The organism is bacterium (genome assembly GCA_026414725.1).
Taxonomy (GTDB): domain Bacteria; phylum Ratteibacteria; class UBA8468; order B48-G9; family JAFGKM01; genus JAAYXZ01.
In genome coordinates this window covers 1-57671 of sequence record JAOAIL010000006.1, presented here as the reverse complement: position 1 = coordinate 57671, position 57671 = coordinate 1, and the positions used below count along the sequence as shown (strand labels likewise).

The window sequence follows — 57671 nt, the reverse complement described above, 5'->3', positions numbered from 1 at the left end:
AACTCTTCACATTTTTTACCTTCCGACCATATAAACCTATCCGGAATATTACGGGTGCAGATATTCAATCCGGAAAGACAATCATATTTTACACAGAAATTTTCAAGTATTTCTACTGGAGATGAAGGTGTTCTACCTTCAAGAAGATAAAAAAGAGATAAAACCGTATCTTCTAATTGTGAGAACCTGTCTATATTTCTTGAAAAAAATTCCTTGCTATCACTTATACCATCAAACCAAACGTCTTTTCCTCCATACCTTAACAGGACTCCTGTAATGACGAGAGGACCCATAAGCGGTCCAAGTCCATTTTCATCTATCCCGAGTATCCTTTTTTTCTCTGGCATAGCATCCCTTATTATCCCTCTCCCCTTCCCTCTCCCTTAGAGGGGAGAGGGACAGGGTGAGGGTGAAACCTTTGCTTACACTCTCCACCCCCACCTAATTCCTCCCCCCTCATATGGGGAGGACTTTCTTTCCTCTCCCTTGAGGGGAGAGGGACAGGGTGAGGGTGAGACCTTCACTATACTTTCCCCCTCTTAACCTTCTCCCCCATAGGGATAAGGTAATTTATGTCTCTCCCTCTTATATGGGGAGGATTTGTTTGAGAAATAAAAAAGCCCGCCAAAATATATGGCGGGCTGCACCCTGTTTTCTTCGCCTAAAATACAAAAACCCTTTTTCCTGTACTCCGCAGGAAAAAGCTGCGCCATTCCTCAGAGCAGGTCTTCTGACTTGGGCTTCATTCTACTCTTCCACCTTCCCGTCTTTTCAGACAGTGGCTTTTGGAATTTCGTCAGCCCTACAGCGCCGGGAGCGTAGTCGTCTCCTCACCTTGGTGAGTGCGACACTTCCCTATTAAGCCCTCTCGGGCACTCTGAGATATTATCTCCAATTTTGTGATATTATACCCATATACAAAATTTTGTCAAGAGGTATTTAAAAATATTAAAATTTATTCTTCTGCGTGGTGTTTGATATTTTTCCCTTCAACCATAAATACCACATCTTCACAGAAGTTTGTTGAAAGGTCTGCCACCCGTTCAAGTGAGCGTGCAACCCTCATAAGTTGTAATGCCCTTTCTATAGTTGCAGGGTCTGTTATCATATAGGTTAAAAGTTCTCTGATTACCTGGTCTCTTAAATTATCCACTACATCATCTCTTGTGCATATTTCACGGGCAAGCATAGAATTATCTGTTACAAACGACTGGATACTATCTTTTAACATCCTTACACTCAAATCTGCCATACGAGGAATATCTATAAGTTTTTTTACCTCTGGTTTTTTTATAAGAAAAAGGGATGCTTCTGCAATATTAACTGCTTCATCACCTATTCTTTCAAGGTCGTTGTTAATCTTCATTATCATAAGGACGGTTCTTAAATTCTTTGCTTTCGGTTCATACCGCGCAATTGCCTCAATACATATTTCTTCAATCTCTATCTCTGTATGGTTTGCTTTTGTTTCTTCTTCCTCTATAAGTTTTTTCAATATTTTTTCATCTTTTTCAAGCAGTCCTGTAATACTTTCTTCTATCATTCTCGCTACAAAAGATGCATAAGCAATGATACTTTCTTTTAACCGCTGTATCTCTTGTTCTATCATTTTTCTCTCCTTATGTTTTATCCCTCTCCCTTGAGGGGAGGGGATTAAGGGGAGGGTGAGAACTTTACTTTTACTCTCTACCCCCACCTATATCCTCCCCCCTCATATGGGGAGGAACTGTTTTCCCTCTCCCTTGAGGGGAGAGGGGCAGGGTGAGGGTGAGACCTTTGCTAAACTTTATCCCTCATCCTTACCTTCTCCCCCCGAGGGAGAAGGTAATTTAGGTCTCTCCCCCTCATATGGGTAGGAGCATTACTCAAACATATTTTCAATTATCCAAACTTACCTGATAAATACTCCTCTGTCTTAGGATGTGAAGGTACTGTAAAAATTCTTTCTGTAGGTCCATACTCTATCAGTTCTCCTAAATAAAGAAAGGCAGTATAATCAGATACTCTCGCTGCCTGTTGCATATTATGTGTGACTATGACAATAGTATAATTTTTTTTAAGTTCCGTTATAAGTTCTTCTATTCTGTTTGTAGATATAGGGTCTAAACTTGCACAGGGTTCATCAAAGAGTATTACCTCTGGCTCTACCGCCAGACATCTCGCGATGCACAATCGTTGCTGCTGTCCGCCAGAAAGCATAAGTGCGCTATCATTGAGACGGTCTTTAACCTCATCCCACAGGGCTGATTTTTGAAGTGCCTCTTTAACTTTTTTTTCAATAAGTTCTTTATCTTTTATATTATGGATTTCAAGTCCATATGATATATTTCTGAAGATACTTTTAGGAAAGGGATTGGGTTTTTGAAATACCATACCTACCTTCCTTCGTAATTCTACAACATCGGTTTCCTGTGATAGTATATTTTCCTTATCAAGATATATTACGCCTTCTACTTTTGTCCCAGGGATAAGGTCATTCATACGATTAAAAAGACGGATAAAAGTTGACTTACCACATCCAGAAGGTCCTATAATAGCAGTAACAGAATTTTTATAGATGTCCATATTGATGTTTTTAAGGCATTGGTATTTTCCATAGTAAAAATTCAGGTTTTCTACTTTTATCTGTACTTCAACCATAGTAGGTTCTCCTTTGTTTCTGTCTGAAATATATTGCTATCGCTGATATAAAAAGCACGAGGAACATAAGGATAAGTGCACAGCCATAAGCAATCTGTGTCTGTTTCTCAGGATAGATTCCTTCTGTCATAAGTCCATAGATGTGGTAGGGCAGAGCCATTACCTCTGAAAATATAGATTTAGGATAACTTTTTACATAGAAAGCAGCAGCAGTAAACATAATGGCTGCTGTTTCTCCTGCTGCTCTACCTGTGCTTAAGATAACGCCTGTGAGAATTCCGGGCAGTCCTGCAGGTAGAACAACCTTTCTTATTGTCTGCCACTTTGTTGCTCCTAATGCGAGAGATGCTTCTCTTAATGACTGTGGTACTGCCATAAGTGCTTCCTGTGAAGCGGATATAATTCCAGGGAGTATAAGAATTCCGAGTGTTAAAGAGCCAGAAATTATTGATACACCAAAATTAAAAAGTTTAACAAAAACAGCAAGTCCGAATAGTCCAAATATAACAGAAGGTATACCTGCCAGGTTATTTATGCTAATTCTCAGTATATTTACCACAAGATTTTTAGGAGTGTATTCATTCAGATATATGGCACATCCAACACCTATAGGGACAGCAAAGATTATTGCTCCTAATGTAAGATAGAACGTGCCTACAATAGCAGGGGCAATACCTCCTTCTGTCATACCGCTTTCAGGTATCTGTGTGAGAAATTCAAATGAAATGATTTTTATTCCTCTTATAGTTATGAAATACAATATCAAACCGAGTGATAGAAGTGTTAAAATGATACATATGCATATTATTGAAAACCATACTTTTTCAATAATTCTGTTTTTTGTATATCTCACCTACCTGCTCCTAACTTAATCCTATGTTTTTTACTTATAAACTCAGCAATGATGTTGAAAATCAGGGTAATAAGAAAGAGTAATAATCCGAGTGTAAAGAGTGCATTATAGTGTAAACTGCCCATAACTGTCTCTCCCATTTCTGCTGCAATAGTAGATGTAATGGGACGTACTGGCTGAAGGAATGACTTCGGTATAATTGCAGAGCCACCTGTAACCATAAGTACAGTCATTGTCTCACCTATTGCCCTGCTTATACCGAGAATTATAGCAGTAAAGATACCTGAACTTGCAGATGGGAGTACTACTTTTATTACTGTTTGCCATCTGTTAGCCCCTAATGCCAGTGATGCCTCACGGAAACTTTTAGGGACAAAATTTATTGCATCTTCGGATAAACTTGTTACTGTTGGTGTTGCCATAATACCGAGTATTAAACTACCTGTGAGTGCTGTAAGGCCCGTTGGGAGGTTAAAGATTTTCTGTATAAAAGGAGCAACCACCACCATACCAAAAAACCCATAAACAATAGAAGGGATACTGGCGAGTATTTCTATAAGGGGTTTAAGTATTTCTCTCTGTCTATGACCTGCCAGTTCGGTAAGGTATAATGCACTTCCTATACCGAGAGGTATACATACAAACATTGCTCCTGCTGTGACAAATAATGATGCAAGGATTAGTGGTAATGCACCGAATTCAGGTGGGTCATAGGTAGGATACCAGTATTTTCCAAAAAAGAAGTTATGAAGGGAATAGTGTTTAAATAAGGGGAAAGATTCAGTAAATAGTGTAATTGTAATGCCTGTAAGAAAGATAAGAGAAGTAAAGGCAAGAACTCCAAATATCCAGTGGTAGATATTTTCTTTTATTCTATAGTGTTTACCCATTCCTCTATCTTTTGTTTTATTGCATCCCGTAACTTCCTCATCTGTTCCAATTTCTCTTCATAACTTCCTTCAAATTTAGCAGGGTCATCAAAGTTCCAGTGGAGTGTCTGTAAGGTATTGGGAAATACAGGACATCTGTTTCCCTTATCACATACAGTAATAACATAGTGGTACCTTTTTCCTTTTTTATAAAGTTCAAAAACACTCTGGGTTTTATTCCCCGAAATATCAATACCTACCTCTTTCATTACTTCAACGGCGAGAGGGTTAATAGTCCCTGGATTTAACCCTGCGCTTTCCACTTCAAATCTATCACCTGCAATTTTTTTAAGGAACGCTTCTGCCATCTGACTTCTCGCAGAATTAAATTCACATACAAAAAGGACTTTCTTTTTCATTTTTTGTTCCATATATTATACCATTAAAGTTAAAAAATTTTTAATCTATCCCTCGCCCTTGAGAGGAGAGGTATAGGGTGGGGGTGAGACCTTCTTTCACTTCCCACCCCCACCTGTTTCCTCCCCCCTCGTATGGGGAGGATATAGAATAATTTTTCATCTTAATGCAGTCCTACGAAACCAACCTCTTCAACAAGTTTCTGTCCTTCTTTACTTAATAAAAAGTCAAGAAATTTTTTTACTTCACCTTTCGGTTCACCATCTGTATACATGAATAAAGGTCTTGCATATTTATACTTTCTTGAGAGTATCGTGCTTTTTGAAGGGATTATGCCATCTATAGCAATATCTTTAACTGAAGATGTAATGTATCCCATCCCTACATAGCCAATGGCTCCAGGGGTCTGTGCTACTGTGGTTGCTACTGCCTGGTTGGATGCCTGCATTAATGCATCAGGCCTTACTTTTTCACCTTTTAGTGCAAGTTCATTAAATGCCTCATATGTTCCTGAAGCACTATCTCTGGAAACCACAACGATTTTGAGATTTGGACCTCCTACCTGAGACCAGTTGTTAATTTTACCGGTATATATATCCTTTACCTGTTCTCCAGACAGTTGACTTACAGGATTGGATGGGTGGATGACTATCGCTATTCCATCCAGTGCTATCACATTGGCTTTTGGCTTTACTCCTTTACCTGCTGCTGTCTGTATTTCTTTATCCTTTATAGGTCTGGAAGAGTTTGCTATATCACAGGTCTTATCTATTAAGGATGCAATACCCACTCCTGAACCACCACCTCTTACTGTGATTTTTATTTGAGGATTTTTTGACATATAGACCTCTGCTGCTTTCTGTGCTATGGGTAGAACTGTTGTGGAGCCAGCCATTATGATTTCTTCTGCTGAGAAAGCCATCCCTAATCCCATTACTACTAACGCTATTAATATCTTCTTTATCATCTTCCCCTCCTTTCTTTAAAATGACACTGCATAGTCAACCTGCAGTGTATTTACATCTCTTTTCTTGTTTGTCCCCAGTCCCTCAGATATCATATATGTTATTCCGAGTGTTGAACTATCAGTTGTTGCATATTTGAAACCAAAGGTATGTCCTTTTGCATCAGTTCCACCTTCAGAGAATGAGCCATCAGGCATAAACTCCAATACAGCATCTGCCTCAAGACGTCTGTAGTCATAAGAGAATTCCCATGTTTTTTGTTTTTTAGCATTGCCGAGCTTAAACCCATAGATAAAGCCAGTATCTCCATCAATATCTGAAGAACCGATATTTCTCACATATTCACCATATAAGGTAAGAGGGAGTTTTTCTTCTTTTAATGTGAACTCAACAGGAGTAAAGTCAATATATGCACCCCAGATGTCATAATCATATTTATAGTATTTTTTGCCCCCACTTGTATATAATGTATTACCTTTGTTATTACAACTCGGAGATACTTTAGCCGCTTCCTGATTAGCAATATCATCATAGTCATAATATACAACGGCTGCTTTGAAACTTCTTTCTCCAATTTTTCCTCTGTATCCCAGTTGTGTTCCAAGCATATAAGGGTCTGTAATGGAGTCCTTGTTCTCCCACACAGGAAAATATCCACCTGTTACAAAAAACTCTCCGATGTCTTTGCCTTCATTATTTTTAATAGGGAAAGTTTTCTGGAGTACAATACCTTCAGGATTGAGGTCTCCTGACCAGACGAGGTTTGTTGAAATAAATGGGTTTGCTATCTTACCACCGGTTAAGGATAGTGTTGGTACAGAGGCAAAAGTATATTTCAGATATGCCCTATCAAGCCAGATACTTTTATCACTGAACGCTTCAGTAAGTGTCTGGTTTGCACTCGTTGGGTCAGCGCTATCTCCTGTTGCTAATCTCAAGCCCGCCTCCAGTCGGTCATTAACCTTTGTGTCAAATCCCCATCTGAATCTTATTCTTGTTCTATCTCTGTCTGCAATATAAGAACCATCCTGATTGTCTCTTTCAATATTTTCATATCTCAGACGGATATCTCCCTTAAATTTTGTCTCTTTTATCCATTTGGAGATTTTATCTGAATCCTTTCTCGCTAATGCTTCCTGTGCCCTCGCTTCTTCCTCTGCTTCTGCCAGTATTTTGTATGCCTCACCTTCAGTTAAAATACCTTTTTCAACTAACTTTTCTACCAGACGGTCTACCTCAGAAGCAAAGGAAAAAGATACCCCTGCTATTATCAGCAGAGTTATTATAATCTTCATAGTCCTTATCATTTTTATTCCCTCCTTTTGTTTTTCTCTTCTCTGCCACTACTGCTTTTTATCACCTCCTTTCAGGCATTTTTGAGAAGAGTATATTTTTCTTTTGCATATACTTTACCCGTAGGGAATAAAGAATTGATAAAGGAATTGTTAAGATTCTGTTAAATCGTTATGGGGATAAAAAAGAGTTTTTCAGGTATTATTACAACTTAATGGAAGAGAGATAATAACTTCTGTCCCTTCACCGAGTGAACTTTTTATTTCTATTGTTCCTTTATGTAGGATGACTATATGTTTTACTATAGCAAGTCCCAGACCTGTACCACCTGTCTCTCTTGAGCGTGATTTATCTACTACATAAAATCTTTCAAATATCCGTGGAAGGTCTTTTTCAGGGATGCCTATTCCTGTATCTTTTATACCGATAATTAAATTCCTGTCTGTTTTTTCTGTCTTGATGGTTATCTCTCCGCTATCTGTATATCTTATAGCATTATCAAGAAGATTGATAATCAGGTCTTCCAGTTTGTAAGGGTCTCCTGAGATATAAGTAATGGATGTATCCATATTAACTTTTAATGAAAGATTCTTCTGGATTATTCTTTTCTCAAACATACTAATAACTTTTTCAATAACCTCTTTTATATTAACCTTCTGGAATTCTATTTTTATTTCTTCAAGTTCTGAAAGTTTAAGCAGGTCTCTTACAATACCTGTAAGGCGTTCCGTATGATTTAGTATTATTTCAACCTGTCCTTTCAAGTATGATGGGATTTCTTCATAGATTGTTTCAAGATACCCCTTTATTACTGTGAGAGGTGTTTTTAATTCATGAGAGATATTGCTTATCAGTTCTTTTTTTATTCTTAATATCTCTTTTGAATCAGTGATGTCTTTCAATGTTATAAGTATCTCATTATCTGTTAAAGAAACAAAATGTACAGCATAAAACTGGTCTTTGTAGAGGAGTTCTGTCTGTAATGTTTTTCCTTCTGGTATATTATGTATTGCTTCAATAAACTCTGTCTGATTAAAAAATTCAATATAATTATGACCTTCTGGTGGACTACCGATAATATTCTGTATCTCTGTATTTGCAAATTTTATAATACCCTGTTTATCAATTACCATTACAGGAATCGGAAAAGATAACAGGACTGTTTCTATTTTTGTCTGAATCTCTTTTTTTATCTCGGTAAGTTCAGTAATCTGGAGAGTAAGTTTTTTGTTAATCAGGGATAGATTATGGATTTTTATGAATAAGAATATTAATCCACATAAGAGTCCAAAACAAATTAAAAAAAATATAGCAGTTATCATTCTTCTATTTTATAACCAATTCCCCTTACATTTTTTATGTATCTACCTGCCTTACCTAATTTATCACGGAGATTTTTTATATGGACATCAACAGTCCGCTCTATCACAAATTTTTCTCCTTCCCATAAAAGGTTGATAATTTTGTCTCTCGGGAATACCCATCCTTTCTTAGAAGCAAGTATTTTTAATATACCGAACTCTGCAAATGTCAGTTCTATCTTTTTACCATCAACATAAACAGAATGTTTTGTTAAATCAATGATAAGGTTAGTACCTATCTTTATTATATCTTCACCAGATGTTATCGTCTTGTATCTCCTTATTACTGCTTTTACTCTCGCTACGAGTTCTTTAGGAGAGAATGGTTTTGTTATATAATCATCCGCTCCCATTTCCAGTCCAATTATTCTGTCCTCTATCTCTGTTTTTGCTGTAACCATAATTACAGGAAGAGAAGGACAGATAGATGTTTTAATCTGTTTGCATACATCAATCCCATCCATATCAGGCAGTATGAGGTCCAGTATTAAAAGGTCAAACCTCTCTTTTTCAAATGCCTTAAACAGGTCATCTGCCTTTGAAAATTTACATACCCTGTAGCCCGCCTTATCAAGATGGAGTGTTATAAGTTCCAGGATATCTTTTTCGTCTTCAAGGACTGCAATTTTTTCGTTCATACAATAATTTTAACATAATATATAGAATTTGCAGACATAATAGTTGTGGTAAGAATAATGATTTTTTCTTCCCATATGAGGGGGAGATACCTAAATTACCTTCTCCCTATGGGGGGAGAAGGTTAAGGATTAGGGGGAAAAGTATAGGAAGGTCTCACCCTGTCTCGCTCTGACGGGCTTCGGTCACCCGCCTCACCATCTCGGCTGGCTATACGGTATTCCTTACCCATCGCATCAGCATCCCTCTCCCCTCAAGGAAGAGGGAAAAATCAAAGGGAATTCAAGTATGATTTAGTTGTGATATAATAAATAAGATTGTGGAGTAATATAATGAAAGGGAAAATTATAGATATCCATGGGCATATAGGAAGGATAGTTCCAAATAGAAAAGAGTTTATAGATGTAACAAATCTTATTGAGAAGATGGATAGATGGGGTATAGATATTACCTGTATCCTTCCTTTGAGTGAAACTCCTGAAGGTGGTTATTTAGAATGTACTACAGAGGATGTAATAATAGCATGCGCCAGATATCCTGATAGATTGATACCTTTCTGCTTGATAGATCCCCGTTATCTTAATGGTCCTGCTACAGATTTTCGTTATCTACTTTCAGAATATAAGAGTAGAGGGTGTAAAGGCATTGGGGAATTACTACCGAAGATGGACTTTGATGATGTAAGATGTATAAATCTTTATAGACAGGCAGGAGAGTTTGGTTTTCCGATTCTTTTTGATATGAATGATAGTGAATATGGATATGGGTTAAGGGATGACTACGGATTACCTAAACTTGAGAATGCTCTAAAAAGTTGTCCGGAAACAGTATTTATAGGACATGGTGTTACATTCTGGGCAGAGATATCATCTAATGTCTCAAAAAATGAACGGCTTGTTTATCCAGAAGGATATGTAAAAGGTGAAGGTGCAGTCGTGAGATTGATGAGGAAATATAAAAATTTATGGGTTGATATATCTGCACGTAGTGGTTATAACGCGCTTACCAGAGATATGAAATTTACAGTAAATTTTATTAACGAGTTTCAGGATAGAGTTCTTTTTGGAACTGATTCCTGTTTCAGAAGTGATGTAAATAAAGTATATCCTAATGTAGATTTTATAAGGAAGTTGAGAGAAGATGGAGTTTTAAAAGAAGAGGTTATAGAAAAGATAGAATGGAAAAACAGTGTGAGATTATTGAACTTAAATATAATATGAAAAAGAATATATTCCTTATAGAGATATATAATAAAACTGATATTCCAGATGTCTTCGGGATAGATGTTATGAAAAATATTATGGGGACAGGGATATCAGAGATAGATGGTATAACCACTGCTGAACTGTATCGTTTTGAAGGAGATATTTCTTTAAAAGAGATAAAAAAAATTGCAGAGGATGTGCTTGTAGATAGTGTTATACAGGAATATAAGATTAGAAAGTATGGGGATACTGTAAGAAAGGATGCTTTTAATTTTATAGTAGATGTATTTTATAAAAAAGGTGTTACAGATGCTGTAGCAGAAACAGTTGCTGTTGCGGTAAAAGATGCAGGTATCAAAAAAGATTTAAAAATATCTACGGGGAAAAGATATTATATAAAAGGGAGTTTAACAAAAGAGAAGATAGAACTTATGTGTGAGAAGGTACTTGCAAACCGTCTTGTACATGACTATTCAATAGAATTAGTTAATGGGGAAAATTAAATGAGTGAGTATGCCAGAGAAGTAAAAATTATAGATGTAGATGATAAAACTTTAATAGAAGTAAGCGAGAAGAATCTCCTCTCACTAAATCTTGAGGAGATGAAAATTATTCAGAAGTATTTTAAATCTATCGGAAGAAATCCTACGGATTGTGAAATAGAAACAATTGCCCAGACATGGTCAGAGCACTGCTATCATAAAATTTTCAGAGCGGATATTGAATATACAGAGGGTGGTAATAAAGAAAGCAAGGAAAAGATAACGCTTCTAAAAAAAATTAAGAAAGCAACAGACAGGGTCAAAGGAAATTTCTGCGTTTCTGTTTTTGAAGATAATGCGGGGATTATAAGGTTTACCAGTAAATACGGAATTGCTTTTAAGGTAGAAACACATAACCATCCATCTGCACTTGAACCCTATGGTGGCGCTGGAACTGGTATAGGTGGAGTTATAAGAGATATACTGGGAGCAGGTAAAGGTGCCTTCCCTATTTTGAATACTGATGTATTCTGTTTTGGTAATCTGGATGTTCCCTATTCAGAACTTCCTGAAGGTGTTCTCCATCCACGCAGGGTTTTCCGTGGTGTTGTAAGTGGTGTAAGGGATTATGGGAACAGGATGGGTATTCCTACTGCTTCTGGTGCTATTATATTTGATAAGGGGTATCAGAATAACTGTCTTGTTTACTGCGGAACACTCGGTATAATTCCACTTGATAAAATTAAGAAAAAAGTTCGTGATGGTGATTATATTATAGTAGTGGGTGGAAAGACAGGCAGGGATGGTATACATGGAGCAACATTTTCTTCTATCGCACTGGACAAAGATATCTCTACAAGTGTGGTTCAGATAGGTAATCCCATAGTGGAGAAGAAAATGATGGATGTTTTAATTAAAGCGAGGGATGAGAATCTTTATAATGCGATTACTGATTGCGGGGCAGGAGGTCTTTCTTCTGCTATAGGAGAGATGGGTAAGGATGTTGGTGCTTATGTTAATCTTGAGAAAGTTCCATTAAAATATGAAGGACTTGCCCCATGGGAGATATGGGTATCTGAATCACAGGAAAGAATGGTTCTTGCTGTCCCTGAGAAGAATGTTAAAAAATTATTAAAATTATTTACAGAAGAAGATGTAGAAGCAACTGTAATAGGACAGTTTATTGAGACAGGGAAATTAGAGATTTTCTACAGAGGACAGCAGGTATGCTGTCTTGATATGAAGTTTCTTCATAGAGGGCTTCCTCCGAGAAAACTGAAGGCAAAGTTCTATATTGATAAAGGTAAGGCAATCCGTTTTGAAAAAGCGATAAAGATACTTGACTGGCAGGAACGTATTTTGAATGTGCTGGGTAGTTATAATATTTCTTCCCGTGAGGCAGTAATAACGCAGTATGACCATGAAGTTCAGGCGCATACTATTGTAAAACCATTGACTGGGATGCATCAGGATGGACCTTCGGATGCAGTTGTTTTGAAACCACTTTATGATAGCTGGAGAGGTATAGCAGTAGGTTGTGGTATAAATCCATTTTATGGAATGATAGACCCTTACTATATGGCTGGATGTTGTATAGAAGAGGCGTTAAGGAATCTTGTGGCAGTGGGTGCCAATCCTGAAAGTGTAGCAATTCTTGATAACTTTTGTTGGGGTGATGTAAATGATGAAAGAAATTTAGGTGCTCTGACAAGATGTGTAAAAGGTTGTTATGACTTTGCGGTCAGATACAAACTACCATTCATATCCGGTAAAGATAGTTTGAATAACTTTTTTATAGATAAACTCTCAGGTAGAAAAACCTCCATACCGGGAACATTACTTATTTCAGCAGTAGGGATAGTTCCAGATATAAGGAAGACAGTTACTTCCGCTTTTAAGAAAGCAGGTAATTTTATTTATCTTTGTGGAAAGACGTATAATGAGTTAGGGGAATCAGAATATTACAGGATATATGGAATAAAGGGTGGAAAAATTCCTGAACCTCACCCTTCAACAACACTACCTTTGATGAGGACTCTTCATAGATGTGTAGGTGCTGGTATTATAGTTTCCTGTCATGACTGTTCTGATGGTGGTTTGATTATAACCCTTTTAGAAATGGCAATGGGTGGAAATAAAGGGGGAACTATTTATCTTAAAAATGTTCCTTCTTCCGATAAAGCACTTGATGTCCTTCTTTTTTCTGAGACACAGGGCAGGTTTGTAGTAGAGGTAGAAGAAAGATATAGAGATAAGTTTGAAAAACTTATGAAGGGTTTTGTTTTTTCCTGCATTGGAAGAGTGGAAGAAACAGATGAATTCAGAATTGTTTATAAAAAAGAAGAGATGATTAATCTTTCTATAAAAGAAGCAAAAAAGGTCTGGAAGGGTGGTTTGAAATGGTAAAACCGAGGGTTCTGATATTAAGGGTAGGGGGTACAAACTGTGACAGAGAAACCGAATGGGCTTTTGCACTCGCTGGAGGGATTCCTGAAAGGGTTCATATAAATCGTCTAAAAGATGGAAGTAAAAAACTGAATAACTACCAGATTTTAGTAATACCCGGTGGTTTTTCTTATGGAGATGATATATCAGCAGGTAAGGTACTTGCCAATGAGATAAGGCATAATCTGAGAGAAGAGATAAAAAGATTTATTGAAGATAAGAAACCAGTTATAGGGATATGTAATGGTTTTCAGGTTCTCGTAAAATCAGGAATCTTTCCATGGGAGGGGCGGCAGGTTGTTTCTCTCGGATGGAATGATTCTGCTCGGTTTGAAGACAGATGGGTATATTTAAAAATAGAAAAAACAGTGTCTCCATTTTTCAAAGATATGCCACCTGTAATAAAACTTCCTGTTGCTCATGCAGAAGGAAAGTTTATACCCAAAAATAAAGCAGTGCTTGAAAGGATAGAAAAAGGTAGGTTGGTTATTTTCAGGTACTGCGATGCCGATGGTAATCCCGCAGAATATCCTTTTAATCCTAATGGTTCTATAAATAATATTGCAGGTATTTCCTCTCCAGATGGACTTATTGTTGGTATGATGCCACATCCTGAAAGGGCGATATTAAAGTATTACTATCCTGACTGGCAGAATAAAAGGACTAAGGAAGAAGCCGGATATGGACTTATATTTTTCAGAAATGTGGTTAAAACAATAGGTTAGAATTGTAGTCATAAAAGTTGTTTCAGTGTCTTTTCCAGTTTTTCCATTTCAAAGGGTTTTGAAATGAATGTATCTGCCCCACATTCCTTGATTTTACCAATATTTTCTTCTGTAGGATAGCCAGTAATAGCAATAATTTTTATGTGTTTTGTGGCTTCATCGTTTTTTATCTTTCTACAGAGTTGAAAGCCATTGATACCCGGCAGGAAAAGGTCAAGTATAACAATATCAGGAATAATATTCATTAATAACCTGCCTGCTTCAAATCCATCGTTTGCAATGGTAATATGCCAGTTATGATATTTCTCTTCTAAAAAGTTTTTTATGGACTTTGCAATTAATTCTTCATCATCAACTATTAATATCTTTAAGGTATTACCAATTAAATAAGGAAATTTTTCTGCTAATCCAGTTTTCTTAATAAATTCATTGATTGATTTTGAAGTGATTCTGTATCTACCGCCTGGAATCTTAAATGCTTTTATTTTACCGGATTTTACCCACTTATATGCTGATATTCTACTTACGCCGAATAGTTCTGCGATATCACCTGTTGTAAAGAACTTTTTATTTTTCAGTGCACTCATCTACTTAATTATACATATTCAAATATCTTTCTGTCAATACTTTTGAGAAAATACTGAGAGAAAGGGTATTGTCACAATATCCAATATATGATAATTTGTTAACAACGGAGGATAGGACAAAATGGTTAATAATATTATTTCAATCGTTTCTCTGGTGGTTCTTATTATCTTACTATTTATACTTTCTAAGAATAGGAGAGAAAAAGAAGAGGTTGAAGAGATGACCTTTAAAATCAGGGATATAGAAAATATACTTAACAGGATAGACCCGCTTATAAGAGAAGAATTTATGCATAACAGGGAGGAGATGCAAAAAAGTTTCAGGGATACGAGAGAAGAGTTAAGTAATGCATTGAAAAATTTAAGTGAGATGATATCAGGGACACTTGAGAAACGTCTTCAGTCATTACAGGAAGAAAATTCAAAGAAACTGGAAGAGATGCGTGCTATTGTAGATGAGAAACTACATTCCACACTTGAAAAACGATTAAGTGAATCATTTAATCTTGTAAGTGAACGGCTGAAGCAGGTACATGAAGGACTTGGGGAGATGAAAAATTTGGCAGCAGATGTAGGTGACCTTAAACAGGTTCTTTCCAATGTTAAATCCAGGGGTATATTAGGAGAAATCCAGTTGGGTAGTATACTTGAAGATATACTTGCTCCTGAGCAGTATGAGAAAAATGTTGCAGCAGGGAAGGGTTCATCTGAATATGTAGAATATGCTATTAAACTTCCTGGAGGGGATAGTCCGGTATATCTTCCTGTGGATTCAAAATTTCCGATAGAGGTCTATTACAGATTGTTAGACGCCTATGAAAATGGAAATCAGGAAGATATTCAAAAGTGTTCCAGAGAAATGGAAAACGCTCTTAAAAAGTGTGCAAAAGACATAAGAGATAAGTATATCAATCCGCCAGAAACAACGGACTTTGGTATATTGTTTGTTCCTGCTGAAGGGTTATATGCAGAGATTGTAAGGAAGACAGGACTTTTTGAGATGTTACAGAAAGAATACAGAGTAGTTATTACAGGACCTTCTACACTGGCTGCTTTTTTAAATAGTTTATATATGGGATTCAGAACACTTGCTATCCAGAAGAGAAGCAGTGAGGTATGGAGAGTTCTTGCAGAGGTAAAGAAGGAGTTTGAAAAATTCGGTGAAGTACTGAGAAAGGCACAGGAAAAGATAGAAGGAGCAGGAAAAGATATAGAGACACTGGTGGGAACCCGCACCAGACAAATCCAGGCAAAACTCAAAAGTGTAGAATCCCTTTCAGAAAAAGAGATAGATAAAAGTCAGATACCTCCACCATTGGATAGTTAGAATACCCTACATTTTATATCCCTCTCCCTTGAGGGGAGAGGGTATGGGTGAGGGTGAAAACAATCAGGATTCTGGAATGGGTATCTTTGAATAATCAACTGCTTCTGGTTTTCCATCCAGTTCTAAAGCGATAACAGTTCCGTAATTATCCGGTGGATCTACAGGAAGTCCAGTGATTACAACTCTATCATATTTATCTCTGTAAACTCTTATTTTTTCATCTATCCCGAGTATCCTTGCTGAATATACCTTATTTTTTACTCCTGTTAATGTTATAGTTTCTCCCTGCCATCGAAATATATGAAGATATGCTATATTTCCTTTTGCTGTTATCATTCCGACCTTACTACTTCCCCAGATACATGTAACAGAGTTAGGAACATATTCAGAACCATATATTGCTTCTCCATTTTTATTCAACCATGTTCCTATTGCTTTCAATCGCTCAACCTCTTCTTCTCTAACACTGCCGTCAGGTTTTGGTCCTATATTGAGAAGATAGTTTCCTGCTTTACTTGCACAGGCAACGAGGTCTTGAATTAACTGTGTAGTGGGTTTCATATTAGGATTGTGTCTGGTATATCCCCATGTGCACCAATCACCAATAGTGGTATTACTTTCCCATGCCCTGTTTTTATCAGAAGCGACAATATGGTGTTCTGGAGTATCCACATCTTCTGATGTACCAGCACGGTTGTTAATCATTATTTCTGGTTGTAATTTTCTCACCATAGCATTTAACTCTTTTGCCCTCCACAACTTTGCAATTTCAGGAGATTCGTTGGATTTCGTATAACTTCTATTACAGCGGACACCAGGTATCCATTCACCATCATAGAAAAGGTAATCAATCCTTCCATAATTTGTCATAAGTTCTCTTACCTGCTGGTGTGCTTGTTCTACCATCTTTTCAAAACTTTCCGAATATTTTTCTCTGTCAAAAGCCCCGGGAGATTTCCATTTGAAAATCCTGTATAGAAATGGCACCTGGCACACCGGATATTTCCCTCTGTTAAAAGCCCCGGGAAATCTCCAGTCAATCAAACTGTAGTAAAGTCCAATCCTCATATTATACTTTTTACAGGCATCCACGTATTCTGCCACAAAATCCCTCTTTGCTGCTGTTTTTACAGAAGTGAAATCACTTACTTTTGAATCAAATAAACAGAATCCATCATGGTGCCTGGTTGTAAACACCATATATCTCATTCCTGCCTCTTTTGCTAACTTTACCCATACTTCTGGTGTAAAACTTTTAGGTGGTTTAAACTTATCTGCGAGTTTTGCATACTCTGCTACAGGGATTCTCTCTACATACATCACCCATTCTCCTCTACCTAAAATAGAGTAAAGTCCCCAGTGAATAAACATACCAAACCTTGCCTCATCCCACCATCGCATTTTCATAATTTCACCTCTTTTTCAAAAAAGTTATCTAAAATCTTTTATCTTTATCTGTTTTTGAATACCACAACTTTCCCTGATGATAAGTTCCACATCCATAGCTACCTTTTTCAATGTATGGCTATTCCTTTCTCCTTTTAACCGCTCCATTAAAATCCTGTATGCCTCTGCTCCAATTTTCTCTGGCTTCTGGTCAATAGTTGTCAGTGGAATTTCAAGATATCGTCCAATCGTAAGGTTTCCGTATCCCACAATTGATATATCTGATGGGATACTGAGTCCGAGTTCTCTTATTGCTTTAAAAGCACCAACAGCTATCTCGTCATTGGAGGCAAATATACCATCTACCCTATTATTCATCAAAAATTTTTTTGCTTCGTAGTATCCACTCTCTATATTCCAGTCAGTGTGCCTCACCATTTCCTCATCAAACTCAATATTGAACTCATCAAGTGCCTTTCTGTATCCATTCAGTCGTGCCCTTGCAGTTGAGTGCTGTAATGGTCCTGCGAGATGTAGAATTTTTCTACACCCGAGTTCAATCATGTGTTTTGTTGCAAGATAGCCACCTTTTTCATCATCAGAAGTAATATAGTCCGCTTCCACCTCTCCCAGATATCTATCAATCACAACTACAGGAAGGATGTGAGATACCTTTTTTATTAAGTCAACATTTGAAAGAGAATGTATACCTGAAATAATTACAAGCCCATCCAGTTTTTCTTCTCTTATCCTCTCAAGGTATTTTCTCTCTGTATCCGCGTTTGCATCTGTGCATTTAAGTATAAGTTTATTCCCATCTTTTGATACTGCACTTTCAAATCCTTCCAGTACATCAGCAAAGAAAGAAATATTTAAAGGAGGATTAACTATAATTTCTATTGTCTGTTTTGAAATATCTTTTGATACATAAGTTCCTTTAAAAGGAATCCTGAAGAGATATCCTTCTGCAACAAGTTCACTTATGGCATGTCTTATTGTAATCCTGCTTACACTATACTCTTTACCCAATTTCCTTTCAGAAGGGAATCTTATCTCTGTGGAGAACGCACCCTTTAAAATTCTTGCCTTCAGATTCTCCTTAACTCTATCAACTGCACTTCTTTCCACCTTCTCTATTGTCTTTTTTGTCTTCCCCATATCTTTCCCTTTCCTTTTCTTCATTAATTAATTTCTTCTCCTTTAAGGGGAGAGGATTAAGGTAAGGGTGAAATATATACTACCCATCTACTCTTTTTTAAGATTTTTAAAGAGTTAGTATATACGTTTTTTTATTTTTGTCAAGTATTTTTTATTTCTGGTATTACCTATATGAAAAACAGGGAATAAGAATTTATTTTTTGGAAGTATATGAAATCTATGATACTATATAAAATAAAAAAGGGGGAAGATGATGGTTAGATTAGAAAAGAAGGGTTTTATAAATGGAGTAGTAATTTTGTGTGTTTCCTTTCTTGGATTAGCATTAAAGGGTTATGCAGCAGATGTGAAGATTGTTTCAATAGATACAGGGAAGGTGTTTGAGGCACATCCTGCCTTTAAAGAAGCAATGGAGAAATTTCAGGCACAGGCAGGAGAGATGCAGAAAAAGTTAGAAGGTATAGAAAACGAAGAAGAGAAGAAAAATGCGCAGATACAGATGCAGATGGAATTAAGGACATTAGCGATGAACCTTCAGGAAGAGGCATTTAATAAAATGAAGGATGATGTGCAGAAGTTTGCAAAGAAAAAGGGTTATACATATGTGGTTGATAAAAATGCTCTCATTGCAGGTGGAAAGGATGTAACAGAGGAATTGCTTGCCTCTTTTGAGAAAAAGTAAGTTTATTATGATATACAGAGAAATTGGACAATCTAAAATATCTGCATCAGTTGTTGGGTTTGGTGCCTGGGCGATTGGTGGCTGGATGTGGGGTGGTGCTGAGGAAAAAGACGCAATAGAAGCGATAAAAACTGCTGTTGATAATGGTATAAATCTTATTGATACCGCTCCTGTCTATGGATTTGGAAGGTCAGAAGAGATTGTAGGTAGGGCAATAAAAGGAATTCGTGATAAAATTATCCTCGCTACAAAATGTGGACTTGTATGGGATAAAGAAAATGGTACCTTCCATTTTTATTCTGATGGGAAGACAATAAGAAGGGATAGTGGGGAAGTCAAGGTCTTTAAGTATCTCGCTCCATCTTCTATAAATAAAGAGATAGAAGAGAGTTTGAAACGACTCGGTACTGACTGTATTGACTTATATCAGACACACTGGCAAGACCCAACAACTCCTATAGAAGATACAATGAATACACTTATGAAATTGAAAAAGGAAGGAAAGATAAGGGCAATCGGTGTGAGTAATGCAACAACATCCCAGATGGATGAATATAGAAGGGTGGGGGAGATTGATTCTGACCAGGAAGGATACAGTATAATTGACAGAAAAAAAGAAATAGATAACCTACCTTACTGTAAAAAACATAATATCGCATTCCTTGCCTATTCTCCAATTGCCAGAGGACTGCTTACAGGTAAAGTTACACCTGAAGTAGTTTTCCCTGAAGGAGACCACAGGAGGGACCATCCACTTTTTACAATAGAAAACCGCCTTAAGATTCAAAAGATGCTTTCAGAGTTAAAACCGTTTACGGAAAAATATAGTATCACATTTACACAACTTGCTATTGCCTGGGTTTTACATCAAGATGGCTGTACACACGCACTCGTCGGGGCAAGAAGTCCAGCACAGGTATTAGAAAATGTTAAAGCAGGAGATATAATACTTTCCAGAGAGGATTTAGAGAAGATAAGGGTTATTATTGAGAGATACTTTTGAATTCAGAGATTGCTTTTATAAACTTTCTACACTCTTCTTCTACATTTCCACCTGATATTATTGCAGAGACAGATGCTATACCATCAGCACCTGCAGAAAGAACAGAGGCAAGATTATCCAGATTGATACCACCAGCTACAATCACAGGGAGAGAAACCACTTTTTTTATTTCTTTTATTACTTCAACCCCTAATGGTGCCCTCGCATCTTTTTTTGTCTTTGTTAGAAAGATAGGGGATACACCTAAATAGTTAGCACCATCTTCTTCTGCTTTTATTGCCTCTTCTACATTATGGACAGTTATACCAATAATTTTATCTTTACCTAAAATTTCTCTTGCATATACACAGGGAATATCATCCTGACCGAGGTGGACCCCATCTGCATCTACAATTAATGCAATATCTACTCTGTCATTAACTAAGAAGATGGCTTTCCCTTCACATATCTTTTTTATCTTAAATGCTTCTTCTAACATCTCCCTTGCAGGTTTATCCTTTTCCCTGTATTGAACTATCTCTGTACCTGCTTTTATTGATGCTTCTACATCAGCAATTATTGATTTTTTTGTAAGGATTGAGTCCGTTATAAAATAAAGTCCTGTTATCTTCATTATATTTCTCCTGTAATAATATCTTACTTTAATAAATGTTTTTTTTCCATATATAGTGAAAAAATTTACTGCTTTTAAAGAAGAGGCATACAACTTTAGGTAAATATTTCAGAGGTTTCTTGTCCTATCCTTATGAGTGCTTGACGTTATTTTAGAAATCAGGTAATATAACTTTAAAAAGGAGAGTAGATGATATTGATAAAGGGGGTAGTTATGGTCCTCTTAATAATTGCACAGAATGGATTTCGTGATGAAGAGTATTTTAAACCAAAGCAGGTTCTTGAATCAGCGGGCTATAAAGTAGTGACTGCCTCCATGCAAAAAGGTACTGCCAGAGGAAAACTCGGAAGTACTGTACATGTAGATATTGGTCTTGCAGAGGTAAATGTGAATGATTATGCAGGAGTTGTATTTGTAGGTGGTCCTGGTTCTGCCGATTACTTTACTGATAAGACCGCACTGCAACTTGCAAAAGATGCATATGAAAAAGGAAAGGTTGTTGGTGCTATCTGTATTGCCCCTGGAATTCTTGCGAGAGCAGGGGTATTGAAGGGGAAAAAAGCGACTGTGTATCCCAGTGAACTGGAAAGTTTGAAGAGTGCAGGAGCAATCTGTGTGGATAAGCCAGTAGTTTCTGATGGAAAGATAGTAACGGCAAACGGTCCTGATGCAGCAGAGGAATTTGGAAAAGAGATTGTAAAACTTCTTGGTGGTTCTAAAAAATAATCAGGATTTTGGATTTAATATGACTGAGGTGGTTCCCACTCCCATATATCAAGTTTATTCCCATCAACAGGGCATTGCCCTTTTGGAGAAATAAGTTTATGGTTTGTCCATCTTCCACAATCAAACCTAACCTTCTGTTTTGCAATCTCTACAGGACAACTTCTGTATAACCTATGGAACCCTTCATATGTCTGGCATCCATCAGAAATTCTTCCACAGACATCACAGGTGAATTTTGGAACGATTGCAGCACCTATCCTTAGGAAGTATCCATCAAATTTTACCTTACCACCACACTCCATACAGGTAATGCCATTCCATTGAGAAAAGTTTATTTTTCTGAAATATATCTCTTTGTTTTCACTGTTAAACTCATCAAAATATTTAGAAGGTAGATATATCATCTTTGGAAGATTAATCTTCCATTTATCTGTTTTTTCATAGATGGGAGGCAGATATTTTAGAAAGTATTTTGACAATTTACTCTGTTGCACTTCCGTAGCAGAATTAAATGAAACACTCATTGCTACAAGAATTATTCCTGTAAAAAGAGCTCCTTCTAAAGTACCAGGTGCAACGCCAAGTATCCTGTCAATGATGTGTTTATACTCAACCCTTTTTCTAATAAGGTCTAAGAAGAACATACAGGTGGCGATTAATATGAGGGACAAAAGAAGAAAAAAGGTAAGGTCTACAGCATTTCCTTTTATATTGAATCTTTCAAAAAGATTTGCAGGTGCTCTATATATCTGTGAAGCAAGTATTATACCTATAGCAATTCCAATAAGGTCAAAGATACTACTTACAAATCCTCTAACAATGCCAAGTAAGAGTCCACTTAAGAGCAGAATTGAAATAATTATATCTATTCCAGTCATAAAAATACCTTAAAAATAACTACAGGAATATAATATATCAAAAAAGAAAAAAAGAAAAGGGATGGTTTTTCTTTCCATCCCTTTTCAAGGAAAGAAATAGTTTTTACTTGCCTTGTTTCTTTCCTTTTTCGCCTGATTGATGTATAGTTTTTTCACCTGATTGATGTATATTAGCGGGTGGTGGGCCTCCATGAGTAGGTCCTTCCTGTCTCTTCCATCTTTCCTTCCACTCTTCTCTTATTCCTTCCAGTTCTTTTTTCAGTTGCTGGTATTCTGTATTATTTGCTAATTTTGAGTCCAATCTCTCTCTTAACTGTTTGTGAAGGTCCTTTATCTTATTCATTATTCCTTGGAGTTCTGCATCACTTTCTATTGTCTGTCTTTCTATCTCGCGCATCTCGCGACGAATCTCCATAGCATTTCTCAACCGTTCCCTCACCTGTGAGTTCTGTTTCATTTCCTGTCCAAAGGTTAATCCAGATAAGAGAAAAATTCCTGTTAGTATCACTATACTTCTTCTCATCTTCTTTCACCTCCTTTTGAAATTTTCTGTACCATTTTCCTCCTCTTTTTCATATATTAGACAATTGACATATAGAAAGGTTTAGTGTAATTTAATTCTCATTATGAACAAAAAAATCGCTATATTTGACCTTGATGGAACGCTGATAGATGCCTATAAATCAATAAGAGATACAATAAACTACTGCCTAAAAAAATTAAACTATCCTCCTGTTTCTCTTGAAATTGCTAAAAAGGTTGTAGGTAGAGGAGATAAAGACCTCGCTGGAAGAATTGTAAGGAAAGAAGATATTGCTGATTTTATATCTTTATACCGGGAAAAACATATACAATTTCTTGAAGGTAATGTAAATCTTATGGAAGGTGCTGAAGATTTATTGAGATACCTTAAAGAGAAAAATCTATATATAGTTGCTGCTACGAACAGAGCAAGTTTTTCTGTCAGTCCTGTACTTAAAAAATTGAATATAAAGGACTACTTTGATATAATATATACAGCAGATGATGTTGAAAGACCCAAGCCAGACCCTGAAATATTACTTAAAGCAATGGGAACCCTCGGAATAGACAAGAAGCAAACTTTTTTTGTAGGGGATATGGATATTGATTATCTGACAGGTAAAAGTGCAGGGGTTGATACATATATTGTCTCTACTGGTTCTTCTTCAAAAGAGGAACTTGAAAAATACAGTGATATAATGATATTTGATAATCTTATTTTATTAAAAGAATATCTGATAACAAACTTATAAAGGGAGGATATGATGGAGATAGTAGATGTATATGGAAGACAGATTGTTGATTCAAGAGGTAATCCTACAATAGAAGTGGAAGTATATGTTGAAAGTGGTGAAGTAGGTAGGGCAGCAGTTCCTTCCGGTGCTTCTACAGGAGAAAGAGAAGCCCTTGAGTTAAGGGATGGTGGAAAGAAATTTCTCGGTAAGGGAGTTGAGAAAGCAGTAAAAAATGTTAATGAGGTGATAGCACCTGAAATTGCAGGTATGAGTGTCTTTGACCAGCGACTTATAGACCGGACACTTATAGAGCTGGATGGGACTGAAAATAAATCAAAGTTAGGTGCCAATGCTATTTTAGGAGTGAGTTTAGCAGTAGCGAGAGCATCTGCAGAAGTTTTAGGTGTTCCTCTATATTTTTATCTCGGAGGTGTTAAGGCAAATCTAATGCCTGTGCCTCTCTGTAATGTTATAAATGGTGGACTTCATGCAGATAATAACCTTGATATACAGGAATTTATGATAGCACCTGTTGGGGCAAAAAATTTCAGTGATGGCTACAGGATGGTAGCAGAGGCATTTCAGGTTTTGAAAAAGACACTGAAAGGGAAGGGGTACAATACATCGGTAGGAGATGAGGGTGGATTTGCTCCTAACTTAAGTAAGAATGAAGAAGCGATAGAGTTAATAATAAAGGCAATAGAAGAAGCGGGATATAAACCGGGAAAAGATATTTCTATTGCACTTGATACAGCAGCATCTTCCCTCTGGGAAAATGGTAAGTATAGTTTTGAAGGCAAGAAGGTAGCATCTGATTATTTGATAGAATATTATGAAAAGATAGTGAAAAAATATCCTATCTTCTCAATAGAAGATGGGCTGGCGGAGAATGACTGGGATGGATGGAAAAACTTAACAGACGTGCTCGGTAAAAAGATTCAGATTGTAGGAGATGATATTTTTGTTACCAATCCAGGGATATTCAAAAAGGGAATAGAAAAAGGAATTGCCAATGCTATCCTTATAAAGGTAAATCAGATAGGCACACTTACAGAGACACTGGAAACAATAGAAATGGCACAGAGGAATAATTACCGGACAGTTATATCACATAGAAGCGGTGAAACAGAGGACTCTTTTATTGCAGACCTTGCCGTTGGAGTAAATTCAGGACAGATAAAAAGTGGTTCTCTCAGCAGGTCTGAACGGCTCTGTAAGTATAACCAGTTATTGAGGATAGAAGATATACTGGGTGAGACCGCTGACTATTACGGTAAATATATAAAATAGAAAGTGTGAAGATGTTTTAACTTATTATGATAAACAGGAAAAACAGAAAGAAATGGTTGATATGTGGTCTGTGTATCTGTTTTCTGTTGATAAGTATCCAGAGGATTAAGGTTCTTATTACATATTCCCGCCAGTTAAATTATTACAAAAACGAGATAATAAAACTCCAAGAAGAAAATAAACAATTGAAGGAAAAAGTAGAGGCAATGAAGAATGACCCTTATTATGCAGAGAAAATTTTAAGGGAAAACTATGGATATGTAAAAAAAGGGGAATATGTTTACAGGATAAAAACAGAGACAGAAAAAGGGGAATAATATGTATCCTGCAAAGTTTGTAAGAGAAAACCTTGAACTTTTAAAAGAGGTATGTGTATTGAAAGGAATGAGGGTTAACTGGGAAGAGTTAGAACAACTTGATAATGAAAGAAGGCGTCTTATTTCCTTTATTGAAGAAAGAAGAAGGTGGCAGAAGGACCTTACCGGTAAAATTGCAGAAAGAAAAGATAAGGATGATACCCTTAAGGATATGATAACACAGGCAAGAAAATACTCTGATGAGATACGGGATGCAGAGACGAAACTTAAAGAGATAGAAGATAATTATGAAAGTATAGTATCATCAATTCCCAATATTCCTCATTCTTCTGTCCCTAAAGGGAAGGACTCTTCTGATAATGTAGTTGTAAGGGAGTGGGGAAAGATAGAAAAAAAGTCATTTGAAATTTTACCTCACTGGGAAATAGGAGAGAAACTTGATATACTTGATTTCCCGAGAGGAGCAAAAATTACAGGAAGTTTTTTCCCCGTTTTTAAGGGGGATGGTGCAGTTCTCGTCCGTGCACTCATAAACTTTATGCTTGATTTACACAGGAAAGACGGGTTTAAGGAGGTCTGGGTTCCTGCACTTGTTAACAGGAGCAGTATGTTTTCTACAGGGCAACTTCCTAAACTTGAAAAGGATATGTACCATCTGGATGAAGAGGACTATTTTCTCATACCTACTGCTGAAGTTCCTGTAACTAACCTTCACAGAGAAGAAGTTATTCCCGAAGGGGAATTACCCATTTATTATACTGCCTATACTCCCTGTTTTAGAAGAGAAGCAGGTGCTTACGGGAAAGATACAAAAGGACTGATACGTCTTCACCAGTTTGACAAAGTAGAACTTGTGAAGTTTGTCCATCCTGATACATCTTATAATGAACTTGAAACACTTGTTGGTGAAGCAGAAATGGTATTGCAGGCAATAAATCTTCCTTATCGCGTTGTAATGTTGTGTACAGGGGACTTAAGCTTTGCAGCAAGTAAGTGTTATGATATAGAACTCTGGGCGCCCGGAATAAAAAAGTGGCTTGAGGTCTCTTCCTGTTCTAATTTTGAGGCGTTTCAAGCAAGAAGGGCAGGAATAAGATTTAAGGACAAAAAAGGGAAGACCGACTATGTCCATACCCTTAATGGTTCAGGTGTAGCACTTCCTCGTCTTATCATCTCTATACTTGAAAATTATCAACAGCCAGATGGTTCTGTAATTATCCCTGATGTTTTGAAACCCTATATGGGTATGGATGTAATTAGAAAACCTAAATAAAAATTAGAGAAGAAAGTTGTTTTAATCTCTTTTTTAAAAGTGAAGTAGTTCTCCTGCTTATGTTTTATTCTTTGAGGAGATAAGGGGAGAGGTTTTATGAAAGCAGAATTACTTAAAAAAATAAAAACAGAAACAAACAGAATAGAAAAGAAAGTTATTGAATGGCGCAGATATTTTCACAAATATCCTGAACTAGGATTTGAAGAATACAGAACATCTGAAAAAATCCAGAACATTCTTAAACAGACAGGAATTCCTTTTGAGGTTAAAGCGAAGACAGGTGTTGTGGGCTATATAGATAGAGGTGCAGATATAACCATTGGTTTACGGGCTGATATGGATGCACTTCCTGTTGAGGAAAAAACAGAACTTCCTTTTGCATCTGTTAATAAAGGGATTATGCATGCCTGCGGGCATGATGGACATACTGCTACATTGCTCGGTATTGCTTGTGTTTTAAAAAGAATAGAGAAAGAACTTAAAGTAAATGTAAAATTTATCTTCCAGCCATCAGAAGAAAGACCACCCTGTGGAGCCCCCTTGATGATAAAAGAGGGTGTCTTAAAAAATGTTGATTACCTACTCGGTTTCCATTTTTTCCCTCAACTTCCACTTTATAAAATCTGGATAGGGAAAGGACCTGTAATGGCAAGTACCGACTATTTTAAAATAACTATAAAAGGGCAGGGTGGACATGGTTCTGCTCCCCATCTTACTGCTGACCCTGTTGTTTGTGCAGGGTATCTTATTACAGCACTTCAGACAATAGTAAGCAGAAGTATAAATCCTATGGATAATGCAGTGGTATCTATCTGTTCTATTAAAGGTGGGGATGCATTTAACATCATCCCTGAAATAGTTGAATTGATAGGGACTGTAAGAACACTTAAAGAAGAAGTGCAGAATAAGATAAGAGAAGAGATAGAAAAAAAGACATATTCAGTATGTAATACTTATGGATGTCAGGTAGATATTTTATATAAAAACTATTCTCCTGTCTGTGTGAATGATGAAGGGATGGTGGAGAAAGTAAAAGATATAGCAAAAGGTATTGTACCCCAGAATCTTGTTGACTTCCATCCTATAATGGGTGGTGAGGACTTTGCATTCTTTGCACAGAGGGTTCCTTCTGCGTATCTTTTTGTTGGAATTGGAGACAAATACGGACCCAACCATAGTCCTACCTTCTCCATAGATGAAAAAATTCTTCCCTATACTGTCTCTTTCTTTTCTATGTTGGTAATGGGATGCCAGGATAGTCGGGGCGGGCGGATTTGAACCGCCGACCTCTTGGTCCCGAACCAAGCGCTCTTAACCAGGCTGAGCCACGCCCCGTGTGCGCCCAGCCGGATTTGAACCAGCAACTTTCGGGTCCGCAACCCGACGTTCTATCCAGTTGAACTATGGGCGCAAAATTATAAATTAGTTTCCCTCTCCCTTGAGGGGAGAGGGACAGGGTGAGGGTGAGACCTTTATTATCCCCCACTTAATATCCTTCCCCTTATATGGGGAATAAAGTTTCCTATTCTTTAAATTAAAACGAGGAGATTGTTACACCCTTTTATTATAAATACTATTGCCTTCTGTATCAATAGCAACAATAGCAGGAAATTTTTCTACCTCAAGTTTATATATTGCTTCAGGTCCAAGTTCTTTATAGGCAATACATTCAGATTTTTTGATAAATTTACTTAAATATGCTCCACAACCACCATAAGTGATGAAATATACTGCTTTATATTTTTTACAGGCAGAAACAATATCTTCACTCCTTTCACCTTTACCAATAGTTGCTTTAAGTCCTTTCTGTAAAAGGAGAGAGGTATAAGTATCCATTCTCTTACTTGTTGTAGGACCACAGGAACCAATGATTTTCCCTTCAGGTGCAGGTGTGGGTCCCATATAGTAGATAAGATTATTTTTTAATTGAAAGGGTAAGGTTTCTTGCTTATTAATGTCAGAAATGAGTTTTTTATGTGCGGCATCTCTCGCCACGTAAATAATTCCATATATCTCAACCTCTTCACCTACTTTCAGTACCTCAATTTCTTTTACTGTTTTTAATGGAAAGTATATTTTCTTCATAACTCTATCCATCCATACCTGTGTGCCCAGCAGGATATATTTACAGCAACAGGCAGTCCTGCTATATGTGTAGGAGTTTCCTCTACCCTTACATCCAGTGCAGTGTTTTTCCCACCCAAACCAGCAGGTCCTATATTTAACATATTTATCATTGAAAGGATTTTCTTTTCCCATCTTCTATGTTTTGACTCCTTTCCTATATTACACAGTGCTAACTTTGATAAAACTGCCGCTTTCTCAAAAGAACCACCGATACCAACACCAACAAACAGAGGTGGACAGGGTAATGAACCTGCCTGTTTTACCGTTTCAACTATAAAGTTCTCTATCATTTCTTTCCCCCCAGTGGGGCTTAACATAGCAATCTTTGAAGTATTTTCAGAACCAAATCCTTTTGACAGTAGATGTATTCTGAAAATCCCTTTACTTGCAGGGATTATATGTATAATACCCGGACTGTTTGTCCCTGTATTTTTCCTATCTATTGCAGACACAACAGAATTTCTTAGATATCCCTTTTTACTTCCAGTTTGCAACCCCTCATTTATAATATCTTCAAGTGTTTTATATCTTCCTGTATCAATTACAATATCCGGACCTAACTCTACAAAGAATACAGCAAGTCCTGTATCCTGACATATCGGTAATTTTTCTTTTTCTGCTATAGCGAAATTTTTTAGAATTATTTCAAGATATTTTTTCCCATAACCTGATTCTGATAGATATGCTTTTTTTATATATCTCTTCACTTCATCAGGTATATTTCTGCTTGTATTTATTACAAGTTCAATTACTCCATCAATTATTTTTTTATAAGATATTTTTCTCATTTGTCCACCATATTTTATCAATCTCTGAGTGATAATTCAATGTTATGTTTGCATAAAAGTTTATTTTTTGTAATATATCAAAGGGAATACGTTTTATAACAAAACATCTTTTCATATCCATTTTTTCCATTTGTTGCATTATATGAATAATCTTTTTTGATATATTCACCCTCTGTGGGTCTCGGTGTTTACAAACATTACATATAAGTCCACCGAGTTTACCACTGAATAGGTACACAGGATTTTGCTTTCTACAGACAACACATTTTGAAAGTTCTATACCATATCCGAGTATTTTTATAAATTTAAGTTTGAATGTGATAAAAATCACTTCGGGATTTGAAGATTCTTTAAAGGCATCACCTGTATCTTTCAGGAGGGTAAACATCTCCTTATCTACATCTTTTTCAGGAGTAAATAGGTCTACGAGGTTAAGTATAAGGTGCCAGACATACAGATTTTTCTTACATATGTTTTCGTAATATTGTAATAGAAAAGGGCTACTTATCAGGTTTAATTCAGAGTGCTTTTTTAAATAAACAGTCGTGCAGATATAGGCGCCAGGTGTGAAGGTTAATGGTGGAACTTTACTTTTTTCCACTCTTACACCTTTCAATACCCCTTTAATTTTTCCTGCCTTTTCTGTATAAAGAGAGAGAATTACACTTGTCTCTCTAAAGTTATGTTTCTTTAGAACAAATGCCTCTGTTTTTATTGGTGCCATTTTCCTCCGATGAGAAAAGTCCCATAGAGATAACTGTTTTCAATGCCTCTTCCACAGACATGTCAAGTTTTTCAATGTTTGTTTCAGGGATAATTAGATAAAACCCAGTACTTATATTCGGTACGGTAGGGACAAAAACATTTACCATTCCCTGTTCTCTGGATTTTCCCATAATAAAACCAATGGTATAACTTCCATTAGGGAAAGATATCTTTATAACTTCTTTGAATATGGTTGATTTTCCCTGAATAAGATTATTGCTTATACTTTTTATAAAGAGATAAATTCTATTCAGGACAGGCATTGTTTCAAATACTCTTTCAAAGAATACGAGTATTTTTTTCCCTAAAAAATTATCGGCAAGAAATCCAATAAGCAGAATAAGAAGTATGAGAGAAAAAAAACCAACCCCCGGAGTGTATATATTTGGAAAGAATTTTTTGAATAGAGGACCCAGTACATTTTCAAGAAAACTTATAATTTTGAACAATATCCATAGAGAAAGCGAAATGGGTATTATAAAAACAATACCTGAAATGAAATGTTTTTTAAGTGATTTCATTTTCACCTCCAGAATATTTGAAAGAAAAGGGTTGTAATAAACACTCCTATAATTCCACCGATAATTACCTCTGATGGTTTATGTATTCCCCGCAAAACCCTGCTTTGTGCTACCCAGAATGCGAGAATAAAGACGAGCAATGAAATAATAGGGTATTCATTAAAAGTAAAGAATGATATGGCTGTCCATATACTGAAAGATGCGACACTATGGATACTGGGCATCCCGCCTGAAACTGAATATTTTTTCCCTATAATAAGTTTCATAACGAGAGAAAGTGTTATTACAATAATAAGTGCAGTGAAACTTAAATGCCACGAAGAGTTTGCTATATTATTAAATATGTTTCTCCATCCGGAAGGGAAATGTTTTACAAATATCAGATAGCCACTAATTACAGAAAGTACAGCGGATACAAGAACTGCTGCGGCAGATATATCTTTGGCTTTTTTTGCTTCATAATGATACTCTGATACAAATACATCCACAACAACTTCTACAACTGTATTTATAAGTTCTGCTATGAACACAATTGATATAACAACCAGCAGAAGGATAAATTCTGGAAGCGGTAGTTTAAAGAAAAGTCCTAACAGTATTACAGCAAAAGCAAAGATTGTATGAATTTTAATATTTCTTTCTCTTTTAAATGAGTAAAATAGACCTTCTAATGCAGAATTGAAACTTGTCACTATATCCTGTTTTTTATTGTTCACTTTCATATTTTCTATTCCTTATTATTTTTGTAAATATCCTGTCCTGTATCTTTAACATTTTTGTTCTTTCTTTTTCAGTATAATCAGTGTAATTTCTAAGATGTAGATACCCGTGAATTATTAAATATATTATCTCATATTCCACAGGGAAACCATATTGCAATGCATTCTGTTGTGCGGTCTCAGCGGATATTATTACCTCTCCTTCTTGATAAGATACCTTAAAACTCAAAACATCTGTTGTAGTATTTTTGTGTAAAAATTCTTTATTGAGTTTCTTAATTTTGTTGTCACTTACAATAACAACATTAATATAAGAGGGGGGTGTAGAGAAAAATAGATTATTTTTTTTAAGCGTTGTCATTATTTGGGGACAGTTAATTCTAATCTTCCTTTGACAGTTTTTTAGGGAAAATACCACTTTTCTTTTTCTTCTCGTATCTTTCATAAGCATTTATTATCTTTTTTACAAGAGAATGTCTTACCACATCTCTATGCGAAAAGTACACAAATTTTATACCTGAAACTCTATGAAGGACTTTCTGTATTTCTACCAGTCCTGATGTAAGAGATGAAAGAGGGGTATCTATCTGTGTAATATCACCTGTAATTACTGCTTTTGAATTGATACCGAGACGGGTGAGAAACATCTTCATTTGTTCCAGAGTGGTGTTCTGGGCTTCATCAAGTATTATAAAAGAATCACTTAATGTTCTCCCTCTCATATATGCAAGGGGGACTACTTCAAGTATCCTTCTTTCTGTCCAGCGTTTAATTTCTTCATACCGCATAATGTCATATATTGAGTCATATATGGGCTGAAGATATGGCTTTATCTTTTCTTCAAGGTCTCCTGGAAGAAATCCCAGTCGTTCACCTGCCTCAAGTGCTGGTCTGGTGAGTACAATCTTCTGGAATTTTCCATGTTTTACCATCTCAATACCCACTGCAACAGCAAGATATGTCTTGCCTGTACCAGCAGGTCCTATTCCCATTACGAGGTCATATTTTCTTATTGTCTGGATATATCTTTTCTGTGCAGGACTTCTCGGAGTAATTATTTTTCGCTTTGAATCCACAAGGATAGCAGATGATTTATCCTTTGTTTCTAATAAAGTGGAATTATGTTCCTGTAGTTCAGATGGTTCTTCCAATATTTTGAGTATATCACTTCGGGTTATATTTTTTTTATGTTTGACGAAATTTTTGAGAGCATCCAATAATGTTATTGTGTTTTCAACGTTTTTATCAGTCCCCTTTATTTTTAAAACATTACCTCTGGCAAAAATCTCTACACCCATCAAGTCCTCAATATAATCAAGATTACTATCTCTTATCCCAGAGATAATCTGGGCTTCTTCATTGGTGAGATATACCTCTTTTAAAAGGGACATTTTATGGAATGACTAATTTTGTTCCCGGTGTAATAACATTAGGGTTTTTAAGAACATTTTTATTTGTATCATATATTACTTTCCACTTAGAGGAATCTTTATAATATTTACAGGCAATAGTGGAAAGTGTTTCTCCGCTCTTAACAATGTGTACTTTTTGTTCTACCTGTTCTATTTTAACCGCTGGTTCTTCTTTCAATATGGGTTCTACCTCTTCCTGCATCTTTATAGTTGCTCTTAACCTGTTTACTTCTGCCATTGTCTGATTTGCTATTGCTATTGCCTTTTCACTTGCAAGATTTGCTACCTTAATTGCTTCGTTAGATGCCTGAATTGCTTTTTCTGCTGCTCTATCAGAATATTCAATAGCCGCTTTAGAGGCAGTATTTGATGCTTCTATTGCTTTCTGTGATTGTTCTTCAGCATACTTTTTCGCATCGTTTGCTGCTTCTATCGCTTTTTGCGATTGTTCTTCAGCATATTTCTTTGCTTCATTTGATGCTTCTATTGCTTTATTTGATGCTTCTAATGCTTTATCACTCGTTGCTTCTGCTTGTTTGCTTTTTTCAAGTGCTTCGTTTGATGTTTCCTCTGCCTTACGGCTGATTTCTAAACTTGTTTCAGATATAGCAAGGAGTTGTTTCATCTTTATATCAATCAGTTCAAGGTCGTTTTTTGCAATCTCTTTACTCCCCTTTTTACCTGTAGTTGCACAGCCAGAAAGGAAAATGATGCATACTGCACCTATACAAAAATTTATTATCTTCCTTTTCATAATTTGCCCCTTTTAATAAAAGCAGTTTTTACTTTTTTACTTATTTTATATTATCACTTCAATTTTTCTATGTCAATTTTTATTCTATTTTCTTTCAGAAGTTGCAGGTCCACATCTCCCGGGGCTTCTGTTAAAGGACAGGTACCTTTTTGTGTTTTGGGAAATGCAATGGTATCTCTTATGCTCTCTTCACCTGCCAGCAGCATTATAAGACGGTCCAATCCTAATGCAATACCCCCATGTGGTGGAGCACCATATTCAAGAGCATTTAGTAAAAATCCAAATCTTTCTTTTACATCTTCTTGCTTTAATCCTATTGTCCTAAATACTTCTTCCTGAATATCTCTTCTGTTTATTCTTATGCTTCCACCACCAATTTCAATTCCATTTAATACAATATCATATGCCCTTGAACGCATATCTGCTGGGTTCTGTTTAAACTTAGGTATATCTTCTTCTTTTGGAGATGTGAATGGATGATGAACCGCCTGAAATCGCTTTTCTTCATTATTATATTCAAAAAGAGGGAAGTTTATTACCCATATAAACTTCAAGACATCGGACTTATTTGTAAAAATTTTTTCTACGACTTGTTTTTTTATTATATTAAGAAGCTCTGTTATTTTTTTCTGTTCACCGGCAAGGAAAAAAACAATACAATTTTCTGAAGAGGTAAGTTCTTTTATTTTCTGGATTATATCAGGATACAGAAATTTCTTAAAAGGACTCTGCACATCATTTCCTTTTAATCGTATCCATCCCAGTCCACTGCCTCCTGCTTCCCTGACCATCCTGTCAAGATTTTCTATATCCTTAAGAGATATTTTTTCACCTTCATTGATAATAAATCCTTTTACTGTTCCTCCTTTTTCAATAATATCTTTCAGTACTTTTATCTCTGTCTGTTGAAATATATAAGAGATGTTTATATATTCTAAAGGTATTCTTATGTCAGGGGCATCAACTCCATATTTTGAGATTGCGTCATCATATGATATCCGTGGAAAAGGAATTATTATCGGAATATTAAATGTTTTCTCAATAGCATATTTTAACATCCTTTCTATAAGAGAAATAATATCATCCTCACTTATAAAGGACATCTCTATATCTATTTGTGTGAACTCTGGCTGTCTATCAGCACGCAGGTCTTCATCTCTGAAACATCTCGCTATCTGGAAGTATCGGTCAATACCTCCTACCATAAGAAGTTGTTTGAAAATCTGAGGTGATTGTGGGAGTGCATAGAATTTCCCAGGATTTAATCGTGAAGGGACGATAAAGTCCCGTGCTCCTTCAGGTGTACTCTTTGTAAGAATTGGGGTCTCAACTTCTATGAATTGCTCTGATATCAAAAATTCTCTTATATAATGTGCAAAAAGTGCCCTCTTGTGAAGGTTTTCAGTCAACCGTGATTTCCTTATGTGAAGGTATCTATATTTTAGTTTTAGTGTCTCCTCAATCTTTTCTATATCAGAAATTTCAAATGGTAGAGGAAGAGAAGTATTCAGAACTTCTATCTTTTCTGGAACAACCTCTATCTCACCGGTGGGTATCTTAGTATTTACTGTTTCTGGAGCCCTTTCTTTTACTGTTCCTTCAATTCTGACGACCCACTCATCTCTTATTGCCTTTATATTTTCAAATCCACTTTCCTTAAAACTTTCCGGAGAACATACTATCTGTGTTACACCATAACGGTCTCTTATATCAAAAAATATTATCCCTCCATGGTCCCTTATAGAGTTTACCCAACCGCATAAAACAACCTTTTCTCCTGAATGTGTCCTGTTAAGTTCGCCACAATTATGAGTTCTCATCATTTTAATATCTCCTTTATTCTGCTTGTATAATTATCTATAGGAATAATAATCTGCTTCCCTGATACCATATCTTTAACTAAAATCTCTTTTCTTTTTATTTCATCTTCTCCGATTATTATACACCAGTGTGCCCCTATCTTATTGGCAGTTTTTAAATGGGAACGGAGTGTCTCTTCTTCATAATCTGTTTCAATTACTATACCTTCTTTACGGAGATTATTAGCAATGATAGTACCTTCATTTTTTGCTTCTTCCCCTATACAGGCAAGATAAAAAAATGCTTCTTTTGATTGATTATATTCAACGAGAGAGATAAGACGTTCCATCCCAATGGCAAATCCAATGGCAGGAATATCAGGTCCCCCTAATTGCTGAACAAGGGTATCATATCTACCACCTGCTGCAATAGCATTTTCTTCTCCTGAGACATATAACTCAAATACAGTTCTTGTATAATAGTCAAGTCCTCTTACAAGGTGGGGGTCAACTTTGTAAGGGACCATATTTGCTTTCAAAGATTCCTCAAATGTTCTGAAATGTTTTTTACAATTATCACAGAGAATATCTCCAATTACAGGTGCATCAGAAACGATTTTTTTACAGACATCTTGTTTACAGTCAAGTATCCGTAAGGGAGAGGAAATAGTCCTTTTTTTGCAGTCCTCACAAAGGATGTCCTGCCTTACTGAAAAATAATCTTTTACCATATCAGTGTATATATTTTTACATAAAGGACATCCTAATGTATTAATAAGAAAATAATATCCTTTAAGGTTTAACCTGTCTGCTATAAATTTAAGTAGTAAAACAATCTCAGTGTCAAAAAAAGGGTCTTTACCGCCTAATAATTCAATCCCGAACTGATAGAACTGTCTGTATCTGCCTTTCTGTGGTCTGTCATATCTGAACATAGGTCCATAATAATAAAGCCGGAATATCCTTCTTCCTGCATACATCCCTGATTCAATAAAAGCCCTTACTACAGAAGCAGTCCCTTCGGGTCTTAGAGCAACCTCTCTTCCTTTCCTATCCTTGAAAGCGTAGATTTCTTTAGAGATAATGTCTGACTCATTACCTATACTTCTTTCAAATAGTGAACGATACTCTACTACTGGAGTTCTTATCTCTTTATAACCATAATATCTTACGGTTTCTACAAGAACATTTTCAATAAACTGCCATTTTGAAACATCATCCGGTAATATATCATGCATACCGCGAACTTTTATATATTTTTCCATAGGTCAACAAAAGATTATGCTATCTTTAATTTAACGCTATACAACCTATATAATTGCTTTATATCTTATCACAAGAGAGATTTATTGACAAAATATCTTTGAAGATATATAATCATTGAAAATCCTAAACAATAGAAAGGAGATGAGCAAAAATGTTGGAGACGGAAGTAAAAAAAGAGATAGCGAAGGAGTTTGGAAGACATCCTTCTGATACAGGTTCCCCGGAAGTGCAGATAGCGTTGCTTACCAAAAGGATAGAAGCGCTTAATGAACATTTCAAAAAATTTAAAAAGGATACAAACTCCAGACGTGGCTTTTTAAAACTCATAGGACAGAGAAGAAAACTTCTTAGATATCTCCAGATGGAAAACCCTTCCAAATATCTTGAGATTATCGAGAAATTAAACATCAGGAAGTGAAAACATAATGGGTAAAAAAATAGAAATTCCTTTCGGAGATAATATTTTGTCCCTTGAAAGTGGTTTTGTTGCCAAACAGAGTGATGGTTCAATATGGGCTCGTGTAGGTGATACTGTTATTCTCGCCACAGTGGTGAGTTCAAAACAACCTCGTGAAGATGTGGATTTTTTCCCTCTCGTTTGTGATTACAGGGAATATATCTCTTCTATTGGAAAAATTCCTGGTGGTTTTTTTAAGAGGGAGGGAAAACCAACAGAAAGAGAAATCCTTGTAAGCCGTTTAATAGATAGGTCTATCAGGCCTCTTTTCCCGAAGGGATACAGAAAAGAAGTCCAGATAATTGTAAGTGTTGTTTCTGCTGATATGGAAAACAATCCAGATGTTCCTGCTGTGATTGCAGTATCGTCCGCTATTACTGTTTCAAAGATACCCTTTTCTGGTCCCATCGGTGCAGTAAGGGTAGGTCTTATAGATAATAAGTATGTTATTAATCCTACGTCCATACAGATGAAAGATAGTTTGATAAATATGGTTATTTCCGGAACAGAAGATACAATTTTAATGATTGAAGGAGATGGTAAAGAATTCTCTGAAGAGCAGTTTTTAGAGGCAATAAAAATAGGACATCAGGAGATAAAAAAGATAATAGAACAACAGAAGGGATTTATAGGTGAGAAAGAAGTATGGGAAGAAGAAAAATATGACGATGATATAAAAAACAAAGCAACGATATTCCTTTCTGATAAGGTAGAAAGGGCGTATGAGTTTCCTGATAAAAAAGCAAGAGGTTCATTTTATGATTCACTTGAAGAAGAATTTTTGTCTTCTTTTACAGAAGAGGAAAAAGCAAAAGCAAAAAAGATATTTCAGGATATCCTTGAGAAAAGCATCAGGAATCTTATATTAACCACAGGTAAACGACTTGACGGAAGAGCCCCTGATGAAATAAGACCTGTTGAATGTATCATTGGTTTATTACCGAGGACACATGGTTCTGCTTTATTTACAAGAGGGCAGACACAGTGTCTGGCTTCTGTAACACTCGGGACAAGTAAGGATGAGCAGATAATAGAAGGACTGCATGAAGAGATGACCAGAAGATTTATGGTTCATTATAACTTCCCGCCTTTTTCAGTAGGGGAGGTGTCTCCTTTAAGAGGGGCATCAAGAAGAGAAATAGGACATGGTGTACTTGCTGCGAGAGCACTGGAGTTTATTATCCCTTCAGAAGAGGATTTTGCATATACTATAAGGATTGTAGCAGAAATTCTTGAATCAAATGGTTCATCCTCTATGGCAACTGTTTGTGCGGGAAGCCTTGCCCTGATGGATGCAGGCGTCCCTGTTAAAAAACATGTAGCAGGGGTTTCAATAGGAATAATAAAAAATGGAGATAAGTATATTTTGTTGACTGATATAGCCGGAGAGGAAGACCACTATGGCAATCTTGACTTAAAAATTGCAGGAACAGAAACAGGAATTACGGGATTTCAGATGGATGTCAAGGAAGAAGGATTAACCCTTAACATAATAGAAAAAGCACTCTATCAGTCAAGGGAAGCAAGGAGGATAATTCTAAAAAAGATGTATGATGTTATTACTTCTCCAAGACCGTCACTATCTGTATATGCACCGAGGATTATATCAATGAAGATTAATCCAGATAAGATAGGACTTGTTATTGGTCCATCCGGTAAGACAATAAAGAAGATTATAGAAGATACAGGCACAGAGATAGATATAGAAGATGATGGAACTGTAAAGATATATTCTTCAGATAGTCGTGCCTGTGAAGATGCTGCTGAGATGGTAAGGGCAATTACAGAAGAGCCAGAGCCGGGTAGGATTTATGAAGGCAAGGTAGTGAAAGTGATGAGTTTTGGAGCTTTTGTACAATTTTTACCCGGGAAGGAAGGACTGGTCCATATTTCAGAACTGGCACCTCACCATGTAAAAAGGGTTGAGGATGTAATAAAAGAAGGGGATACTATACCTGTAAAATTTCTCGGTTTTGATGAACAGGGTAGAGCGAAATTGAGCAGGAAGCAGGCGTTATCTAAAACAAAAAAATTATAAAGAAAACCGCAGGAGGAGTATATGGAACCTGTAAAACTTAACAGAACACAGATTTCAGAACCATCTGAATGTGTAATAGGGGTTTTCGCTCCATCTGACCCCCGTATTGATAAAACATCTAAAGAAAGAGTAGCAAATATTGTTAGAATGACAGCAGAGATTATCTCCGGCAAAATTAAGAAGCCCGATGGTACTCCTGTAAAAGTTGTTTATAGCGATGTTCTTATAGAAGGTGAGAAAGAAGCGGATATAGTTGCTTCTCAATTTAAAAATGCAAAGGTTAATATACTTGTAGGTGTTCCTGACACATGGGCATTTCCTCAACTGACTCTTATCTCTTTCATTCAGCAGTTTCCACCAGACACACCTGTGAATCTTACCTGTGGTAATAGTGGTCCTAAACCAGGTGTTGTATATACCCATGCCTGTAGTGGTGCTGTTTCTCAATATGGAAAACTTATCCATATAAATATAGGTACATGGCCTGATACAGGACAGAATCCTGTTATGACTGATAATACTGCTGAATCACTTATTGACTGGTGTTATTCTGCATTAACATTTAAGGCACTACAGGGTAGACGTGTTGTTATATTCGGTCATGACTCTATGGGGATGGAAACAGCACTGGCACATATTATACCTACAAGAAAGATATTTGGTATAGAGATAACCCGACTGGATATGAAACTTCTTGCAGATATGTTACAAAAAAAGGCATACAATCAGAGCGAACTGAAAGAATTAAGGAATTGGTTTGATAGGCACTGTAAGGGAAGGATAGAGATTAGAAATGAAGAAGACAATGAAAGATTTAATAATTCTCTTGCAATGTATCTGATAGCGAGAGATATAATGAAAGACCTTAATGCTGTTGGTGGTGGTTTTATGAGTCAGTTAGAGTGGGGTTCTGACTTAAGAGGTATTCCCCTTCCAGTTGCTGATGTTATGGAGTCCCTTTTTAATTCTACTTTTGACCATAACGGGAAAAAACCTCCTTTACCCTATGCCACTGAAGCAGATGTTCAGGGGCTTCTTACTATGCTATTCTTTACCTATCTTACCGCAGGCAACCCACCTCTATTTATGGATTTCAGAAAGGTCTGGGAACCATGGGAAATAAAACAGCTTGCTGATAAAATAGGGGTTAAGTTGACCGGAGATACAATATGGGAGAAAAAGGGTTTTGTGGATGGAGATAATTCTGGAAGTGCTTCTTTTGATTGGGCTGCATTACCAGGTTCCTCTATAGAAGAGATTATGTCAAAAATTTCTTTTCCGCTCGCTGATGAAGGATATTTCCCCGGGCTTGGAAATTCTGTAACTTTTGTTTCACCTGCTGGTATTAAAGGTATAGCAGGCAGGATGGCATATAGTAGCATAACAGGGATGTTTTCTTTTATATGGGATGAGGCAGAAACAGTAGAACTGCCTTCTAAACTTGCTGATGCTGTCTGTAAGACATCTACCTATACATGGCCACATACATTTGTTGTTCCAAAGTATGCTACAATGCTTGAATACAAACAGTATGCACCGGCAAATCACTTTCATATGGTATGGGACATTAAACCTGCACGACTTGAATACTGGATGGACCTTACCAATGTTCTTTCTGTAACCCCCTGGCAGGCGAGGCCATCTTTTATAGAAGGAGTGGATAGACCTTTACCACTTCTATATCTTATAAATGGTGGAGAGACCCAGACAAAACTTAAACTTGCCTCAAGATTTATTTGATTTTAAATTTTTATAAAGATTAACTATTTCTTCAATAACCTGCGGGATAGTCATTTTTGTTGTATCAATATAGAAAGCATCCGGTTGTTTTATAAGGGGAGATATAGTTCTTTTCCGGTCCTTCTCATCACGTTCTCTTATCTCTTTTTCTATAACAGTTAAGTCCCCTTCAATCCCCCTCTCTTTCAGTTGTAGATATCTTCTTTTTGCTCTTTCCTCTACACTTGCATCAAGAAATATTTTTAATTGAGCATCAGGAAACACCTTGCTTCCTATGTCTCTTCCTTCCATAACAATATCATACCTTTCCCTGAGTTCTCTTTGCATTTTCCATAGTATCTCTCTTATGGGGAGTATAGAAGCAATAAAATGTGTGCCTTTACTCACTTCTTCTGTTCTAATTGCTTCACTGACATCCTTACCGTCAAGAAATACACTGTATCTTTCTGAATTATCCTGAAGTTCTATCTTACTATTTTGTGCCATCTCTATCAGTTTTTTTTCGTCTGTTAGAGGTATCCTATCTCTTAATGCTTTCAGGGTAAGTGCACGATACATTGCACCTGTATCTACATATAAAAAACCAATCTTTTTTGCAACAATTTTAGCAACTGTACTTTTTCCTGCTCCTGCAGGTCCATCTATCGCTATTACAAATTTTTTCATTAACCTTCCAGTATTTCTTTACTTTTTTCTTCTACTTTTTTATCTATTTCTTTTATGAATTTATCAGTTGTCTGCTGTATTTCTTCTATTCCTTTATGCATATCGTCTTCGGTTATCATCTTTTCTTTTTCTGCTTTTTTTAACTCTTCATTCCCTTTTCTTCTAATTTCTCTTATTTCAACCTTCGCTTCTTCACCCATTTTGTGGAGAATTTTTACCAGTTCCTGTCTCCTTTCCTCACTGATAGGTGGTACAGGAACCCGGATAACATTTGCATCGGCAATAGGATTAAGACCAATATTACTGGACTGGATTGCTTTTGTTATTTCCTGAAGCATATTTTTATCCCATGGTTGTATTACAATCAACTGTGGCTGTGGTATAGTTATTGTTGCAATCTGACTTATAGGCATCTTTGAACCATAATACTCTACAGTAATACCTTCAAGGAGTGAAATAGAAGCCCTGCCTGCCCTCAAAGTCCCGATTTCTTTTTTAAAAAAGTTAACAACTCCTTCCATTTTTTTCTCTACTTCACTGAATATCTTCCCTTTCATATAAACCCCCTTACTCCTTTACAATTGTTTTAATTCCTTTACCTGTTACTATCTTTTTTAGATTCCCTTTTCTGAATAGGTTAAAGACCACCACAGGGATATGGTTGTCCATACATAGAGAGATTGCAGAAGCATCCATTATTTTAAGTCGTTTCTGAAGTACTTCCATATAAGAAAGATTGTTGTATCTCTTTGCCGTAGGATTTGTCATTGGGTCTGCTGAATATATTCCATCAACCTTTGTTGCTTTAAGTATTACCTCTGCGCCAATCTCTATTGCTTTTAAGGCAGCAGCAGTATCAGTTGTGAAATATGGGTTTCCTGTTCCACCTACAAATATAACAATCCTTCTCTTTTCAAGATGTCTTATTGCTCTCCTTCTTATATACATTTCACAGAACTGCTTCATATCAAAGGCGCTCTGAACACGTGTTTCAAGTCCTAATTTTTCAAGTGTATTCTGCAGTGCAAGTCCATTAATAACCGTGGCAAGCATTCCCATATAATCTGCTGTTACAGGGTCTGTAATCTCTTTATCTCTCGTGTTCCCTCTATATATATTCCCTCCACCCAGTACTATCCCTATTTCACATCCTAACTGCCATACATCTTTTATCTCTTTCGCTATAGAAATAATTGCTTTTGAATTAATACCGAACTTCTCCTCTCCTTGCAGTGCTTCTCCTGAGAGTTTTAGAACAAATCTTTTATATAGTGGTTTCATTATTTTTTCCTCGGGAAGATTATCTCCCTTTTTTTAATCCTTATACCTTCTGACATTTTCTGGTTTAACAGTTTAAATCCATCTCTGTTAGGGTCTCCATCAAAACCTATCATCTGCCATATTCTTAAAGAAGAAAAAGGAATAAAAGGAGCAAGCATTATTGATACATTACGGATGCCATAGATGGTACTGTAAAGAATTTCTTTTACATTGCTGCATCCTTCCCGCCATGGGGCTTTTTCATCAAGAAATCTGTTTAGATAGGATACAAGTTTCCATATCTCCTCAAGTGCTTCTGAAAACGCAATCTTCTCCATCTTTTCAAAATATTTTTCAGATGAAGTAATAGCAAGATTTACAAGAGATGTATCAGGTGTTACATTACTTATCACACCCTGTGTTTTTGTTTCTATAAGGTTAAGGGTTCTATTTACAAGATTTCCCAGGTCATTAACAAGGTCACTATTATACCTTTTTTTGAAACCATCTTCTGAATACTCACCATCCAGTCCAAAAGGGACTTCTCTTAAAAGGAAGTATCTGAAAGCATCCAGTCCGTATTCTGCTATAATGTTCTGTGGTGAAACTATATTGCCTTTTGATTTTGAAATTTTGTCTTTACCGGATATCCACCAGCCATGAGCAAATATAGTTTTAGGAAGTGGAAGGTCCAGTGCAAGTAAAAGACAGGGCCATATAATATGATGAAATCTTATAATATCCTTTCCTATAAACTGTACATCCGGTGGCCAGTACTTTAAAAATGAGTTATCATCTTGCATATAACCTATCCCACTTAAATAGTTAATAAGAGCATCAAACCATACGTAAATAGTATAACCTTCAGATGTTGGAGCAGAAATACCCCATTCAACATTTTTTCTTGTGATACTCACATCATACAACCCTGACCTGATAAAATTAAGCACCTCATTTTTTCTGAAATCCGGTTTAACAAAATTGTTTTCTTCAATAAATTTTTCAAGTTGCTTTGCATACTTTGAAATACGGAAGAAGTAGGATGGTTCAGAGATTTTACTCATCTGTCTTTTACAGTCAGGACAGAGTGGATTACTCTCATCTTCCGGTATTGCATAACTTTCACAGGGAGTACAGTAGTATCCAGTATATTCTCCTTTATACAGGTCTCCTTTTTCTAATAGTTTGACAAATATCTTTTTTACAGTTTCCACATGCATTGGTTCAGTTGTTCTTATGAATCTTGTATAGGAGATATTTAATGTATCCCAGAGATTTTTATATATGGTAGAATTTCTATCAACAAACTCATTTATGGTTATATTCTGTTTTTGGGCTGCTTCATATATTTTCTGTCCATGTTCATCTGTTCCTGTGAGAAAGAAAACGTCATAGTCAGACATTCTATAGAACCTTGCGAGGGTATCAGCAGCAATAGTTGTATAGGTATGTCCTATATGGGGCTCTGCATTTATATAATATATAGGAGTAGTTATATAAATCTTCATTGTTTTTTCAAAAGTTCTTTTTTATAAAGTTCATCTTCATAACCAAGGCAGCATAACAATCGTCCACACTGTCCTGTAATCTTATTAATATCAAGTGGTAAATTCTGATTTTTAACCATTCTCATTGTTATTGAATCAAACCTTCTTAAAAACTGTGCGCAGCATAGTGGACAGCCACATATTCCATACCCCCCTTTAATTTTCGCTTCGTCTCTCAACCCTATCTGTCGCATTTCTATCCTGCAGTTGAATATCTTTGCCAGTTCTCTCACAAGGTTTCTAAAATCAATTCTACTTTCAGACCAGTAATAAAAAGTTATTTTTGTCCTATCAAAGGAGTACTCTGCATCAATCAGTTTCATTGGAAGATTATATGTTTTTATCTTTTCTTTACATATAGCAATACATTCTAATACCTTTCCTCTGTTTTCCTTTATAACTTCAATATCTTTATCTGTTACTTTTCTCAATACCTTACCAGAGATAGTCGGTTTAAGCAGTGTTTTCCCTTCAATAAATCCATAGACCTTCCCGTAATCAATAGTTCCCTGTGTTAATTCTATAATACAAAGGTCACCTTTCTTTACATCTATCAAGTCCTGTCCGACCCTGAAAAACTGGGATTTTTCGCCTTTTCTGGTCTCTATTTCAGCGATTCTATCCATTTTTCATATCCTTCTATAACCATACCTTCCTCTACTGAAACTGCATTGAGTCCCTTGCTTTTTTCGTAATAGTAACGAAACCTGTCTTCATCCCCTGTCTTTTTATAAAACAAAGCCATTTCTATATTGTACTGTTTCTTATCAGGATATAATTTTAGAACTTTTAGATACATTCTTTCCGCATCTTTATAATCTCCTGTGGCTTCATATAGAAATGCAAGTTTTCTATAACAACTTATTAATAATGGATTTAAATTGATTGCCTGTAAATATAAAATTTCTGCCTGCTGTTTATAGATTAGTTCTTTCTTAAAAGTAAAAATGGTATAGAAAATATCTCCTTTCTTCTCATATATTTCAAAATTATTCCCATACAACTTTCCTGCTTTTTCAATGTAGTAAAGTTTAGTATTTATATCACTTTCCTCTTCTGAAAGAGCCATTTCTCTCTGCGAAAGAGAAAATCTTGTATATTCTATAGTAGTAAAAATTAGCAGTAATATAATAAGAAAATTAACCCCATCTGTCAAGGAGCGATATCTATTAAATTTATTTTCTTTTGGGTTAGTTGAAGCAAGCCCACCACCTATAAAAAATAGAACAGCAACAGCGGGATTGATAAAATTAAAATCAATGAAATTATGGAGAAGGAAAGAAAGAAAAGAGAAAGACACTCCTGCTTCTAACATTGACACTTTTGCATTTGTAAAAAGGTTTATCCCTATAGTTATAAAAAAAGCAAATAAGAAAAATGTGCCTACAATACCTGTTTCAGCGAGTGATGCAAAAAATATAGAATGAGGATGTTTTGCTTCCATCGCACCGGGTGTTTTATATTTTAAATAGTAATATTTATAATTTTCTGGTCCTACTCCAACTAAAGGATGTTCTTTAAATACTGTAGTGGCTGCTTTCCAGTAGTTTACTCTATCAACAAAAGAACTCATTTTGGGGAGTTTCCCTGCTGTATATCCACCATACATAAACAACATTTCAAAGATGATTAAGGCAGGCAGAATAATTCTTAATCTTCGTGTATCAAATATCAGAAAAATTGTTATTATCTGTAAAACAAAAAGAAGTATATATATACCACCACTGGAACCCGTAAGAAATATATTCCAGAGAGAAAGTATAAGTGTTGCCATTGCTATTACCCTTAAAATAATTCTCTCTCTGGATATGGATAAAAAAAATGAAAGAGGTATAAGAAACAGCAGGAATGATGCAAATATATTGGGATATATAAATGTTGCAAAAACCCTGTTACTCTGGATTCTTTCAAGGAATGTAGGTGGTAACGTTTTTAGAAGTTCAGGTCTGGAATATATAAATTCCTTTGTCTGTTTAAGACCAAAAAAATACTGGTCTATTCCGTAGATACAAATGAGAAACCCGCTGATAATAATAGTGAAAAGCAAAATTTTTTTCTCATCAACTGTTTTGAATACCTCTTTTACCAAAAAGAATATACACCAGTAAGCAAGTATCTGTGCATTAAAACCAACTCCTGTCCCTTTTATAGGTGAAATACCTGTTGATATGGATGATATGGTGAAATAAAGGAGAAGTAATATAGATGTTTTATCAAGTTCTATTTTAAAATTTTTAATCAGAATATGGGTTATGGTAAGCAAGAAAAAATAGATATTCCAGATAAAATTATATACAGGATAACTTAACCCATCAACAAAAAATCTAAAAAAAACAAAGATACAGATACTTATAATAATAAAACCATTATAAGGACTAACCCTTTTCTCCTTTTGTTCTTTCTCCCGATTTCTTTTTTTCATTTAGAAGCCCTGTTGCTTCAGATATGTTTTTTAATCTATGTGTTTTCAAAAATTCTGTAAATGTCTCATATATCTGGTCTACAATATAAGGGTTAGAAAAAAGTCCACTCCCAATCCCCACAGCACTTGCTCCTGCAAGGATATATTCCAGAGCGTCTTTGCCTGTTGTTATTCCTCCCATACCTATTACTGGAATTTTCACTTTTTTATATACATCATATACCGCCTTCAGTCCTACAGGTTTTACACAGGAACCTGAAAGCCCGCCTTCAATAATCCTCATATTTTCTATATCTACAGCAACTGCTTTTAAGGTATTTATTAAACTTATTGCATCTGCCCCTGCCTCTTCTGCAGATAATGCTATTTCGGTTATATCTGTTATATTTGGAGATAATTTTGCTATAACAGTTTCTCTTTTAAATATCTCTTTTGCATTTCTAATAAAATTGTATGTATCCTCTGGAGATTGAGCAACCATACGATTATTTCTATTTACATTTGGACAGGAAAGATTTAACTCTATTGTTTCTACTCCTTTTTTTACAAGCAGTTCTAACATTCTTTTTATCTCTTCAGGACTTTCTCCAGATATACTTACAATTGTCTTAACACCATCTATCTTGTATAGTCCTTTCTCCAGAAATTCCTTTATACCCGGATTTTGAAGCCCGATGCAGTTTATCATTCCTGAAGATGTCTCCCAGATACGGGGTTGAGGATTGCCTTTGCGAGGGTTAAGTGTGATTGTCTTTGTTACTATTGCTCCAATTTTTTCATAGTCAAGGTAGTTAAGTTTTACCTCTCCATAACTGAATATTCCGCTTGCTATAATCACAGGTGTTTTTAAATTAAGTTTGCCCAACCTGATTTCTATCCCTTTTATTCCCATACAACCTCTTTTACATTAAAAACAGGTCCATCCTTACATACTCTTTTATATTCCCATCCATTTTTCCCTTTTATTTTAGTGACACATCCATAACATATACCCACTCCACACGCCATCCTGTTTTCCATTGAAACAAAAGCAGGTGTTTCATATTCCTGAGAAATTCTCGCTATATCTTTAAGTAATCCGTAAGGTCCTCCTCCATATATAACATCTGGTGAACCATCTTTCTCTATATGTTTTTCAAGTATATCACCGAGTAATCCCTTCTCCCCATAAGAACCATCATCAGTAGAAAATACATAGTTAACTTTATAAGGCAGGATATTAAAAGCAATACATTCAGAAGTTCTTGCTCCATAAAAAAAAGTTATACTACAGTTTTGCTGTAATAATGCTTCTGTGAGAAATAGAAGGGGAGCAATACCTGTTCCTCCACCAGCAAGATATATATTTTTCCATTTTTTATTAACAGGAAAACCATTTCCCAGTGGTCCTATAACATCAAGTAATTCTCCATTTTGTTTTCTACTCAATACCTCAGTTGCTCTTCCTACCACTTTATAAACTATCTTTAAATAATTTTTGCTATATCCTGCGATAGAAAAAGGTCTTCTTAAAAAGAATGGCTCTATCTTTATATGTACAAACTGTCCAGGTACAGGTACCTTATTAAAATTTCCTTCTAATTCCAATAGATAAAGTTTTTCTGTCAGAAAAAGATTATCTTTTATTATGAATTTTTTTGCTTCCATCCCTTATATCTTACCACATCCACCCTTTTTTATAAAACCACCTTATTTCCCCTCTCTTGAGGAGAGATGGGTGCTGGTGCGACGGGTAAGGAACATTGTATAGCACACCCACCGAGATGGTGAGGTGGGTGTCTTAAGTCCGTCAGAACAGGGTGGGAATGAAATCTTCCCTTACTTTCTCCTCAATTCTTTATTCTATATCCTCTCCCTTGAGGGGAGAGGGTACGGGTGAGGGTGAAACCGTTGCTTTATTCTCTACCCACACTTATTTTCCCACCCCCTAATACGGGAGGGATTGGTCTTTTACCCTCTCCTGAAGAAAGATGCAAGGAAAGAGTAAGACAATGTAATAACATCTATTTACACTTTTATAAATTAAAGGTAAAATAATTAAAATGCGATTTTCTCTTATTTTGAAAGGCAACTCTATAAAGACAGAAAAGAATAAAGACATCAGAAAGTATTTCATATCATTTCTTAAAAAGATATTCTCCACCGCCTCACAATTAGAATACGAAGAACTATTTAGTACCAAGAAGGTAAAACCCTATGTCTATTCTCCATTTCTCGGGCTAAACTGGGAGAAAGGTATTTTAGGACCTGATATATCTATCATTTTTTCTTCCGGTGATATTTCAGTAATTTCTCACTTTTGGAATGGAATACTATCTCTTCAAAAGAACGAGAATGCATTTATAGAAATTGAAGGAGTAAAGTTTGTCCTTGAGAATATACAACTTCTCCCACAGCGTAGGATAAATTCCTCAAAGATTATTTGTAAATCCATAGGTGCAATAGTAATGACAGACCCATCTGCTTCTCCTTCTAACTTTTCTGAATGGTTTACAGTTCCCTCAAAAGATAACATACAGAAGTTCAATGAAGTATTTAATGAAAGAACAGCAATAAGTTATAGTTCTATCTTAGGAAAAACATTGAAAAGTAATATACAATTTAATATCCTACCGGATTATAGAATAACAGAAATAATAGTTCCTGTTTTTGGTGGATATGCAAAAGGATTTAAAGGTGGCTTTTCCCTTGAAGGGAATCCTGAAGTATTGCAATTTTTATATGATTTTGGGATAGGAGTAAGAACTGGCCAGGGTTTTGGAATGATTGATGTAATAAAACAGTTATGAGATAAGATGAAGACCATAGGAAAAACTCAAAGAATAAATATTACATATAAAGAAAAAGTAAACATTCCTGAAAAATATAGAAGTATATTCTGGGATTGTGCAAAAGATGTTGTCCTTGAAAAGTATATATTAAGAATACTCACCTATGGTAATTTTGAAGATATAAAAGAAATTTATTATCAATATCCTGAAGAAACTTTCAAAATTGCTTTTAAATACCCTGAAGTAAAAAGGGGAGTAAAATTCTGGATAAAGATATGGAAAAAACAGAACAAATGAAAAAAATAGCGAGGGAGATACAGAATAATTTCAAAAATTTCTATCTTGCAGGTGGGACTGTATTAATGTTTAAGTATAATCATAGAATTAGTGAAGACCTTGATTTCCTTACTGAGGAAGAATTTTCTTATATGAGAATATCCTCAAAAATAAAAAAATTTTTTGTACTGGAAAAAGAAGAAAAGTTTGTGGATAATATTGACTTTATAATTAAAGGAATAAAAGTTTCTTTTATCTTTTTCCCTTTTAAAAATATAAATCCACTTGAAGTATATGACGGAATAAAAATGGCTTCTGATTATGACATATTCATTAACAAAATCTATTCTGCTGGAAGAAGAATTGAAACAAAAGATTTGGTGGATTTTGCATTCCTTTATAGTAAATATAAGTGGGAAAAAGAAAAAGTAGAAAGCGATTTTGAAAAAAAGTTTCCTTTGCAGGATTTTAATCTATATCTTGGAGCAATTCTTTCTGTAGAAGATTATCCTGATGTTAATAGAAAAACATTAAAAATAATAGAAGAGATAAAGAAAAAATGGCAAATAATAAAATAACACTTTACCCTTCTAACTGGCTATATAACGCAGGCGTGGTCGGCCTGTTACGAATTTTAGAATTCGCTGGGAAAAATAATACTTTTCAATTTAATAATGATGGGAGTGTTGAGATAGAAAGAAAGGTTTTAGAAGAAAGTTATAAATTGCTTGTACAATATCATAAAAAGGAATTAAACGAAGAGTTTAAAATATATGGAAAAAATAAAAGATATCCAAATTATATACAAAAAAATCAAGAAGATTTTTTTAAGGAAGAATATATTAAAAAATTATCTTCTGTTGAACCCAGAATAAATAATAAATCCTGTAATTGGTGTTGTGGGCATTTCTTACCTCAAAAAGTATTAGATGATTTACAGAGTAAATTTTTAACAAATGTTTCATATAAAAAGAATAAAGATTCATTTATTAAATTTATCTCTCAAAGAGAAGTATTTCAAGGAATACATATTAAAGAATTAGGAGGAGCCATTACAGAAATGCCTAATTCCTTCTGGAACTTTAAAACCTCAACACCATTATGTCATCTGTGTTCTTATTTAGTAATTTTTCATCATTTATCTTTTTACAAAGATGTTTTTATAAATACTTCTTTATTCTATCTTACATGGGATTTAAATAAATTTATTGAAAAATTTTTTATCAAGGATGAACAATATAACATTAAAAAACTTTTTGCTACTTCCTTACTTCAGTGGATTGTCAAAAGAAGAGCACTACTTGGAACCTGGACAATGATGAATATTGAAATGATAGTTAAAAGAAGGGTTAGAATTAATAATAAATTGGAAAATATTATTGATTATTATGATTTACCTTATCACATAACAAGAATATTAATTGATTATGAAATTGCTAATTTAATAGATAGAATTGGAGAAATAAAAATTTTTAATTTACTTCTTGATGGAAAATTTTCAGAACTTGAAAAGGCAAACTATTTTATTTTAAGGACTCTATTAAAAATAAAAAATAAGGAAAGGATTTCTGAAAACGATCCAGTAAAAAAGTATATAAGTGAAAGTAAAATGGATATAAATAATCTTTATAAAATTTCACTCCTTTTGTCAGAATTATATACAAGAATAATGAAAATCTTAAAAACGGAGGTGGGATATGGCTAATATAGACATACTAATGTGGAATTTAAAAGAAAAAGGAAAAGAAATAAGTAGACAATTAGCATCCGAGGAGGAGTTGAAATCAATAGATAACATCGCTTTCAGGTTACTTGAACAGATTCGTCTCGAGAATAAAGATAATGTCTTTTATATACTACTTAGATGGTTTAAGACAAATGGAAAGAAATTTCCTGAAGAACTTATAGAAGCATTTAAACCTGAGAATGAAATATACTTTAAAACATTACTTTTCTCATTCCTAGCCCCTATTTTAACTTTACAAAAAAATATAAAGGAGGAACAAAATGAAGATTAAGGAAGCAATAACCATTACTATTATTTTTGAAGCAGATGCTCTTAACCGAGGAGAAAAAGTAGCAGGAAATATTCCTTCTATCAAGAAACTTATGAGAGGTTGGGGAGAAGCATATTCATTTATTTCAAGGCCTGCAATGAGACATTACCTCTGGATAACACTTAACAGGATGAATCCAGAAAGATGGAAAGAAGCGCCCGTTACAAGAGCCAATGGTAATGTTATTCAATTTGATCTTAAAAAAGGTAATATTAAAGAGTATGCTGAACTTGATGTTTTTGGATATATGGGAACTAAAAAAGGTAATAAAAAGGGGAAAGGAAAACAGATTACAAGGAAATCCGCTATAGGAATAACAAAATCTATTTCTTTTGAACCATGGGCAGGAGATATTACTTTCTATGCGAATCATGATTTAGTTAGAAGATATGTTAAACAATATCCAGATGCAAAACTTGAACCAAATCCATATAATCCTGAAGAACATAAGTCGCTTTATAAAACCTCCTTTACGTTGGATTTGAAAAAAATAGGAACCGATGATAGTGGCAGATTGGTTATTTCTGACCAAGAAAAGGAGGGACGAGTTCTAGACATATTGACTTCTATTTACAATGGTCTTTACTATCATTCTTCTGGAGAATGTCCTGGCATTGTGCCTTTATTTTTGATTTCAGGTATCGTAAAGATTCCTATTCCAATATTTCATTCCTTTGTTGATGTGGAATTCTATAAAGAAAATCATAGACCAAAATTTAGAATTAGGGAGAATTTACTGCAGAATGGAATATCTAATGGTTGGATTGAAAAAATAAATGGAAAAAGTTTAACTTTTGTTGAATCTCGAGAACCAGATGCAATGAGTTCAGATTTTATAGAAAAGCACTCATATGCAAAATGGGATATATTTATAAAAGAGTTATTTAAATAGCTCTTAAGAAAAGAATTTACCAAATACAGGAATAGTTAAAATGAAATTTTTGAGATTAAAAATTTATCAACCCCATGTTCATTATAGAATTCCGTTCACTCTTTCTAGAAGGCATACTTATCCCATTCCTCCTTATTCTACTGTTATAGGACTTATATGTAATGTTCTCGGAATAAAAGACCAAAATGATGAGAAGTTCGTTAAGTTAAAAGAGTTAGGTCTTGCTATTTATGGAAAGTTTGAATCAATGACAAAAGAATATATATGGCTAAGAAACTTGTCAGCAAATTCGCACAGAAATAGATTTATTACTATACAAAATAGAACTATGGACCAAATTCCTGAACATCCAGGAAGACAGATACCTACGAGAATAGATGTTTTAGAGAATGTAAACCTTATCATCTACATTTACCATAGTGATGAAAAATTCATCATAGAATTGAAGGAGGTATTTAACAATCCACAAAATAGAATTTATCCTTTACATCTTGGAAGAGCAGAGGACTGGATTGTATTTGAAGATAGTCCAGAGGAAGCAATAAGGATAGTTGATATTGATAAAAATAATAAAAAACCTTTTTATGGAAAGTTATACTATTATACTTGGATTCCTGACCCAAGACCACGAAATAAGAAAAGTAAAGAATATCCTAATTGGTTTGAAAAAGATTTTTATCCTGTTGACTATAAGGAGTTCTTCTTAAAAATTAAAGGGAGTTTTCATCTAGTCACAGGGCTTTATAAAATAGAAGATGGTTTCCGAAATTTTAGACATATCCCTGTGAAACTTTTTGAACAAGGTGAGTTTCCTTTTTATTTCGGAAAACCTTTTGAATTTATAACAGATACTGAAATGAATATTCCTCTTTTTTTGTGTAAAATGATTTAATCCGGAGTATTAAAATGGATATATGGGCAAAATCTAGTGGAGTACTATTAATTAAACACACTGAAGATGTGATAAAAACAATTGAAAAACTACCTTTAGATAAATTAAACTATGGCAATTTTAAAAACGGTTCTAATATTGATGAGTATTATTTAAAATATCTGCTTAAATGGGCTGGATTTTTTCATGACCTTGGGAAAATATCGCCTTCTTTTCAGAAAAAGATAGGTAATACCAATACCCTGACTTCCAATAATAAATTTCCTTATGTAAGACACAATATTCTATCCTTGTTCTTCATAGACAAGGAAAAAGTAAAGACAATATGTAGAAATAGCGAAAGTTTATATACAACATTTTTATCTGCTGTTGCTTTTCATCACTGGAAAATAGACGAAAAAAAGTATCTTTTGCAAATAAATAATGATTTGAGAGAAACAGCAGAATTTCTGTTAAAGAATAGTAATGGAGCAACACTTACGGAAGAACTAAAAAAAATTTTTTCTAATTTTAAAATAGATGGATTGGCCGTAACTGATTATATTTCATTTGATGAACATATTGTAAAACAAATTTCTCAAGGGGGTAATTTAACCAGTATTGGGATAATCCCTCCGTACACTCTTTATTTTCTACCAGAGAGATTAAAACTGGAAATAGAATTGAAAATAGACCTTAATCTGTGGATTTTTCTTTCTGGCTTTTTAATAAGAGCAGACCATTTTACTTCATTTGTAGAAAGGCAAGAACACCGTGGTATTACTTTATGCGAAGTTGAAAAGGAAACAAAAAGAATTTCTATTATTGAGAATATATTAGAAAAACATTTTGGCAAACAATTTTGGCAGAAAGATATGGTTGAAAATTTTAAAAACAAAAATTTGATTCTTATTGCCCCGACAGGTATTGGTAAAACAGAATTTGCTTTATTGTGGTCAGAGGATGAGAAACTTTTTTATACACTTCCTTTAAGATGTGCCACAAACCAAATATTTGACCGTATCTCTAAATACTTAAACCAATCAAATGCTGCTATTTTTAAAGAAGAAGACCCTTTCATAAATGAAAATGTGGGACTTTTACATTCAGATGCAGACCTTTATTTGGTGGAAAAATCAAGCAATTCAACAGAAGATATAGATGGGGAACTACTTAAAATTCTAGACCTTTCAAGACATTTTTCTTTACCCATAAATATATGTACAGGAGACCAGATTTTTCCTGCATCTTTAAAATACCCTCAATACGAAAAAGTTTATGCAACTTTAGGCTATTCAAGATTAGTAATAGATGAAGTTCAAGCATATAATCCAAAAGCATGTGCAATGATAGTAAAATTAATAGAAGATATTGTTTCTCTGGGTGGTAAATTTTTATTGATGACAGCAACACTTCCTAATTTTGTAAAGAATTATTTGAAAGATAAGAATGTCATATCGGATAGCGATATTATTAATTATTATTCTGAAATAAAAGACGATCTTATCAGGCATAAGATAGAATTGCGAGATAAAAGTATTACAGATGATATAAGAGAAATTATAGATAAATCTAAAAAAGGTAAAAGAGTTCTTGTGGTTTGTAATACTGTTGAAAAAGCAGAGGAAATGTATGAATACATAAAAAATAGTACTAAAGATCAAAAAATATACCTTGATATACTACATTCAAGATTTACATTAGAAGAAAGAAAGGAAAAGGAAAAAAGACTGGAAGAAGAATTCAATAATCCTAAACCCGAAGATGAGAATAAATCTAAAATACTTGTTGCTACTCAAGTTATTGAAGCATCATTGGATATAGATGCAGATTATTTATTTACAGAGATTGCTCCAATGGATTCTTTGATTCAACGTATGGGAAGAATAATGAGGAGAGTAAATGTATTAACAGGAAGTATTAAAGATTCAAATAGAATTTTTACATATGAAAATTATTATTCTCAAAATGAAAAAAACATATATGTCTATTATATAAAAGAAAAAGGATATATAGAATCTGGGAAAGGAAAGATATATGAAGAGATTTTATTGAAGGGAACCCTAGAAATTTTAAAAAATAAAAATAATTTTACAGAAAAGGAGAAACAAAAGTTGGTTGAAGGACTTTATGACAATTTAGAAAATTCAGAGTATATCAATACTTTTTTTCAGACAGTATCAATTTTGAACGCTGGCTATGTTTCTGAGTATAAAGAAGAAGCGCATAATTTATTTAGAGAGATTTTTTCTATGTCAATAATAAAATCAGAACATGAAAATGAAATAATTAAAAAAATAAATGATGCTATTCTAAATAATTTGGACATTACTTGGCTTTGGTTTAAAAAGGAAATCATAGCTAAATATGTAATAAATTTATCAGGATGGAAAATAAAAGAACGGGAAATAATAGATACTTTATGGAATATTTTAAAAGATAAAATAGTGCAGAAAGATGTTGAAATAAGTAGAAAATTACGGAGTTATTCTGAGAATATTTGGGTTTTAAAGGTAAACAAAATAAAAGAACAGTCAATTATTATTTAAAATCTAATGGTAGATTTATTAAATTATAGAATTACTGGAACACATATCGCTTATTATATTGTGTGTAAAAGGAAACTATGGTTGTTCTCACATGGATTAGGAATGGAGCAATTTTCTGATTTTGTTGAGATGGGTAAAGTATTAAGTGAGAGTTCATTTAAAAGAGAAGGGTATAAAGAGATAATGTTAGGAGACACAATAAAAGTGGATTTTCTCAGGATTGGAAATGAAATAATAGTTAATGAAGTCAAAAAATCAAGGAATCTTGAAGAAGCACATATATGGCAGACAAAGTTCTACATCTATAAACTCCAGAGGACAGGAGTAGAATGTACAAGAGGAATAATTCATTACCCTAAATTGATGAAAAAAATAGAGGTAATTTTAAAAGATGAAGATAGAAGGAATATAGAAAATGCAGAAGAGAATATTAAAGAGATAATGGACCTATCTAAACCACCTGAGGTAGTAAAAAAACCATATTGCAGAAACTGTGCATATTTTGAACTCTGTTATATATGAAGAACTATTATATCTTTTCTAATGGAGTATTGAAGCGAAAAGAAAACACCATATTTTTTGAAACAATGGAAGGTAAAAAGCCAATTCCAGTTGAAAATATAGACCAGTTGTTTGTCTTTGGAGAAGTTGACTTCAATAATAAGTTTTTAAATTTTTCCGCTCAGAATGGTATCTGTATCCATATATTTAATTATTATGGATATTATTCTGGAACTTTTTACCCACGCGAGACAAATCTCTCAGGAGACCTTTTAATCAGACAAGTAGCACATTATCTTGATGGAACAAAAAGAATTGTTCTTGCAAGATGTTTTGTTCAGGGTGCCATACACAATATAAAAAGAAATCTTCAAAAAAGAGAGGACTTTAAAAAAGAAATATCACAGATAGAGGAGTTTGAGAAAGAAATAGAAAAGGCGAAGACCATACCAGAACTTATGAGTTTAGAGGCACATACAAGGAAACTATATTATGGTTGTTTTGAAAAAATTACTGGCTGGGAATTTGGAGAAAGAATTGTAAACCCACCTGGTAATCCTTTGAATGCACTTATATCTTTTGGGAATGCGCTTGTTTATACGACTGTTTTGAGAGAGATTTATTTAACTCCTTTAAATCCTACAATAAGTTATCTTCATCAACCAGGTGCAAGAAGGTTTTCTTTATCATTGGATGTTTCCGAGATATTCAAACCGATTTTAGTGGATAGGATAGTATTTAAACTTATAAATTTAAACCAGATTACAGAGAAACATTTTGAAAAGGAATTAGGAGGAATATATCTTGATGAGGAAGGCAGAAAGATATTTATTGAATCTTTTGATGAAATGCTAAATACTACTTTGGTTCACAGGAATTTACGAAAAAAGGTAAAATATAAAACACTAATAAAATTAGAACTATATAAGATAATAAAACATCTATTGGAAGAGAAAAAATATAATCCATTAAAGGTGTGGTGGTAAATGCAAATGATATTTATATATGATATTGACCTTACAGAAGGAACAAAAAGCCAGAGAAGATTAAATGCAGTGAAGAAAATAGGAAGGAAATATCTTACCC

General features: G+C 34.9%; 60 protein-coding genes, 2 tRNA genes and 1 riboswitch (1 of these 63 running past the window's edge). Of the genes, 26 read left to right on the top strand and 36 right to left on the bottom strand.

Annotated features, from left to right (window positions below; all coding sequences use genetic code 11):
* From N3D17_03710 to N3D17_03665, 10 genes are all read right to left on the bottom strand, one after another.
* A protein-coding gene (locus N3D17_03710) for a hypothetical protein (GenBank protein ID MCX8082492.1) crosses the window boundary here: on the bottom strand, nt 1-347 show its beginning. 526 nt of this gene lie to the left of the window's left edge; the window shows 347 of its 873 coding nt (coding positions 1-347); it begins with the start codon at nt 345-347; its stop codon lies off the left edge, out of view.
* A 355-nt stretch (nt 348-702) separates the two neighbouring features.
* Nucleotides 703-895: riboswitch (cobalamin riboswitch) on the bottom strand.
* 60 nt (nt 896-955) lie between these two features.
* Nucleotides 956-1609, bottom strand: a complete 654-nt coding sequence (phoU, locus tag N3D17_03705) for a phosphate signaling complex protein PhoU (GenBank protein ID MCX8082491.1) — start codon at nt 1607-1609, stop codon at nt 956-958.
* Between the two features lie 272 nt (nt 1610-1881).
* Nucleotides 1882-2640 carry a phosphate ABC transporter ATP-binding protein PstB gene (pstB, locus tag N3D17_03700; GenBank protein ID MCX8082490.1) on the bottom strand — a complete coding sequence of 253 codons (759 nt, stop codon included), beginning with the start codon at nt 2638-2640 and terminating at the stop codon, nt 1882-1884.
* A complete protein-coding gene (pstA, locus tag N3D17_03695) occupies nt 2633-3493 on the bottom strand; it encodes a phosphate ABC transporter permease PstA (protein ID MCX8082489.1) in 861 nt (286 codons plus the stop codon). Before pstA ends, pstB begins: the two co-directional genes overlap by 8 nt.
* Nucleotides 3490-4383, bottom strand: a complete 894-nt coding sequence (gene pstC / locus N3D17_03690) for a phosphate ABC transporter permease subunit PstC (protein MCX8082488.1) — start codon at nt 4381-4383, stop codon at nt 3490-3492. Before pstC ends, pstA begins: the two co-directional genes overlap by 4 nt.
* Nucleotides 4362-4781: an arsenate reductase ArsC gene (locus N3D17_03685; protein MCX8082487.1), complete on the bottom strand. Its 420-nt coding sequence runs from the start codon at nt 4779-4781 to the stop codon at nt 4362-4364. The genes pstC and N3D17_03685 overlap by 22 nt, the downstream gene beginning before the upstream one ends.
* 161 nt (nt 4782-4942) lie before the next feature.
* Nucleotides 4943-5746: a phosphate ABC transporter substrate-binding protein gene (locus N3D17_03680; GenBank protein ID MCX8082486.1), complete on the bottom strand. Its 804-nt coding sequence runs from the start codon at nt 5744-5746 to the stop codon at nt 4943-4945.
* A 15-nt stretch (nt 5747-5761) separates the two neighbouring features.
* Nucleotides 5762-7051, bottom strand: coding sequence for a putative porin (locus tag N3D17_03675; GenBank protein ID MCX8082485.1), 1290 nt, complete (start codon nt 7049-7051; stop codon nt 5762-5764).
* Nucleotides 7052-7231: 180 nt separating this feature from the next.
* Nucleotides 7232-8359, bottom strand: coding sequence for an ATP-binding protein (locus N3D17_03670; GenBank protein ID MCX8082484.1), 1128 nt, complete (start codon nt 8357-8359; stop codon nt 7232-7234).
* Nucleotides 8356-9036 (bottom strand): response regulator transcription factor, encoded by a 681-nt coding sequence (locus N3D17_03665; GenBank protein ID MCX8082483.1) that lies wholly within the window; start codon nt 9034-9036, stop codon nt 8356-8358. The genes N3D17_03670 and N3D17_03665 overlap by 4 nt, the downstream gene beginning before the upstream one ends.
* A gap of 330 nt (nt 9037-9366) precedes the next feature.
* Here N3D17_03665 and N3D17_03660 point away from each other — a divergent pair, with 330 nt between their 5' ends.
* Genes N3D17_03660 through purQ form a run of 4 tightly spaced genes read left to right on the top strand, consistent with a single transcriptional unit; the run spans nt 9367 to nt 13891 of the window.
* Entirely contained in the window at nt 9367-10254 is an 888-nt protein-coding gene (locus tag N3D17_03660; protein MCX8082482.1) for an amidohydrolase family protein, read from the top strand.
* On the top strand, nt 10212-10742 hold the full coding sequence (locus N3D17_03655) for a phosphoribosylformylglycinamidine synthase subunit PurS (protein MCX8082481.1): 531 nt from the start codon (nt 10212-10214) through the stop codon (nt 10740-10742). Before N3D17_03660 ends, N3D17_03655 begins: the two co-directional genes overlap by 43 nt.
* A complete protein-coding gene (purL, locus tag N3D17_03650; protein MCX8082480.1) occupies nt 10743-13127 on the top strand; it encodes a phosphoribosylformylglycinamidine synthase subunit PurL in 2385 nt (794 codons plus the stop codon).
* Entirely contained in the window at nt 13121-13891 is a 771-nt protein-coding gene (gene purQ, locus N3D17_03645) for a phosphoribosylformylglycinamidine synthase I (protein ID MCX8082479.1), read from the top strand. Before purL ends, purQ begins: the two co-directional genes overlap by 7 nt.
* A gap of 8 nt (nt 13892-13899) precedes the next feature.
* On the opposite strand, the gene N3D17_03640 is transcribed toward purQ, so the two are convergent.
* Nucleotides 13900-14478 (bottom strand): response regulator, encoded by a 579-nt coding sequence (locus N3D17_03640; protein MCX8082478.1) that lies wholly within the window; start codon nt 14476-14478, stop codon nt 13900-13902.
* A gap of 121 nt (nt 14479-14599) precedes the next feature.
* Here N3D17_03640 and rmuC point away from each other — a divergent pair, with 121 nt between their 5' ends.
* A complete protein-coding gene (gene rmuC, locus N3D17_03635; GenBank protein ID MCX8082477.1) occupies nt 14600-15805 on the top strand; it encodes a DNA recombination protein RmuC in 1206 nt (401 codons plus the stop codon).
* A 63-nt stretch (nt 15806-15868) separates the two neighbouring features.
* On the opposite strand, the gene N3D17_03630 is transcribed toward rmuC, so the two are convergent.
* Together N3D17_03630 and N3D17_03625 are read right to left on the bottom strand one after the other, a co-directional pair.
* Nucleotides 15869-17212 (bottom strand): alpha-L-fucosidase, encoded by a 1344-nt coding sequence (locus N3D17_03630; GenBank protein ID MCX8082476.1) that lies wholly within the window; start codon nt 17210-17212, stop codon nt 15869-15871.
* A 24-nt stretch (nt 17213-17236) separates the two neighbouring features.
* Nucleotides 17237-18373, bottom strand: a complete 1137-nt coding sequence (locus N3D17_03625) for a GntR family transcriptional regulator (GenBank protein ID MCX8082475.1) — start codon at nt 18371-18373, stop codon at nt 17237-17239.
* A 229-nt stretch (nt 18374-18602) separates the two neighbouring features.
* On the opposite strand from N3D17_03625, the gene N3D17_03620 reads away from it, so the two are divergent.
* Together N3D17_03620 and N3D17_03615 are read left to right on the top strand one after the other, a co-directional pair.
* Complete coding sequence (locus N3D17_03620) at nt 18603-19031, top strand: OmpH family outer membrane protein (protein MCX8082474.1); 429 nt, start codon at nt 18603-18605, stop codon at nt 19029-19031.
* A gap of 7 nt (nt 19032-19038) precedes the next feature.
* Complete coding sequence (locus N3D17_03615) at nt 19039-20034, top strand: aldo/keto reductase (protein ID MCX8082473.1); 996 nt, start codon at nt 19039-19041, stop codon at nt 20032-20034.
* Here the strand turns inward: N3D17_03615 and thiE are convergent.
* On the bottom strand, nt 20015-20647 hold the full coding sequence (thiE, locus tag N3D17_03610) for a thiamine phosphate synthase (GenBank protein ID MCX8082472.1): 633 nt from the start codon (nt 20645-20647) through the stop codon (nt 20015-20017). The genes N3D17_03615 and thiE overlap by 20 nt on opposite strands.
* 189 nt (nt 20648-20836) lie before the next feature.
* On the opposite strand from thiE, the gene N3D17_03605 reads away from it, so the two are divergent.
* Nucleotides 20837-21373, top strand: coding sequence for a DJ-1/PfpI family protein (locus N3D17_03605; protein MCX8082471.1), 537 nt, complete (start codon nt 20837-20839; stop codon nt 21371-21373).
* A 14-nt stretch (nt 21374-21387) separates the two neighbouring features.
* Here the strand turns inward: N3D17_03605 and N3D17_03600 are convergent, their stop codons facing one another.
* Both N3D17_03600 and N3D17_03595 read right to left on the bottom strand, forming a co-directional pair.
* Nucleotides 21388-22251: a CvpA family protein gene (locus N3D17_03600; protein MCX8082470.1), complete on the bottom strand. Its 864-nt coding sequence runs from the start codon at nt 22249-22251 to the stop codon at nt 21388-21390.
* A gap of 103 nt (nt 22252-22354) precedes the next feature.
* A complete protein-coding gene (locus N3D17_03595) occupies nt 22355-22774 on the bottom strand; it encodes a hypothetical protein (GenBank protein MCX8082469.1) in 420 nt (139 codons plus the stop codon).
* 103 nt (nt 22775-22877) lie between these two features.
* On the opposite strand from N3D17_03595, the gene N3D17_03590 reads away from it, so the two are divergent.
* The 5 genes from N3D17_03590 to N3D17_03570 all read left to right on the top strand — a co-directional run bounded on the left by N3D17_03590 (nt 22878) and on the right by N3D17_03570 (nt 27665).
* Entirely contained in the window at nt 22878-23525 is a 648-nt protein-coding gene (locus N3D17_03590; protein ID MCX8082468.1) for an HAD family hydrolase, read from the top strand.
* 9 nt (nt 23526-23534) lie between these two features.
* Nucleotides 23535-24797, top strand: coding sequence for a phosphopyruvate hydratase (gene eno / locus N3D17_03585; GenBank protein MCX8082467.1), 1263 nt, complete (start codon nt 23535-23537; stop codon nt 24795-24797).
* Nucleotides 24798-24823: 26 nt separating this feature from the next.
* Nucleotides 24824-25114, top strand: a complete 291-nt coding sequence (locus tag N3D17_03580) for a septum formation initiator family protein (protein MCX8082466.1) — start codon at nt 24824-24826, stop codon at nt 25112-25114.
* A 1-nt stretch (nt 25115) separates the two neighbouring features.
* Entirely contained in the window at nt 25116-26387 is a 1272-nt protein-coding gene (gene serS / locus N3D17_03575; protein ID MCX8082465.1) for a serine--tRNA ligase, read from the top strand.
* 96 nt (nt 26388-26483) lie between these two features.
* Nucleotides 26484-27665, top strand: coding sequence for an amidohydrolase (locus tag N3D17_03570; GenBank protein ID MCX8082464.1), 1182 nt, complete (start codon nt 26484-26486; stop codon nt 27663-27665).
* Here N3D17_03570 and N3D17_03565 read toward each other — a convergent pair.
* The 12 genes from N3D17_03565 to hisS all read right to left on the bottom strand — a co-directional run bounded on the left by N3D17_03565 (nt 27647) and on the right by hisS (nt 36537).
* Nucleotides 27647-27722 (bottom strand) — tRNA-Pro (locus N3D17_03565). The two genes, N3D17_03570 and N3D17_03565, sit on opposite strands and share 19 nt — an antisense overlap.
* Nucleotides 27723-27724: 2 nt before the next feature.
* A tRNA-Arg gene (locus N3D17_03560) sits at nt 27725-27798 on the bottom strand.
* 140 nt (nt 27799-27938) lie between these two features.
* Nucleotides 27939-28472, bottom strand: coding sequence for a FumA C-terminus/TtdB family hydratase beta subunit (locus N3D17_03555; GenBank protein MCX8082463.1), 534 nt, complete (start codon nt 28470-28472; stop codon nt 27939-27941).
* Nucleotides 28469-29302: a fumarate hydratase gene (locus N3D17_03550; protein ID MCX8082462.1), complete on the bottom strand. Its 834-nt coding sequence runs from the start codon at nt 29300-29302 to the stop codon at nt 28469-28471. The genes N3D17_03555 and N3D17_03550 overlap by 4 nt, the downstream gene beginning before the upstream one ends.
* Nucleotides 29283-30026: a DNA repair protein RecO gene (recO, locus tag N3D17_03545; GenBank protein MCX8082461.1), complete on the bottom strand. Its 744-nt coding sequence runs from the start codon at nt 30024-30026 to the stop codon at nt 29283-29285. The genes N3D17_03550 and recO overlap by 20 nt, the downstream gene beginning before the upstream one ends.
* Entirely contained in the window at nt 29983-30588 is a 606-nt protein-coding gene (locus tag N3D17_03540) for a DUF502 domain-containing protein (protein ID MCX8082460.1), read from the bottom strand. The genes recO and N3D17_03540 overlap by 44 nt, the downstream gene beginning before the upstream one ends.
* A gap of 2 nt (nt 30589-30590) precedes the next feature.
* Nucleotides 30591-31310: a diacylglycerol kinase gene (locus N3D17_03535; GenBank protein MCX8082459.1), complete on the bottom strand. Its 720-nt coding sequence runs from the start codon at nt 31308-31310 to the stop codon at nt 30591-30593.
* Complete coding sequence (gene ybeY / locus N3D17_03530; GenBank protein ID MCX8082458.1) at nt 31294-31752, bottom strand: rRNA maturation RNase YbeY; 459 nt, start codon at nt 31750-31752, stop codon at nt 31294-31296. Before ybeY ends, N3D17_03535 begins: the two co-directional genes overlap by 17 nt.
* Complete coding sequence (locus tag N3D17_03525) at nt 31688-32698, bottom strand: PhoH family protein (GenBank protein MCX8082457.1); 1011 nt, start codon at nt 32696-32698, stop codon at nt 31688-31690. Before N3D17_03525 ends, ybeY begins: the two co-directional genes overlap by 65 nt.
* A 1-nt stretch (nt 32699) precedes the next feature.
* Nucleotides 32700-33473, bottom strand: coding sequence for a LysM peptidoglycan-binding domain-containing protein (locus N3D17_03520; protein ID MCX8082456.1), 774 nt, complete (start codon nt 33471-33473; stop codon nt 32700-32702).
* A gap of 53 nt (nt 33474-33526) precedes the next feature.
* Nucleotides 33527-35296: an aspartate--tRNA ligase gene (gene aspS / locus N3D17_03515; GenBank protein ID MCX8082455.1), complete on the bottom strand. Its 1770-nt coding sequence runs from the start codon at nt 35294-35296 to the stop codon at nt 33527-33529.
* On the bottom strand, nt 35293-36537 hold the full coding sequence (gene hisS, locus N3D17_03510; GenBank protein MCX8082454.1) for a histidine--tRNA ligase: 1245 nt from the start codon (nt 36535-36537) through the stop codon (nt 35293-35295). Before hisS ends, aspS begins: the two co-directional genes overlap by 4 nt.
* A 152-nt stretch (nt 36538-36689) precedes the next feature.
* Between hisS and rpsO the strand changes: the two genes are divergently transcribed.
* From rpsO to N3D17_03495, 3 genes are read left to right on the top strand one after another with little or no spacing between them, the layout of a single operon-like run.
* Entirely contained in the window at nt 36690-36956 is a 267-nt protein-coding gene (gene rpsO, locus N3D17_03505; GenBank protein ID MCX8082453.1) for a 30S ribosomal protein S15, read from the top strand.
* Between the two features lie 7 nt (nt 36957-36963).
* Nucleotides 36964-39033 (top strand): polyribonucleotide nucleotidyltransferase, encoded by a 2070-nt coding sequence (locus tag N3D17_03500; protein MCX8082452.1) that lies wholly within the window; start codon nt 36964-36966, stop codon nt 39031-39033.
* Nucleotides 39034-39054: 21 nt separating this feature from the next.
* A complete protein-coding gene (locus tag N3D17_03495; protein MCX8082451.1) occupies nt 39055-40773 on the top strand; it encodes a hypothetical protein in 1719 nt (572 codons plus the stop codon).
* Here the strand turns inward: N3D17_03495 and cmk are convergent.
* Genes cmk through N3D17_03455 form a run of 8 tightly spaced genes read right to left on the bottom strand, consistent with a single transcriptional unit; the run spans nt 40759 to nt 48315 of the window.
* On the bottom strand, nt 40759-41439 hold the full coding sequence (cmk, locus tag N3D17_03490; protein ID MCX8082450.1) for a (d)CMP kinase: 681 nt from the start codon (nt 41437-41439) through the stop codon (nt 40759-40761). The genes N3D17_03495 and cmk overlap by 15 nt on opposite strands.
* Entirely contained in the window at nt 41439-41996 is a 558-nt protein-coding gene (gene frr / locus N3D17_03485; GenBank protein MCX8082449.1) for a ribosome recycling factor, read from the bottom strand. Before frr ends, cmk begins: the two co-directional genes overlap by 1 nt.
* Nucleotides 41997-42006: 10 nt before the next feature.
* Nucleotides 42007-42720, bottom strand: a complete 714-nt coding sequence (gene pyrH / locus N3D17_03480; GenBank protein ID MCX8082448.1) for a UMP kinase — start codon at nt 42718-42720, stop codon at nt 42007-42009.
* The gene (metG, locus tag N3D17_03475; GenBank protein MCX8082447.1) at nt 42720-44207 is read right to left on the bottom strand and encodes a methionine--tRNA ligase; all 1488 of its coding nucleotides are present in this window, start codon (nt 44205-44207) and stop codon (nt 42720-42722) included. The genes pyrH and metG overlap by 1 nt, the downstream gene beginning before the upstream one ends.
* Nucleotides 44204-44872 (bottom strand): hypothetical protein, encoded by a 669-nt coding sequence (locus N3D17_03470; GenBank protein ID MCX8082446.1) that lies wholly within the window; start codon nt 44870-44872, stop codon nt 44204-44206. The genes metG and N3D17_03470 overlap by 4 nt, the downstream gene beginning before the upstream one ends.
* Nucleotides 44851-46668 (bottom strand): O-antigen ligase family protein, encoded by a 1818-nt coding sequence (locus N3D17_03465; GenBank protein MCX8082445.1) that lies wholly within the window; start codon nt 46666-46668, stop codon nt 44851-44853. The genes N3D17_03470 and N3D17_03465 overlap by 22 nt, the downstream gene beginning before the upstream one ends.
* The gene (locus N3D17_03460) at nt 46622-47560 is read right to left on the bottom strand and encodes a dihydroorotate dehydrogenase (GenBank protein MCX8082444.1); all 939 of its coding nucleotides are present in this window, start codon (nt 47558-47560) and stop codon (nt 46622-46624) included. The genes N3D17_03465 and N3D17_03460 overlap by 47 nt, the downstream gene beginning before the upstream one ends.
* Nucleotides 47551-48315 carry a dihydroorotate dehydrogenase electron transfer subunit gene (locus tag N3D17_03455; GenBank protein MCX8082443.1) on the bottom strand — a complete coding sequence of 255 codons (765 nt, stop codon included), beginning with the start codon at nt 48313-48315 and terminating at the stop codon, nt 47551-47553. The genes N3D17_03460 and N3D17_03455 overlap by 10 nt, the downstream gene beginning before the upstream one ends.
* A 395-nt stretch (nt 48316-48710) precedes the next feature.
* Between N3D17_03455 and cas6 the strand changes: the two genes are divergently transcribed.
* From cas6 to cas1b, 10 genes are read left to right on the top strand one after another with little or no spacing between them, the layout of a single operon-like run.
* The gene (gene cas6, locus N3D17_03450; protein MCX8082442.1) at nt 48711-49457 is read left to right on the top strand and encodes a CRISPR-associated endoribonuclease Cas6; all 747 of its coding nucleotides are present in this window, start codon (nt 48711-48713) and stop codon (nt 49455-49457) included.
* Nucleotides 49458-49463: 6 nt separating this feature from the next.
* Nucleotides 49464-49736, top strand: coding sequence for a hypothetical protein (locus tag N3D17_03445; protein ID MCX8082441.1), 273 nt, complete (start codon nt 49464-49466; stop codon nt 49734-49736).
* Nucleotides 49715-50293, top strand: coding sequence for a nucleotidyl transferase AbiEii/AbiGii toxin family protein (locus tag N3D17_03440; protein MCX8082440.1), 579 nt, complete (start codon nt 49715-49717; stop codon nt 50291-50293). Before N3D17_03445 ends, N3D17_03440 begins: the two co-directional genes overlap by 22 nt.
* The gene (locus N3D17_03435) at nt 50275-51420 is read left to right on the top strand and encodes a hypothetical protein (protein MCX8082439.1); all 1146 of its coding nucleotides are present in this window, start codon (nt 50275-50277) and stop codon (nt 51418-51420) included. Before N3D17_03440 ends, N3D17_03435 begins: the two co-directional genes overlap by 19 nt.
* Nucleotides 51413-51733, top strand: a complete 321-nt coding sequence (locus N3D17_03430; protein MCX8082438.1) for a hypothetical protein — start codon at nt 51413-51415, stop codon at nt 51731-51733. The genes N3D17_03435 and N3D17_03430 overlap by 8 nt, the downstream gene beginning before the upstream one ends.
* Nucleotides 51723-52664 carry a type I-B CRISPR-associated protein Cas7/Cst2/DevR gene (gene cas7i / locus N3D17_03425; GenBank protein MCX8082437.1) on the top strand — a complete coding sequence of 314 codons (942 nt, stop codon included), beginning with the start codon at nt 51723-51725 and terminating at the stop codon, nt 52662-52664. The genes N3D17_03430 and cas7i overlap by 11 nt, the downstream gene beginning before the upstream one ends.
* A 40-nt stretch (nt 52665-52704) precedes the next feature.
* A complete protein-coding gene (gene cas5b, locus N3D17_03420) occupies nt 52705-53556 on the top strand; it encodes a type I-B CRISPR-associated protein Cas5b (GenBank protein MCX8082436.1) in 852 nt (283 codons plus the stop codon).
* Nucleotides 53557-53570: 14 nt separating this feature from the next.
* Nucleotides 53571-56084: a CRISPR-associated helicase Cas3' gene (cas3, locus tag N3D17_03415; GenBank protein ID MCX8082435.1), complete on the top strand. Its 2514-nt coding sequence runs from the start codon at nt 53571-53573 to the stop codon at nt 56082-56084.
* A gap of 6 nt (nt 56085-56090) precedes the next feature.
* A complete protein-coding gene (gene cas4 / locus N3D17_03410; GenBank protein MCX8082434.1) occupies nt 56091-56606 on the top strand; it encodes a CRISPR-associated protein Cas4 in 516 nt (171 codons plus the stop codon).
* Nucleotides 56603-57571 carry a type I-B CRISPR-associated endonuclease Cas1b gene (gene cas1b / locus N3D17_03405; protein ID MCX8082433.1) on the top strand — a complete coding sequence of 323 codons (969 nt, stop codon included), beginning with the start codon at nt 56603-56605 and terminating at the stop codon, nt 57569-57571. Before cas4 ends, cas1b begins: the two co-directional genes overlap by 4 nt.
* Nucleotides 57572-57671 lie beyond the last annotated feature (100 nt).

Coding starts and splice junctions, on each gene's coding strand:
- metG (MCX8082447.1), bottom strand. CDS start 44,207: ATGAAGATTTATATAACTACTCCTATATATTATATAAATGCAGAGCCC.
- purQ (MCX8082479.1), top strand. CDS start 13,121: ATGGTAAAACCGAGGGTTCTGATATTAAGGGTAGGGGGTACAAACTGT.
- N3D17_03445 (MCX8082441.1), top strand. CDS start 49,464: ATGAAGACCATAGGAAAAACTCAAAGAATAAATATTACATATAAAGAA.
- rpsO (MCX8082453.1), top strand. CDS start 36,690: ATGTTGGAGACGGAAGTAAAAAAAGAGATAGCGAAGGAGTTTGGAAGA.
- N3D17_03465 (MCX8082445.1), bottom strand. CDS start 46,668: ATGAAAAAAAGAAATCGGGAGAAAGAACAAAAGGAGAAAAGGGTTAGT.
- hisS (MCX8082454.1), bottom strand. CDS start 36,537: ATGGAAAAATATATAAAAGTTCGCGGTATGCATGATATATTACCGGAT.
- N3D17_03470 (MCX8082446.1), bottom strand. CDS start 44,872: ATGGATAGAATCGCTGAAATAGAGACCAGAAAAGGCGAAAAATCCCAG.
- N3D17_03630 (MCX8082476.1), bottom strand. CDS start 17,212: ATGAAAATGCGATGGTGGGATGAGGCAAGGTTTGGTATGTTTATTCAC.
- serS (MCX8082465.1), top strand. CDS start 25,116: ATGTATCCTGCAAAGTTTGTAAGAGAAAACCTTGAACTTTTAAAAGAG.
- cmk (MCX8082450.1), bottom strand. CDS start 41,439: ATGAAAAAATTTGTAATAGCGATAGATGGACCTGCAGGAGCAGGAAAA.
- N3D17_03590 (MCX8082468.1), top strand. CDS start 22,878: ATGAACAAAAAAATCGCTATATTTGACCTTGATGGAACGCTGATAGAT.
- N3D17_03670 (MCX8082484.1), bottom strand. CDS start 8,359: ATGATAACTGCTATATTTTTTTTAATTTGTTTTGGACTCTTATGTGGA.
- N3D17_03660 (MCX8082482.1), top strand. CDS start 9,367: ATGAAAGGGAAAATTATAGATATCCATGGGCATATAGGAAGGATAGTT.
- N3D17_03600 (MCX8082470.1), bottom strand. CDS start 22,251: ATGACTGGAATAGATATAATTATTTCAATTCTGCTCTTAAGTGGACTC.
- N3D17_03615 (MCX8082473.1), top strand. CDS start 19,039: ATGATATACAGAGAAATTGGACAATCTAAAATATCTGCATCAGTTGTT.
- N3D17_03435 (MCX8082439.1), top strand. CDS start 50,275: ATGGCAAATAATAAAATAACACTTTACCCTTCTAACTGGCTATATAAC.
- pstB (MCX8082490.1), bottom strand. CDS start 2,640: ATGGTTGAAGTACAGATAAAAGTAGAAAACCTGAATTTTTACTATGGA.
- rmuC (MCX8082477.1), top strand. CDS start 14,600: ATGGTTAATAATATTATTTCAATCGTTTCTCTGGTGGTTCTTATTATC.
- N3D17_03520 (MCX8082456.1), bottom strand. CDS start 33,473: ATGAAAAGGAAGATAATAAATTTTTGTATAGGTGCAGTATGCATCATT.
- N3D17_03455 (MCX8082443.1), bottom strand. CDS start 48,315: ATGGAAGCAAAAAAATTCATAATAAAAGATAATCTTTTTCTGACAGAA.
- N3D17_03460 (MCX8082444.1), bottom strand. CDS start 47,560: ATGGGAATAAAAGGGATAGAAATCAGGTTGGGCAAACTTAATTTAAAA.
- N3D17_03535 (MCX8082459.1), bottom strand. CDS start 31,310: ATGAAAGTGAACAATAAAAAACAGGATATAGTGACAAGTTTCAATTCT.
- eno (MCX8082467.1), top strand. CDS start 23,535: ATGATGGAGATAGTAGATGTATATGGAAGACAGATTGTTGATTCAAGA.
- frr (MCX8082449.1), bottom strand. CDS start 41,996: ATGAAAGGGAAGATATTCAGTGAAGTAGAGAAAAAAATGGAAGGAGTT.
- N3D17_03605 (MCX8082471.1), top strand. CDS start 20,837: ATGATATTGATAAAGGGGGTAGTTATGGTCCTCTTAATAATTGCACAG.
- N3D17_03570 (MCX8082464.1), top strand. CDS start 26,484: ATGAAAGCAGAATTACTTAAAAAAATAAAAACAGAAACAAACAGAATA.
- thiE (MCX8082472.1), bottom strand. CDS start 20,647: ATGAAGATAACAGGACTTTATTTTATAACGGACTCAATCCTTACAAAA.
- N3D17_03550 (MCX8082462.1), bottom strand. CDS start 29,302: ATGAGAAAAATATCTTATAAAAAAATAATTGATGGAGTAATTGAACTT.
- cas4 (MCX8082434.1), top strand. CDS start 56,091: ATGGTAGATTTATTAAATTATAGAATTACTGGAACACATATCGCTTAT.
- cas7i (MCX8082437.1), top strand. CDS start 51,723: ATGAAGATTAAGGAAGCAATAACCATTACTATTATTTTTGAAGCAGAT.
- pyrH (MCX8082448.1), bottom strand. CDS start 42,720: ATGAAACCACTATATAAAAGATTTGTTCTAAAACTCTCAGGAGAAGCA.
- ybeY (MCX8082458.1), bottom strand. CDS start 31,752: ATGAAAGATACGAGAAGAAAAAGAAAAGTGGTATTTTCCCTAAAAAAC.
- cas3 (MCX8082435.1), top strand. CDS start 53,571: ATGGATATATGGGCAAAATCTAGTGGAGTACTATTAATTAAACACACT.
- N3D17_03595 (MCX8082469.1), bottom strand. CDS start 22,774: ATGAGAAGAAGTATAGTGATACTAACAGGAATTTTTCTCTTATCTGGA.
- N3D17_03685 (MCX8082487.1), bottom strand. CDS start 4,781: ATGAAAAAGAAAGTCCTTTTTGTATGTGAATTTAATTCTGCGAGAAGT.
- N3D17_03640 (MCX8082478.1), bottom strand. CDS start 14,478: ATGAGTGCACTGAAAAATAAAAAGTTCTTTACAACAGGTGATATCGCA.
- N3D17_03500 (MCX8082452.1), top strand. CDS start 36,964: ATGGGTAAAAAAATAGAAATTCCTTTCGGAGATAATATTTTGTCCCTT.
- cas5b (MCX8082436.1), top strand. CDS start 52,705: ATGAAATTTTTGAGATTAAAAATTTATCAACCCCATGTTCATTATAGA.
- N3D17_03620 (MCX8082474.1), top strand. CDS start 18,603: ATGGTTAGATTAGAAAAGAAGGGTTTTATAAATGGAGTAGTAATTTTG.
- N3D17_03495 (MCX8082451.1), top strand. CDS start 39,055: ATGGAACCTGTAAAACTTAACAGAACACAGATTTCAGAACCATCTGAA.
- recO (MCX8082461.1), bottom strand. CDS start 30,026: ATGGCACCAATAAAAACAGAGGCATTTGTTCTAAAGAAACATAACTTT.
- cas6 (MCX8082442.1), top strand. CDS start 48,711: ATGCGATTTTCTCTTATTTTGAAAGGCAACTCTATAAAGACAGAAAAG.
- aspS (MCX8082455.1), bottom strand. CDS start 35,296: ATGATGAGAACTCATAATTGTGGCGAACTTAACAGGACACATTCAGGA.
- N3D17_03680 (MCX8082486.1), bottom strand. CDS start 5,746: ATGATAAAGAAGATATTAATAGCGTTAGTAGTAATGGGATTAGGGATG.
- N3D17_03525 (MCX8082457.1), bottom strand. CDS start 32,698: ATGTCCCTTTTAAAAGAGGTATATCTCACCAATGAAGAAGCCCAGATT.
- N3D17_03675 (MCX8082485.1), bottom strand. CDS start 7,051: ATGATAAGGACTATGAAGATTATAATAACTCTGCTGATAATAGCAGGG.
- N3D17_03555 (MCX8082463.1), bottom strand. CDS start 28,472: ATGAAGAAAATATACTTTCCATTAAAAACAGTAAAAGAAATTGAGGTA.
- N3D17_03625 (MCX8082475.1), bottom strand. CDS start 18,373: ATGAAGAAAAGGAAAGGGAAAGATATGGGGAAGACAAAAAAGACAATA.
- phoU (MCX8082491.1), bottom strand. CDS start 1,609: ATGATAGAACAAGAGATACAGCGGTTAAAAGAAAGTATCATTGCTTAT.
- pstC (MCX8082488.1), bottom strand. CDS start 4,383: ATGGGTAAACACTATAGAATAAAAGAAAATATCTACCACTGGATATTT.
- N3D17_03430 (MCX8082438.1), top strand. CDS start 51,413: ATGGCTAATATAGACATACTAATGTGGAATTTAAAAGAAAAAGGAAAA.
- N3D17_03665 (MCX8082483.1), bottom strand. CDS start 9,036: ATGAACGAAAAAATTGCAGTCCTTGAAGACGAAAAAGATATCCTGGAA.
- cas1b (MCX8082433.1), top strand. CDS start 56,603: ATGAAGAACTATTATATCTTTTCTAATGGAGTATTGAAGCGAAAAGAA.
- purL (MCX8082480.1), top strand. CDS start 10,743: ATGAGTGAGTATGCCAGAGAAGTAAAAATTATAGATGTAGATGATAAA.
- N3D17_03440 (MCX8082440.1), top strand. CDS start 49,715: ATGGAAAAAACAGAACAAATGAAAAAAATAGCGAGGGAGATACAGAAT.
- N3D17_03580 (MCX8082466.1), top strand. CDS start 24,824: ATGATAAACAGGAAAAACAGAAAGAAATGGTTGATATGTGGTCTGTGT.
- N3D17_03655 (MCX8082481.1), top strand. CDS start 10,212: ATGGAAAAACAGTGTGAGATTATTGAACTTAAATATAATATGAAAAAG.
- N3D17_03540 (MCX8082460.1), bottom strand. CDS start 30,588: ATGAAATCACTTAAAAAACATTTCATTTCAGGTATTGTTTTTATAATA.